Source organism: Candidatus Symbiopectobacterium sp. NZEC127 (genome assembly GCF_025962675.1).
Lineage (GTDB): Bacteria > Pseudomonadota > Gammaproteobacteria > Enterobacterales > Enterobacteriaceae > Symbiopectobacterium.
Genome location: NZ_JAGFPG010000001.1, coordinates 1838321 through 1895991 on the forward strand (window position 1 = coordinate 1838321; position 57671 = coordinate 1895991).

Below are 57671 nucleotides of genomic sequence, written 5' to 3' on the forward strand. Positions count from 1 at the left end.
TGGCAGCCGCTATCGTCGCTACGATACCTATTGGCGCTACAGCGACAGTGAGCGGATGGTCAGCTACCAGCTTGGCGATCTCATCAGCAACTCGCTTACCTGGAGCCAATCAGCACGTATGGCGGGTCTGCGCATCGGGCGTAATTTCAATCTGCGACCGGATATCGTTACCTATCCCATGTTGCAATATGCAGGCTCTGCTGCGGTACCCAGCACGCTGGATTTGTTTATCAACGGCTTTAAAACCAGCAGCATGGCGCTCAACTCCGGCCCGTTCACCCTGACCAATACTCCCTATCTCAACGGTGCGGGTGAAGCGACGATCGTTACCACCGATGCACAAGGGCGACAGATTGCTACCAGCGTGCCGTTTTATGTCTCTAACACCCTACTGCGTCAGGGGCTTAGCGATTTCGACCTCTCCGTTGGTGTGCTGCGCCGAACCTACGGGCTGGGGCAGGATCGCTATGCGTCAGATCCCGCATTCAGCGGCTTCTATCGCTATGGTCTCACACAGAGCCTGACGCTTTCCGGCCATGGAGAAACGGTGCGTGACCTCTCCCTGCTCGGCGCAGGCGCAGACATGGCCGTGGGGCGCTGGGGTACGCTTAGCACCGCTTACAGTCACAGTGAACGGGACGGAGGCGGACAACAATACGTCTTCGGTTACTCCTACTATGGTAATACCGTGGGGTTCAACCTTCAGCACCAGCGCCGCACGTCGCGCTATCAGGATCTCAGCACTTACACCACACCGGGTAACATGAGCAAAGAGAGCCTGCAAGCTACCCTTAGCAGCCTGTTATTTGGTCCGGCAAACGGCACCGTCGGGGTGGGGTATTTCGCCATTACCCCGTTTAACGATTCGCGCACTGAGTTGGTCAATCTCTCCTACACGCGGCAACTGTGGGGCAACAGCACGCTCTATCTGGCGGCCAACAAAACGCTGGGCGATCGCGGTTACAGCGCACAGCTCCAGGTGATTATCCCCTTTGGCAACAACGATACGTTCAACACCAGCGTGCAACGTAACAACCAGGGAGAGAGCCTCACAACGCTGGGTGTGACGCGCACCCTTCCCCTCGACGGCGGTTTTGGCTGGAACCTGGCCTACAGTGCTGGCAACGATCCTTATCATCAAGGGGCGCTCAGTTGGCGCGGCCCGTATAACCAGCTACAGGGAGGAATCTATGGCAACGAGGGGAGCCAAACGCAATGGGGAGAAATGAGCGGCTCGGTAATCTATCTGGATGGCAGCCTGTTTCCCAGCAACCGTATCAATGACGCCTTTATTGTGGTCGATACGCAAGGCTATGCCGACGTGCCCGTGCGCTACGAAAACCAGTTAGTCGGCTATACCAACCAGCAAGGACGACTGCTGATCCCGTGGGTAACCTCCCACTACCCGGCCAAGGTGGAAATCGATCCACTTGCTTTACCACCTGACGTCGACATCTCAGGCGTTGAAACCCGGTTAGCCGTGAAGGAAGGCAGCGGCACGTTGGCCTCTTTTGCCATCAAAAAGGTACGTTCAGCCAATATCGCGCTGCGAAACAGCCACGGTGAAGCGCTGCGCGTCGGCACCTGGATTACCGATGAAACCAGTGGCAACACCACCATCAGTGGCTATGACGGTTTGGTCTACTTCGCTCATTTAGCTATTCACAACCGCCTGTCGTTTACTCAGGAAGATGGGCGTCGTTGTCACGTGCAATTTTCACTGCCAGAGCAGCAATCCATGCCGGCACGGGTTGGCCCGCTGACATGCCAACCCGATAACCAAGGATAAAAGATGCGTATACTTTTCCTGTTCTTCTCACTTGTGCTGCTCGGTTTCAGTTATGCCCCAGTGACATGGGCGCAGTGTCGTGTGCCCAGCACCTCATCTTCGCTTGGCAGCGCCAGCTCGATCACGCTCAACGGTGCATCGCAGACCTCTCAAGCCAGTACCGGTTTTAACTGCGATGCGCCCACGCTGTCATTGGCAGGCACCAACCGCGTCATTGCGACGTTCGGCACCGGGAATAACGCCTCCGCGGGACTGCGTCAGTTAAAACACACCACGAAAAGTGACGTTCTGCCTTATACGCTTTGCGTCGATCAAAACTGTAACAACATACTCGCCCTTAATGGCTCATACACCTGGAGTAGTCAGACGCTCTTGGGGCTATTAGGGTTGTTTACCGGCCCAAACAGCACCTTGCCGCTGTGGGTAAAAACAAGCACCGGTGCTGTGCTTTCTGCCGGCACGTATACCGATGTTATCGCCGTTAACTGGGACTATCGCGTTTGCGATGTCGGTATTGGTGAACTCTGCCTGTACTATTCCGGCACACCGACCTCTAACATCACGCTAACGCTGACCGTCACCAACGATTGCCAGATCAGCAATACCAACAATATCGAATTTGGCAGCGCAGCCTTTCCCTCCGCCTTCACGGCTATCAACAGCAGTCTGGGCGTGCGTTGCACCAAAGATGGCGCTTACAGCGTGGCGTTAACCAGCACGCACCCTGACGATGCCAATTGGCGTCGGATGACCGCAAGCGTTTCCGGTACCAATTATTACCTGCAATATCAACTTTACCGCGCTGACAACAGCGCCTGGACGGAGAGCAACAACTATGCGGGAACCGGCACTGGCTTGACGCAGACCATCCCGTATACGGCACGCATCAATGCGAGTCAGGCAAATAAACCGGCAGGAAGCTACAAAGATACGGTGAGCGTGGCGGTGACCATCAATTGACGCCCTTCCGGCTGATGCCGGAAGGGGGAAAGGATTAAGGGTGAAAGCGGGCCGCACTTGCCTGCATGGTCAACAGGCGCTGGCACGGGGCAAAACGGGGGCCATACTGATGCTCAAACGTTTCCAGCGTTTTGACGACCGTATCGATCCCCAGATGATCCATGTAGTGGAACGGACCACCAAGGAACGGTGGAAAGCCAATACCAAATACCGCACCGATATCACCGTCACGCGCGCATTGGATCACGCCTTCATCCAGACAGCGTGCTGCCTCGTTTAACATCATCATCACGCAGCGTTGTGCCATCAACGCATGATCGAGATGCGCTTTTGGCGTGACGCCCAGCAAAGGATAGATGGCACTGTCTACCTCACGCGGCGCGCGCCAGAAACGGCGCGGGGTGCCATAGCGGTAAAAACCCTTGCCGTTCTTACGCCCTTTGCGCCCATCCTGCAAAATGGCCTCGAAGGTGGCCGGAGCCTGAAAACGCTCGCCCCATGCCGCCACCAGTATCGGCACTATCTTGGTCGCCACATCAATGCCCACTTCGTCGAGCAGGGTTAACGGGCCAACCGGGAAACCGAAGCGTACCAGCGCGGCATCCACGGTCTCCACCGGCTCGCCTTCCAACAGGCAATAAGCTGCCTCGTTGATATAGGGAGCCAAAATGCGGTTGACATAAAACCCGGCTTTATCGGCCACCACAATGGCGGTTTTCCCTTGCTGGCGGGCAAAAGCTACCGTGGTGGCGATGGTTTCAGCGCTGGTGCCTGCATGGGGAATCACTTCTACCAACGGCATTTTGTCTACCGGGCTGAAATAGTGCAGACCAATGACTTGCTCAGGGCGCTGCGCCCGTTCGGCGATCTGGTGTATGGGCAAGGAAGAGGTGTTGGACGCGAACAGGGTTTCCGGGCGCGCATGCTGTTCGATATCTGCCACCATGTTCTGCTTGAGCGCCAGATCCTCAAACACCGCCTCGACAACGATATCGGCATATTCAAAACCGTGATAATCGGTGCTGCCGGAGACCAGCGTCATCAGGCGCTGGCGTTCCGCCGGTTTCATGCGTTTGCGCTGCACGCGTTTACTCAGCAATTCCCAACTGTAACGTAGCGCATGGTTGATACCTTCTTCGTTGATATCCTTGATGCGCACCGGAAGCTGTGCGCGCTGGGCGGTAACGCAGGCGATACCGCCGCCCATCAGTCCACCACCGAGCACGCCGACACGGTGTATTTCACGCGGTTCGGCTGAAGCTCCCGCCTGTTTTTTCAACGCATTGGTGGCAAAAAACAGACTACGCAACGCCGCTGAGGCGGGTGTCATCACCAGTTTGCCAAATGCACGCGCCTCCTGTTTATACCCTTCGGCCAGCCCTTTATCCATGCCCCGCCGGACCACTTGAATGATGCGATCGGTGGCAGGATAGTTGCCCTGGGTTTTAGCGCGCGTCTTCTGCTTTACCACTTTAAATAACACGTGACGTACCGGCCAACTGTTCACCAGACGCGTGCGCCAGGGCAGTATCGGCTGCCGCCGTTTACCCTTTTTCAGCAACGCGGCCGCCGTTTCCAGCAAAATACTGTTGGGAACGGCATCATCGATCATCCCGAGCTTGAGCGCCTGCCGCGCTTTTACCGAGCGGCCCGTCAAGATCAAATCCAGCGCGCGATCGACGCCAATCAGCCTGGGCAAACGCTGAGTCCCGCCCGACCCCGGCAACAAACCCAACTGCACTTCCGGTAATCCCAGCACTGTCTTGTCATCCAGCGAGCAGACGCGATAATCGCAGGCCAACGCCAGCTCAAACCCGCCGCCCAGACAAGGACCGTGGATCGCCGCAACCAGAGGAAACGGCAAGTCGCCAAAAGCGGCAAAGGTTTCCTGCCCTTGCCGCGCCAGCGCTTCCGCCTCTTCCGCCTGTGTGCAGGCATCAAGCATGGTGATATCCGCCCCCACAATAAACGAGTCAGGTTTGCCCGATATTAAAATGACGCCACGCAGCGCCGCATGTTGCTGCGCCTGATGCAGCACCGTTTGTACTTGTTCCGCAAAGGCGCTTTTCAGGGTGTTCATCTTCTCGCCCGGCACGTCCATGGCGATCACAGCAATATTGTCTGGCCGAACGTACAGCGAAAACGCCGAGGGAGCTGTCTCTACCTCGCTCGGTGCTTGCTCGATAGCGTGCACTTGTTTCATGGTGTGACCTCCAGAACCATTGCCGCCCCCAGTCCCCCCGCCGCACAGGCGGTAACCAGCCCAAACCCGCCGCCGCGCCGTTGTAACTCATGCAGGGTCTGCGTAATCATTCTGGCCCCCGTGGCCGCAAACGGATGACCGTAAGCAATCGAACCGCCCAGCACGTTGAATTTGTCCATGTCCACGTCTCCCAATGCCGAGGTACGCCCCAGCTTATCCCGTGCAAAATCAGCGCTGGCGAACAGTTTGACGTTGGCCAGCGTCTGCGCCGCAAAAGCTTCATGCATATCGATAAGCGTAAGATCGCCAAGGCTAAGACCCGCACGATCCAACGCCAGCGGCGTGGCATACGCCGGTCCCAACAGCATATCGTGCTGAACACCAATGGCAGTGAAAGCATAGCTTTTCAGGTAGCCCAGCGGCGTTAACCCGAGGCTGCGCGCTTTTCCTTCACTCATTAAGAGTACAGCGGCCGCACCGTCGGTAAGGGGAGAGCTGTTGGCCGCGGTGACAGAACCGTGCAGGCGATCAAACGCGGGCGACAAACGGGCGTAATGCTCCAGCGTAGAATCATGACGCACGTTGTTATCTTCTTTGAGCGTTTGACGGTATGGCGGTACGTAAGCGGTCATCACCTCTTGATGCAGCACACCTTGTTGCCAGGTTTTCGCCGCCAGCCGGTGCGAACGATGAGCAAAAGCATCCTGGTCGGCGCGAGAAATGCCGTAGGTTTTTGCCATCTGTTCTGCGGTATCACCCATACGCAGCCCGGTGGAGTACTCCGCCACGGGCGGCGAGACCGGCACCAGATCGCGCGGACGCAAGCGTGACAGCAGTTTGAGCCGTTGCCCCAACGTGCGGGCCTTGCTGAGATCCAGCAGCGTCATCGCCAGATTTTTGGTTACACCGATCGGCGGCAATGAGAACGTATCAGCCCCGCCCGCAATTCCCACCTGCGCGGTGCCCGCCATAATGCTTTCGGCCACGTTGACCACGGACTGAAAGCTGGTGGCACAGGCACGGGAAACCGTGTAGGCATCGGTATGCACACACATTCCGGTGCCCAGCACAATTTCGCGCGCGATATTGGGCGCAGCCGGCATTTGTACTACCTGACCAAACACCAACAGATCGACCCACTTGGGATCGATGCCATACCGGATCAGCAGTTCGCTCACCACCATTTTGCCCAAATCCATGGCGGGAATACCGCGATACGCGGTCGCTTGACGAGCAAAAGGCGTGCGCAATCCACTGACGATCGCGACCCGTTCGCCGCTCCGGGTTATCAGGGGTAACACCTCGCTCATAAACACTCCTGTAAACAGAGAATTAAGTATATGTTCTAACAGGTCAGACCTGAATAGAGTGTTAACCAGAGCATTACATTAAGCAAACCTGTTCACTACAAAATGCGAGCGCACGCTCTCTGCAAGAGGAGGTGGAATCTAAAAGGGGATGGCAAGACGAAGAGTGGGTAGAGAAAACGGGGACGAACACAACGTGCGGCGCGCTGCACCGCACGTTATCACCGGGATGCTTAACGCAGTCCCAGTTGGAAAATCAGCGTTTCAGCCTGGCAGCTGAACGTGAAATCGATATCCAGTTGTACGCCGCCGTTCACGTCAGCAAAGCGACTGTCGATCTGGCACGGCTCAGATTCTACTGCACGGGCTTTTTCCGTTAGCGCCGCCAGCGTGGCCTGCGCAGCAGCACGGTCAGCAAATACTTTGCTGTAGGATGCCGTACAGTCAGTGTTGTCCATTACAGTACCGACATCTACGCAGCAGCAAGCGGCGGTTTCTTCAGCAGAACATTTATTTATCGCGTTTGTCATGATGCTTTTCCTCTACGGGTAACGAACTGCCCGGGCAGATTTGATCCGGTTCAAAAATATCACTTTTCCCGCTATTTTACTCAGCAGGCTCGCCAAGCACTAGGACTTACTGCACGTAAGGGCATTTAGTGATCAAGCTCACATCGTTTTGTTATTATTAGGTAAATTAACGCACCTTAGACCGCGAATTTCTTAACGAATGTGTTAACTGGATCTGGTTTTTACATCAATCTGGAAATATTTCGAACACAAACTTGCAACATTTCCATACTCCCCACTTATACTTTCGCCAACTGGTCTGATTTGTCAGTCCACCTGCGCCCCCTACAATGCGCGTCCCTTGTTACGGTATGTAACAAAGTCAAATAACAAGTACACGATGAGGTTTTGGTCATGAGCCAGAAAAACCTGTTTAAACACTCCGCAGTAGCGATAGCAGTGGCACTGGTTTCAGCACAAGTTTCCGCCGCAGGCTTCCAACTCAATGAATACTCTTCATCCGGGTTGGGGCGTGCGTTTTCTGGCGAAGGTGCCGTGGCCGATAATGCGACATCCGGCAGCCGCAACCCCGCCACCATGACAATGTTCGATCGCACCACGGTTTCTGGTGGTGTGACGTATATTAATCCGGATATTGATATTACGGGGCGTAGCACTCGAGCTCCAACCTATAACGATGCTAGTGCAAAAAATATCGCGCCGCACGCCTGGGTGCCAAACATGCACATTATCATGCCGTTAAATGACCAGTGGGCGATCGGTGCATCAGCTACCACCAACTATGGGCTGGCGACGGAGTTTGATAACAACTTTACTGCCGGCTCCATCGGTGGCAAGACTGACTTGCTGACGTCTAACCTGAACCTGAGCGCAGCCTATCGCCTGAATCAACACTTTAGCTTTGGTTTGGGCGTCAATGCCGTATATGCCGATGCCACGATTGTGCGTCATCTTGGTGAAGCATCCGCAAGTGTCCCAACGACTAGTCCATCCACTGAGGCTGCGCGTTTGGAAGGCAAAGAGTGGGGCTATGGTTGGAACGCAGGTATCCTCTATGAAGTGGATAAAAATAACCGTTTTGGTCTGACTTACCGTTCTAAAGTCGATATCGACTTTAAAGGCGATTACAGTAACCAACTTCCTACATTCGCGCCGGGCGGGCTTAACGGTGCAACCATTCCAGGTAAGTTAACATTAAACCTGCCTGAAATGTGGGAAATCTCCGCTTACCACCGAGTCGCCCCGCAATGGGCGGTGCATTACAGCATGGCGCTGACCAGTTGGAGCACCTTTAAAGAGCTAAGAGCAACCGATAATGCTGGTGACCCGCTGTTTGAGAAACAAGAAGGTTTCCGCGACGCCTACCGCCTGGCTATCGGCACCACCTATTATCATGACGATAACTGGACCTTCCGTACCGGTATCGCCTTCGATGACAGCCCGGTTCCTGCCGATAAACGTTCCATTTCCATTCCCGATCAGGATCGCTTCTGGTTAAGCGCGGGTACTACCTATGCGTTTAATAAAGATATGTCCGTGGACGTTGGCGTATCCTATATGCACGGCAAGAGCGTGAATATTACCGAACACGCTCCTGCAAGATTGGGCGGTACCGAGTACAACTTTAGTTCCAAAGGCCGCGCCTGGCTCTACGGCGTTAACCTGAACTACACCTTCTAATCACGACTCGTGATCGATAAAAAAGGCCGCTAATGCGGCCTTTCTTTTTGATCAAAGTAACGCAACGCTCGCAGTTTACTCCGGCTTCACTTCAATGTAGTTCAGGTGCAGCGTGTCACTGGTGTAACGGCGGATCTGGTTGGTGAGATCGATATCGCCATCCAGTTTCTTACCGTAAGACGGCACGATCGCTTTCAGTTTGCCCTGCCATTCTGGCGTTGCCACCTGCTGCTTAAACACTTTCTCCAGCAGACTCAGCATGATCGGTGCAGCGGTTGACGCCCCCGGAGAAGCGCCCAGCAGCGCGGCAATGGTGCCATCCTGCGAGCTGACGATCTCGGTGCCCAACTTCAGCACACCGCCTTTATCCGCATCTTTCTTGATAACCTGAACGCGCTGTCCGGCAACCGCCAAGCGCCAGTCTTCCTTTTTCGCCTCGGGGAAATACTCTTTCAGTGTCGCGAAACGATCGTCATCATCCATCATCACCTGTCCAATCAGGTATTTGACCAGATCGAAATTATCCAGCCCGACATGCGTCATCGGCATCAGGTTTGACAGCGTGACAGAGCCCGGTAAATCCCACAGTGAACCATTTTTCAGGAACTTGCTGGAGAACGTGGCAAAAGGACCAAACAGCAGCGCAGGTTTACCGTTAAAGATACGCGTATCCAGGTGCGGCACGGACATCGGCGGTGCGCCCACGGAGGCTTTGCCATACACTTTTGCCATATGGCGTTTTACGATGTCAGGATTGTCGGTGACTAGAAACTCGCCGCCCACCGGGAAACCACCATAGAGATCCGCTTCGGGAATACCGGATTTTTGCAATAACGGCAGCGCCGCCCCGCCCGCGCCAATAAAGACAAACTTGGCATTGATGGCATGCTCTTTTTCGCCGTCCTTCAAATCCGCGTAGGTAATGCTCCAGGTGTGGTCCGCATTACGCTTTATCTCGCGTACTTCAGCATTCAGGCGCAGTGAGAAGTTGTTTTTGGTCTGTAATCCGGAAACCAGCTGGCGCGTGATTTCACCGTAATTGACATCGGTGCCAATCGGCATGCGCGTGGCTGCCACTTTCTGCGCCGGATCGCGCCCTTCCATCACCAACGGTGCCCAGGATTGGATCGTGGCGTGATCGTCGCTGAACTCCATGCCACGGAACAACGTACTGTGCTGCAACGCCTTATAACGCTGATTCAGGAAGGCGGTATTCTCATCACCCCAGACAAAGCTGATGTGCGGCACGCTGTTGATAAACAGATTCGGATCGTGCAGAACGCCATTCTTGACTTGGTAAGACCAGAATTGACGCGAAATCTCGAACGCTTCGCTGATCTCAACCGCTTTACTGATATCAACGGAGCCGTCGGCTTTTTCTGGCGTGTAGTTCAGTTCCATAAAGGCCGAGTGGCCAGTGCCCGCGTTATTCCAGCCGTTGGAGCTTTCTTCGGCAACCTTATCCAGACGTTCAACCATGGTGATTGACCAGTCGGGTTGCAGTTCCTGAAGATAAGTCCCAAGAGTGGCACTCATGACACCCCCACCGATCAGTACTACATCTGTGGTTTTTGCAGTATCCGCTGCACTTTCCGCCCATGCGGGCAAGACTGCGGTACCCGCCAGATTCAGGCACAAGACCAACGCCCGTAGTGTTTTCATACTTCTATGCCTCTGTTTATTTTAATTTTGTTGTTACAGGTAAATTGCTACTCCAACCATCCCGAACGTGCGACATTCCCACGCGGCAGCCAGGCCTTGTGTGAAATACCTATTACAGCGCACATCCGCACAACATTATTGTTACAAAGGCGGTGAAAATAAATTTTTTGTAATTAAATAAAAAATAACAATACAATTATCATTGATTAACAAGCAGTGGTAGCAACTGCTTATTTTTATTATTGCAGTTTTTTATTTTGGGTGAATCCGCGTAAAGCAAAAGGCTCCACCGGGAGCCTTTTTGAGTATGATGCCAGAGAAAGGGCTATTTGGCAGGTGCTGCGGGAACCGGATCAGGCGCATCGATCTCCTGAAGAGAATCTTCGATGGCTGCGGCGTTCGGGTTCGCTTGTGGAGCCAGACGGCCACCGCGCGCCAGGAAATCATGCCGTTGGAAGTAGGCTTCGCGCACCAGCAGATAAGGATCGGACGAGTTTCTCAGCAGACCATCCGAATCCAACAGTTGTGCACGCGTCTCTACCCCTTCCACGACCCACTTACCCGCAGAAGCCCAGAACGTCAGGTAACTCAGCACCGGATAGAGCGTATCAACCATACCGCCACCGTCTTCACGCAACGTTGCGCTGCCATAGCCCGGCAATACCAAATACGGACCATAGCCCACGCCGTAGCTTCCCAACGTAGTGCCGAAACGGCGCGGCTCTTCTTTTGCCAGCTTCGGATTCGCCACCGAGGCAAGATCGAATAACCCGCCCATCCCCAACAGGGTGTTCAGGAAGAAGCGGTTAAAGTGAATCATGGCCTTGTAGGGATCGCCTGACACAAAATAGTTTGCCATCGCGGCGGGCTCTTCCAGGTTACTGAAGAAATTACTCAGCCCATTACGCGCGGGTTTCGGCACATAGTCACGCCAGGCAACGGCTACCGGCCGGACGACATAAGGGTCCAGCACATTGTAGTTAAAGTTGAACATGGTGCGGTTGAATCCCTCAAGTGGGTCGGAACGCCCTTGGGTTGTTTTATCCGAAGAGCTGGCGCACCCAACCAGCATGACACTGGCCAGCACCACCCCACTCAAACGGTTATTCATAGTGATTCTCCCTGATAAAATTGCGTTTCGCCCACGTTACAACCTTATAGTCCCCCGACGGATCTTAACGCATGGATGATGCAGAGCGCGCCCGGGTAAGAAATAGTCGTTGTTAGTGTAACATTTTATTGCTCTTCATCGAGGAAAGCTAACGTAATAGTGCTTATCTATGCACGTGTTACCTAATCAGCAGGCAAAGATAGCCGCTTTTTACGACGCAGTACATCAGTCCCAATGCCCTTAGCACGCACATTCTTCACATTTTTTTGCCACTGATTGACGTGATATTAAGCAAACGCGCATTCATGTGCTTATGCTTACAGCCAAAATGCGTATAATGTCCTCGCTGAAGTCTCCATAGTTAAATGGATATAATGAATAAACAACACATCTACATGTTTTTAAATGATTTAATTAAGTAAAAATAGAAATTAATGTACCCCAATATGTACACATCACAGCAATTCCAATGCAATGAGACATTAACCGATCTCCCCGCCCCACTCCCCCCCCCCTTTAAGATGCGCTCGACCTTATAGCCGAGCGGCGAGGGCTTTTCGTTTAGCCTGCAACGGTGTTGCAATAAACATTACTGTGCATAACCTTCGGTTTCTCCTCCTCACGTTCTGGCATCTGCACGCGCACCGATATGAAGGTGTCACGCGGAATATCGATCGGGTCGCCGCTCGCGTAGCCCTCTATCTCATTGCGAGCGAACGCGGGCGCGTCCGGGTGTGGCCGGTGATAGGTTCGAATGACGATAGAGCCGTCAGCTTCAACGTCATAATCATTCCAGACTCGCTCAAGCCCGTTACGGCATTTCGGGCAACTGATACCCCCCTCGATACCGCCCCAGGCAAGATCGGCATTCAGGCCCAAACAGCCGGAAATGCGGTAGACGCCTTCGCTCAGGCGCTCGGTGGTGATGCCTTCTGCTTCGCTGGTGAGTTCGCTGGTGCCGTCTGCATACAGCTTCACTACCGGGCTTGCTGTTTTCCAAAATCCGTTTGAGTCGGCTACGGCGTTATTTCCAGATGCAAGAATTGTCCCAGACGCAGAACTTGGAAAAGTGAGAACCCTCTCACCTGTCGACGTAGGGTTGCCTCCGCTACCGGCTCGAATAAATAACCTCGTTATCCCGCCATTATTGGTAAGTTGTGACCAACGGCCCACACTGGACTCAGTGAAACCGCTTGCCTCTAGAGATACCGTGGCGTTAGTGGCTGAAATTATCGGACTAGCTGTGAATTTTTTTACTCCACTTATAGTTTGAGCGGTATCAAGGGTCGCTGGGTTTGGTAGGTTTTGGTCCGTCCACAATTCATAGTTAGCGGGGATTGGGCCATCTTGAGTACCGGCAAGTATTTTCACCCCCCTCCTTTGTGTAACTGCACTGCCGGTGCCGTGATGACCAACGCTAATTGCCGCCCATGTGTCACCGGTTTTAAATAAAATCGCTGGTCCATATGTTTTAAGTAATGTTGATTCAGCGCCGCCGGTAAAAGTTGACGGTCTGAATAATTGACTGCCGTTAGTAGCGGAATTCATAAATGCTATCTGTTCGGCTTCCGTGGCAAATGTGCGTTGCGACCCCAACCCGCCCCAACCCCACGCGCCGTTAAGCATCACCGATCCAGCGGTGGCATCAAATGCGCTTACTTGCTTTACAAGATTTTTATCAGTCCAGAGGTTATGCGTGATGGTGTTGGAGCCGCTAGCATTGCCCCCTGAAACTCTAACACCTGAAGAACTACCGTATCCGATAGACAACACACCCCATGTATCTACGGATTTAATAACGATACTAGCCCCATAAGGCTGGGTGTAAGGTGTGTCAGTTACATTACGGAAAATTCTAGAACCATTAGCAGCGGAGCGTACCCATGTTAAAAAATCAGCAGATGTGCGGGTGAAATCCTCACCTAAACCGCCCCAACCCCATGCGCCGTTAAGCATTATAGAGCCTGCGGTTGCGTCGAATTGGCCGGTTTGCTTTACGAGATTTAAGCTATTCCATATATCCACCCAGCCATTAAATACGCCGTTGTTAAAATTTCCTTGCGCAATTCTTTGGTTCCCGACATCGGCTGTATATGCGAGAACGCCAGCACTAGCAGTTGAAAACCGGGTAACTAAAAAATACCAGCCATATGATGTGTTTGGGCTTCCGGCTGTTCCGGCTGGTACTCGATACAAGCCTGAGCGAGCAGTTGCTAATGATGCGGCTAATGTTGTCGTTATCGGCAACAAAGGCGCTGACAAGCTACCCAACCCAAAAGAACCCTCAGCACCGGCAATCATTGTACTGCCAGCCGTTGAATCTAAAGAACTGGTTTGTTTTACAAGATTAGCGGTATCCCATAATGTTTTCCATCCAGACCATACGCCATTAACCAATGTTTTAACCGAAATTGGCAATGCGTTGTTACCAATTGGCGTTGCGATTAGGGTGCCATAGTTATCATTATATTTTTGCCAAAAGTAATTATGTGAGGATGAATTAATGCCATTAACTATGACGGTATTACCAGCATAGAATCCAGTTTTTGCGGATTTTAAATAAACGTGTAGATCTGTAGTTTCGGTAAGGTATACCGTATTACCTCCAAGCCCGAACGAACCATTTGTACCGCTGAGCGCAAGTATCCTATTAGCTGTAAAGTCGGTTGAGTTATCCTGCTTAACCCCTGTCACCTTTCCATCCAGCGCAGCATCCCAAGCCTGCTGTGAGCGAACGGTGACTTGGGTACCGTCTGGTGCTGTCAGCGTGACGTTGCCGGTACCGGTGGCGAGCTGCTGGAAGCTATCAAAGAAGGTCTGATAGTCAGAGAGCTGCACGGAGAGCTTACGCCCGAAGTCGGGCAGCGTGGACGGCATGAAGTTGACGATCGCATAAGAGAGCCCCGAGGCGGTGGCTTCCTTCACGTTCGAGACGCTTACGATATGGTTATCATCATCTACGCGGTCGATCTCATAGATGCGGTCGCCGTTGGCCGTGCTGATGATAAGAGCGTGGCCGCGCCCGATCCCGTTGATATCCTGCTTCCAGGCTGTGCCGGTACCGACGATAGATTTAGTGCCCTGCACCACCGCGATGGTGCCGGTTGTGTACCATGCTTTCAATTGATTACCCTCACTCACGTTGGTTGTTAGTTCTAGCCACCGGCCATTATTGGTTGTATTGAAATGTTGGATTTTTTAAATTTTGCGGCATTGAATGTAAAATTCCAGTCATGCCGGAATGTAGTTCCTGATGATGGCTGGCGATACATCTTAATTTTAACTAATGCAAATCCGCTACCAGGAGGAATAGTTAGCTCTACATAGCGAGGATCATTATATATTACGGTCCCCCACATATTTAATTGCAAGTCATCATCAACATAAACACCACCATAGCCGCCACCGCTTGAGGTCCCAGCCATATGCCACACAGTATCGATCATTCCTGACAACAATACAGATTGCTCAAACTTGGTTTTTTCAACCTTAAACATATGATATTCATAGCTACCTCCCGCCAATCCCAAATAGCCAGTAAAGTTTCCAACTAATCCGTATTGGAATGCATAAAGATTACCACCCACCAATTTATCTGCGTATACAGTTCCTCGGAACTCACCATCATTGAATTCTGATGAGCCGTTAGCACCTATCTTCCAGCCAGCAACTTCAGACTGGAAATTATTCGACTGTAAATCCCCCCGGATTACGGCGTCGTGAAATTCGGCAAACCCATTTTTGTTTATTATCCAGCCTTGGGTGCCAGCAGTGTAGTTGGATGATTTGATTACATCACCGATCATTGCATCCGTGATACGTGCCGTGCCTATAACCGCCATATCGATTAGCACTTGCCCTGCCTCGTTGATGTAGAACGGCATGAACGATTGGCCGGTGGCTGGGTTGATGATGAAGCCGAACCGCTGAGCCTGGAACAGGATCTCGGTCTGCAACACGGCGGGGTTATTCGGGTCGCTGGCAAGGCCGATCCCGATACCGGCAATGACGTATTTGCCGTTCGCGGGCTTGCCCTGCACCTTCATGTTGAGCTGGGCGCTCAGGGAGCCATCCAGATTCGCGACTGCGGTCGAGACGGTACTGACGGCGGCGGTAGCCTGGTCGGCCTTTGTCGCTGCTGCTGCTGCCGCTGCCGCTGCATCTGTTGCCGCCTTGTCCGTCACGGCAACCCACGATGAGCCATTCCAGCGCTTTGGTGTATTGTTTCCACTCGTGGTATCAATCCAAAGGTTCTGGCTGAGGCGCTTATCTGCTGCCGGTGCGGCGGTACCGTAAATCACTTCCCCCTTGTTTCCTGCTGCCGTCGCGGCGTTCTGTGCTGCCTGCTGTGCATTGGTAGCTGTGGTCTGCGCGCCGTTGGCTGCATCCTGCGCCATATCCACGCTCGCCGTGAGCAACTGTATTGATTCAGTTGTCGCCGATGTCAAATCAACAACAGTGGAATTAAGCTGTTGAAAATCGGCCTTAGTTTCGTCGGTTTCGGCCTTGAGCTGTGTCATTTCGATGGCCTGTGCGGATTGGTAATCCGCGAACGCCTGATCGATACGCACCGCATAGCCTCGTGTATCTTCGTTCTCGGCCTTGAGCTGCTGCAAACTGCTGGCCGTGGAATTCCGCTCGGTCACAATCACCTGGTCAACGCGGCGAATTTCCGCGATGCGGTCGCCCTGCTCCTTGCGCTGAACCATACTCTGAGCGCCGTTCATGATGGCATTATTGATGATGCCCAGCGCGAACGATTCACCGTCATCGGTCTTGAGGGTGTTGCTGATGTCTGACTGCAAATCTTCCACATCATCTTGCAGACGCTTGAACACTTCGGTTTGTGTTAATTCATCCAATACTACATCTGTGATAGCACTAACATCCGTACTCGACTCCCCGCGAATCCACCCCGTCCACGGCCCATGATTACCTGACTTATCAACGATACGGGCATTGTAATAAAATGCCTGACCAATACTGAGCCCCATTTGCTGATACGTGCGAGCGGGGTAAGCCACATCAGCCAGCAGCAACACATTCTGGCCATCGCTCGTCGGTGAATACAGAATCTCCGTTTTCAGGGTATCGTCTGTGTCAGCGGGGAAATTCCAGTCAAGCTGGATGCCAAAAACGAGCGGTGTTGTGACGAAGCTTGCTAGCGCAGGAGGGTTACCCTCTTTACCGTTAAGCCGTGTTTCCTGCGCGTTGGCCCACATGCTGGATATTTCTGCCGCATTAATAGCCCGGACGCGTGCCTGATACAACCCAGCGTAAATGCCGGATACTTCAAAGCCTAGCGCGGAAGTGCGCGGAGCATTTATCCAGTTACCATTATCACGCCGCCATTGAGCTTCATATGCGATCGCACTGTCAGCCCGATCCCACGTCACACGCAGTGTCGTAATATTTATGCCCTGTTCGACCGTGTTATAACTGCCAATTTCAACATTTGCAGGCGCGGGTTGCACTGACGGAGGAACAACACTGACAGGCCGCGATTCAATACGCGCGCCGTTATCAATCTTGTCCCATTTGTCCGGGTCATACTCGACGCCAGTGATATCGAATGACAGACCGCCATCAGCCTCAGCCACGCCAACGATACGGTATAGCTGTAAAGCCAGGTCAGTGGCATCTATCGCCCATACAGATTCTACAATTGGCGTTTCGCTATAGCCTGTTGTGACCGTAATGATTTTATCGTTTACCGCCTCAATGGTGCGCCCTTCTGCTTTCCCGCTCGGCAGATTGACAATCAAGCGCTCACCAACGGCAGCAGAAGAAACGCGATCGAGCGTGATGTTTCGCCCGTCAACCGCGCTGATGCGCCCCCCTAAAGGACGTCCTGCCAGTAACGAATCAGCCACCCCTACAATCGAACCAGGCACCGGAATATCGCCATCCAGCCCCATCGTGTACGCGATAGCCCGATCCGCATCATTGGTGTGCAAAATCCATTTACCACGGCGGATCGCCTCCGTCTGGCGAATACAACCAATCGCTGTGACTTCGGCCTGTTTGATTCCGTAACGTTTAACCAGCTTGTTATCATTGACGGCCTCAACAGCATCCTGATAACTATTTGCAGGATCGGACCAGGCCACCATAGCCTGGCTGTAATGCGTTTTCTCGCTGGCGTTGCTGTAGGTAAATTTCCCGTCTTTCACGTTGGCGCGCGTGACGATGTAATCAATATCACGAGGCATGTCAGCAATCACGTTCATCTGATTATTGCCCCAGAACGTAGCACCGCGAAAAATGGCGGCCAGATCGTTAAGCACCGTCCAGGCTTCTTCCTGCGACTGGATATACACATCGCATAAAAAACGTGGCTCCGTGCTGTCACCACCGCGGCCATCTGGCACTTGCTGATCGCAATACTGCGCAATCTGGTATAGCGTCCACTTCGAAACGGAGAGGTTTTCAGCTTTGATGCGGTTGCCAAGACCAAAGCGATCGCTGATCTGGATGTCGTAATACACCCAGGCAGGGTTATTGGTGAACGCCCATTTAAAGGTTCCGTCCCATGCCCCGCTGTAGGTACGGGCTAGCGGATCATAATTTGAGGGAACGCGGATAATGCGCCCATCGGCCTCACAGGAAATCACCGGGATATTCTGGAACTGCTTCGCATCAAACTGCACAAATAACAGTGCCGTTTCCGGGTAACGCAATTTCGCATCAATGATTTCCGTGATGGCATCAATAACCATTTTATCGGCAATGCGGTTACTCGTTGAATTGGGTGTAATGCGGCGCACGCGGATTTGCCAGCCAGTTGTTGCATCCGGCAAATCAATACGATGACTGCGCTCATATTTCGTTGTAGTTTTTCCGTCAACCGCTGTTTTCAGCAGTTCCTGATAGCTGCCACCATCCGTGGCCACGTCAATCGCGTACTCAATGCGATAACCGCCAACATCACCGTTATCGTACTGCTGCTGCAATGCAGACCAGGAGAAACGCAGACGCACAGCAGAAAGTTGAGTATTGGTGAGCGACCGCACCCAGGCTGTCTGGCTGGTTAATTCTGTGCTGACGGTAATTTCATTCTCAACACCAGGGAAGCCGGGGACGTAGGATTGATCGGGCGTGCCGGAACGAAACTCCCATGTCACCCCCGAAAAATTAGGATTGCCGTTAGCATCAGTGATCGGTGTACCGTCCAGAAAAACACGGGTGCCATCCAGCCCACCGCTAAACTCACCCTCCCCCAGCGCCAGCAGGAGTTTTGCGTAGGACGTAGACTGAATAGAATCCGGCGACTCAACCGGCGTCCGGGCATTGCCGCCGCCACCTTTGCGACCATGAATCGTCATGAGTACTCCAGAAACAAAAAAACCGCTAAGAGCGGCTTAATAAGTGAACGGAATGATTACTGCTGATCTTCTGCGTAAATTCCCGCAGAGATAATTGCGCCTCCGATTCGGCGACGTCCATACAGGATGGGCACAGGATTGCCCTGAGCGATGGAATTAACCGGTCCACCGAAAGCGTAGGAAGGTTTGTTATCAGGAGATTCCCGCACTGAAAGCCCTCCTTGCATCGGGGTGAGCATTTGAACTATCCCTCCAATCGCCATCGATATCCCTATCGCACCCACCAAATCGCTCGCCCACAATGCCGCGCCCCAAGGGGCAAAGGTTCCGATAGCCAGTAATGTGATACCGAGTATCGTTTGAAACACTCCCGCCTTCTTGCTCCCAATAATTACCGGAGCAATACGGATTTCATGACTGACATTAAAATCCAACTCATCACGAGTAAGATTCCGTTTACCGTCAAATACTGCGTAAGTTAACCCCCGCACCTTGCTTGTCAGCAGGAACTTTTCAAAACCGGGGATAATCACGCTCAGTGCTTTTATCGCTTCCTGACGACTTTCAACCGCCAGACGGTGCACGCGCCCGAACGTTGCGCCCAGAACGCCATAGAGGCGGATAGTTTTCAGGGGTTGATACTCAATCGCGACCGACATTAGCGCCTCCCGTATAACGCAGGCGGGTTATGGTTCTGTCCAACCAGTAGCCACCGTAGGGCGCTTTCTGGCTCAACTGGTTGTACATGTGATGGATCATTTCACCGTTACCGGAATAAACCCCGGCATGATTCGGTTCGCTGGCGCGCACTTGCATAATGATTACGTCACCGGGTTGTAACTCACCGCTGACAGCAGTAAACCCTGCTTCGGCGTAATGTTTCATATAAAGGTTTTCGCTGCGGTTCCACCATCCATCCGAGCGCTCAAAGTTGGGCAGCGTGATATCTCGTTCCAACTGATACCAGTCACGCACAATGGCGTAGCAATCCCAGATGCCATGCACAAAAGGACGCCCCAGCAACGGCCTGATACCCTCCGTAGGCATAATGGTGCGAATATCCCCCTCCGGCCAACTGGCGATAACCCACGGCAGTTGCGACACATCACATTCAGCCAGATCAACAGGGCTCGGTTGCGTGCTGGCATCCGGGTGACTATGGACAATGGCAACGATGGTCCCGCTATCCTCCGCCTCTGCGTAATCTTCCGGGTTCATGGTGAAATGCTCTTCCGGCTCCAACGCCTGATTGCGACAGCGTACGTAGCGCTGTTTCCTGCCGCTTTGCACAATCAACCCGCATGCCTCATACGGATGCACGTGCTCGGCGTGGGACAGTATTTCTGTAATGATTAATTTGCTGAGTTTCATTATTCACCTCTTAATCAGCGCAGAGCCGGGGAATCCGCCGAAGGGCAATTCAGCATCTTCACCAAAACGCGGTTTACAGCCGGTTGACAGCAACCCCGAGCATTCATCCAGCGCAGGATCGTCAACAGGATTGCCATCCGCATCAAAACAGGCAGTGCCGGTATAACCACATGACGCCCCCCGATACTGACCGCGCATACACCAGGTGCACAGGTTGTGTATCTGCCTTGTGGGGATCATGATGCCCTGCAGGTCTGCCGGTGATGACAATTTGAAGCTGACTGATTCGTCATCTTCTGCGGTTTTGCTGTCGATATACCAAACCTCTAACCGCTCCTGCGTTGGATCGGCATCGGCGTTACCTTCAGGATAATTTCGCGCATCAAGATAGTGCGCAAACGTGGTGTGAACCCGCACAGTAGCTTGCGCCAGATTCTGATAAGCCAGGCAGAGTGCGGTAATGGTGCCATCGATATTACCCACCGCCAGAGTGGGCGTAGGGGCGCTTCCATCGCTGGTCATTTCCAGCCCTTCAACCTGCGTAGGCCAGGCTTTGTATTCTTTGCCCTGCCACCAAATCGATTTGGCGAGTATCTTTGCTGCATCTTCACCCGCCGCCTCAATTTCCTCTGAGGTATGAGCGATAGCATGACTGTGAAAATACAATTCCGGGCCATCAAATGCAGTGCAATCCACTTCGAACAGGCGCACGCGATCGCCCGGCTCCAGTTTTTGGGAGTCCCTATTTAATGACATAAAAATCCCGTAATAAGGTATTTAGTCTTGATGAGATATTTAATGAGGTTTACGGATGGTAGGCAGTCACAAACGTTGCAGTGAGTTGAAAAACCTGATCGCCACGACTGTTTTTACCCATTGCGGTAACGTTAAATCCATCAGGGCAGCAGTACAGCCCTAACTCAGCGAGCGGGTTCACCCATCGAAACGGCATATACCCCTTGTGACGACGCAGAAATGCAATAATTGGCTGAATACTGTCATCATCGCCAACAAACGTTAACGGCCAGCTTTGTGACTCGCCGTTAATCCCATCGCCTGCCCGCTGCGTGTAACCGTCACCGAACTGTATCGATCGGGTTCGCTGTGTAAATGCCCCCTCTGGATTGACGCGGGGACAAAAACCGAATGTTTCGATAGCCAATTATCGTCCTCCAGAGATAGCACGGTTAATGGCTCCACCTTGAGATAAATCGCGATCACGCAATCTCTTGTATTCGCGTTGGATTATCTGCGTAAACTCACGAGCAAAATCCTGATTACCATTCCCCGCAACAGATGTTGTACCGTTTTCATTAATGGTCACGTAAACATCCCCTCCGTTATTCGTTGCCTGAACACCAGGCATGATCGCCCTGACACCGAGCGATCCATTTGCAGCACGAGTGAGTGGCATTATGGCCTCTGGCCCAGCCTCACCAAACACCCCTGCACCTTTCGCAAAAGCAAACAACTGAGGTGTACTGTACACACCTCCGCTGTATGCGCTCAGCGATGGTGACTGATAAACACCGCCCTGAGCATTGAACGAAAGATTATTGTATGCGCCAGTGGTAAAAGCGTTGCTTGAGGCTGTTGCTGCACCGGAAAACGCAGATGCGCCAGCACTAAACAAGCTACCAAAAACACCACTGGCAGAACTGGCTGCATTTGCCACGGCCATGTTAACCAGCACGTTCTGGATGATCTTAAGGACACTAACGCCCCAATCTTTCCAGCTATTTTTATTACCGTTGAGCATTTCAGTGATTGAGCCCACCGCCCCACTCATCGCGGTCTTCATCCCTTGAGATGCCTGGGTAGCGTAATCGGTAGCATCGTCAGCCCAATCAGCAAAACCGTCGCTCATACCTCCCATCCAGTTATTGCGCTGGTCATCCAGTGAGGTGTAATACCCCTGTTGATCACTCAGACGTTTATCCAGATAGCGCTTATTCAGGGCAATGGCTCGATTGAAAAACTCATCATCTATTTCACCAGCCTGATGCTGACGCCGTAGCTCATCATCTTTCTGGATAAACTCGCGGCGGATGCTGATCATTTCCTGCATACGCTCACGAACACGAGAGCCCTCACCGAAACCAACAAGATTAGCGTCATTAGCCGCTTTGGCGTTGGCATTGGAATCAATAAGCCCGTTCTCATATTCAGTCGCCTTTTTCCGTATTTCAGCCTGATCAATCAACGCTGCATTGCGTAAAAGCTCCTGTTTTTGAATGCTGGAAAGGGTCGATAATTCACCTTGAGAGGTTTGATACCTGATTTTTGCTAACTCAGTATTTGAGCTACCCAGTGCAAGTTGCTCACGCTGTTGTTTAATCAGGCGATCATAGGTATCAACTGCCTTTTCTTCGTCAGTCTTTGGTCCCTTCTTCTTCGGTTTATTGGCTTCATTTTGTCTGAAGGTAGTCTCAGCATCACTAATATATTTTTGACGCCACCCTGAAGGGAGATTTAGATCGTCAGCCTCAAATTCTGCTTGCCTGCGAGCTCTTTCTAAATCTTTAAGTCCTGACAAAATTCGATCACGTTGTTGCTTAGTGATTGCGGACTGCTGTTTATCATCCAGTGTTGAAAGAACAGGACCAGCATATTGAGGCTGTGAAAACATTACAGTTTGCCGAGTAACCCGATTTAACCTTTCGTACATGTCCGCCAGAGAATTCACAGCCCCCGACATTTCAACCATCTTGTTGATTGCCTGGTCTTGTAATTTCCTCTGATTCGCTATCGTGTTATTCAGTAATTTTTGGGTAGCGTCTAAGTCTCTTGTTGCTTTATCGAGTGTTCTTTGTGCTTCTGCGGCCTTAACTGCATACCCACCGCCATCCCCCCCCACCAATCCTCTGATGAGTGAGTTATATTTTTCCAACTCAGCTGCTGCTGATTCCTGAGATTTTTTTAAATCATCTACGCGCTTTTTCAGGGCGGTAATTGAATCACTAGAATCCGCGATAGCTCCGCCAAGCTGCGCCATGTTCATTTCTTTAGATTTAGCAACAATACCATCAAGTGTGCTGGCGTACTGTATCGCTGATTGTCGTGCTTGCTCTTGCTGTTGATAAACGGCATACCATGCAGTGGCGCCAAGCATAACCATGCCAGGTATACCACCCAGCATTCCGCCGAGAGACTTTAGGCCGCCCAGCGCCAGATTTGATGTCGATGCCAACCTATTAACAGATGCTTCAGACACAGCCACTGCACGGTTTGAATTAATCAATGCAGCATTGGCCGCAATCATTGCGCTACGCTTTGCAGTTAAATTCTGAGTGGCGATCATTGAAGCATTAGAACCTTTCGCCACATTAGTTTCGGCTAGAGCTAGATTGTAAGCCGATACTGCCGCTTCCGCGTCTGCCACAGCTTTTCTCTGTACCATTTGTGCAGCATTAAGTTGTGCTGCAGCATTACTGATCTGCTCTTTTCTATTCCTGATGATCTCTGCAGTAGCATTGGACGCACCGGAAGCCATATTGCCAAAATACCGAGCGGCACCTACAGCCACCAGCACCCCGGCAGCAGTAGCAACTTCGTTAATATTGTCAGCTAACGAATCCAGCGTTCCCGATAAGGTAGCTGTCACGCCGGACGTCTGATTAACTCCGCCGACCCATTGCTGGAAAGCATTTTGCACCTTCGTTACCGAGCCGCCAACGGTAGCAGGCATGGCCTCAAACTCTTTTTGCATCGCCCCAAGCTGGCTGATTAATGCAGGAACTACCTTATCAGCAGTAAGTTTCCCGTCATCAGCCATGGCCTTGAGGTCTTTACGCGCAACTCCCATTCCTGCCGCCAGCGCACGGATAACCCGATCACCATTTTCGTTTACAGAGTTGAACTCTTCCCCGCGCAGGACACCCTGTGCTAATGCCTGGCTAAATTGGGTAATAACAGAACTGGATTCCTGAACACCCGCGCCAGAAAGTTTCAGGCCGGTAGCCAATGCTTCAGTGACTTTTAGTGCATCTTGCGATGAGTAACCGTATTCACGCAGTGAAGCGGCCGAGCGGGCAAATAGTCCGGCATTATCTGCAAATGCCGTTCCTGTGCGCTGACTCAGCGCCATCAACGCAGCCTGATTACTGGTGAAGTCTTGCGTAGATATCGACGCCTGTTTCAGCCGGGCATTAATCATGTTCCACTGATCGGCCAAATTAATAAGATTTCCGGTTGCAAATGCACCCGCCAGCGCACCAGTCATTCCTATCGCCGTAGACTTTACAGAGGCAAGCTGGGCATTCACTTCCGCTAGCGCACGGCGACTTTCACGAGAAGCTGCCGCAGCCTGCCGCCCCCCGTTTTGCATGGTCCGGTGATAATCAGCACCCATGCGTGAGGCGCGGGCGATCTCTGACTGAAATGATTGCGAGTTGGCTGAAATCTTAATGATCAACTCGCGCAGCGTTGCCATATCATTTTCTCCGGGCAATAAAAAACCCCGAAACGGGGCTTTGAATGTTTAACTTAGTTTAGTTCAGCAATATCTTGGGCGCTGATGAGCCACATAATTTATTCCATTGACTATCAAACTCTTCATCACCTTCAAAGGAGACTCCTCCTTGAGATGGTATTGCAATAAATCTCTTTTCGCCCGTATATCCACCATAGCTATTTTTTGCATTCACTTTTCCGCATGCTATTTCAGATGAATCGCCACTAGGAAAGACAACACCAAATATTGCAGAATCAGGGTCTTTTAAATTGCGAGAAACAAATTTCTTTGCTCTTTGAACTAATGTGTTATCAATATTTACTGCTGTAATAGTGGTTTTTTCATCATCAGGTTTCTTTTCATAAAATTTGAAGTAAGCAAAAACACTAATAATGATTAGCACAATAAAGATACACCACCAATATTTACTCACAGGACTTACCCCTTAATGTCAAGTTGATTTAACTTAACATTAACGATGTCAAAGATCACTACATAGCAGCCTGAGAAAGAAATGCCTCAAGATTGCCAAACGGATCGGCGTCCTCTTCTTCCTTGCCTGACCAGTCAAGCATAGCGTCAGTAAGTGGCACTTTTACACCCTGAGCGCCATATACTGCACTGACGATCTGCGCCGTTTGAATATCTCCCCGAGCATCACTGATTGGGGAAAGTTTGTCGTACTCAATCCACATCATCAGCTCGCTGGCTGTCATTGTCTGACGCATTTCTGACAGCGTGCGCCCCAACCGGAGCGCCAGCGCCATCAGAAACTGCATGCCAGGTTGAGTTACTTTTTTTTTGCTATCTCCGCGTCGTTGATGATGTCCAGCGCCTGGCGCAGCAAGCGACTATGAACAGGACCATAAACGCTTTCCACCTCTTTGAGGTTATCGACTGAAAACACAGGTTCACCATCTTCATCACGCAGAATATCGATAAACAGCGTTGCATCTGCATGAAGATTACGGCGGACGCGTTCAGATACAGATAATGATTCTCTGTCATCGTTGGTTTTTACCGCGTCTTGCCAGCGCAGCCACGCCTCTGCACTTGGCTCTCGCAGGGTGACTTTCACCCCTTCCCACTCTGGAACCTCGATAGCCTTTGTGAGAAAGCCAGCACCAGGAGCCAGCGCCAGAGATTTAATGCTTTTCTTTGCCATGCGTTTGTTGCTCCGGGTTAGCTGATGGTGACGGTGCAAGATGCGGATGTGATCGTAACCGGCGAGGGTGCCGAATCCGTAACCTCACAGGTATAAACTCCCGCATCACCTGATTCAGCAGTCGCCTTATTGAATGATGCGGATATGCGGCCACTGATTGCGGAACCATCTTTCAGCCATTTGTAAGAATATGGAGCGATACCACCGCTGGCCGCAACGGCCATCGTCAATGCAGCACCCTCTGCCACAGTTTTTGTCGCAGGAAGATTAGTTGTTAACACCAATGGCCCAGGCACAATGTTTGTAGGCTTGCCTTTAAGTCGCAGAGAGAACGTTGCAGCCACCGCGCTGTTAGTGGTAGCAGACCATGTGTGCTGCCGTACCTCTGACAAAAATTGGAAACCGTTACCGGACGGGAAAATGACCTGGAAGGCATAGCGCGTGTCATTGTCATATGCATCGCGCAGAGCATCTTGCGCCGCATTGCGGTAAAAATTACCAGACAATGAAATTTCAGATGGTGCAGGAAGGCCATTGATGTTCTCGGTCTCATCTGAACATAACGCGGTCACATCAATATCGTTCTTCTGCCCTGCGGTGAACTGGATTTCTTTGATAGTGCAACTCAGTTCCAGGAACGTGGCTGTATTAATCCCCTCCAGCGTTGTTGGCGCTGATGAGATTCTGATTACCGTTTTTTGTGACTTTTCATAAAGCGCGGTCATGGACGTCTCCAAATAAAAAACCCGCTCAATGGCGGGTCAGGATAGGGTTGGTATGGGGTTAGTCGATAAACTGTAGTTCTGCTGTCGCGCGGTATAACCCGGTATCGGGATCATACCCAGGCGTCAACATCTGATTACCAGGTGCAAGTGGCGACAATGCCGCGATCACTTCTCCACAAATATTACGGGCGGCTGCGATTGACGCCGCATACACATCAAACTGAACGGACGATGCGGTTTCTGCCGGGCCACACAGCACATCAGCGGATGATTGCGACACAAACGAGAACACCACCCACGGCGGCGAAATCGCTGGCTCACCCTCGCTATTCAGCGGAATGATGTACGGATAAACATTACCATTTGCTATCCCAGCTATCAGTGGATGGATATCGGTTTCTGTCATTTACTCAGCACCTCGTCAATCGCACGGTTTGCCCGAGCAATGGCAGCGTTGGCGGCTTCCTCCTGCCTTGTGTCAAACGCGGGGCGAACAAAAGGATGCGCAGGCATATTCACCGTACCCATTTCGACAAAGCGCCAGTAAAAGGCATTGCGGGGGTTTTTCGCCTTCATGGTGTTATCGCTGTTACCCGTTCGGGGATTCACACCGCGAATATGCACGCCGGAAGAGATTTCTCCCTTTCGCCGTGATTTCTGCGTAACCACCACAACGTTTTTGCGCATTTTCCCAGTGCGAACGGGAGCGCGATCGATAACCTCATCTTTCAACACCTCAGCACCGGCGCGAGTGGCATCGCGCAGCACCTTGTTGTTTTCTGCCCGACTCAGCTTTTCCAAATCCCTGGCAATGTCATTCAGGCCGGAGAAATCAAGACCAAAATCAATCACGCTTCACCCCCTGCTTGCACAATATTTCCAGTCGAGTGCATTTACCGTCTGGGATAGGTGGGCCGATAATGTCCAGCGTTAAGCCTTTAAAGGGTCCGTTCAGGGCCAGTAACCGTGACGCCGCAGAGACATCTGACCGATAACGCATCCACACACGGATTGTCGCCTCGGCAGATACCGCACCAGAAGCCACCAACTCACGCCCGCTTATGGGTGCAACCTCGGCCCACGCAGTAGCAGCATCGAACCACGTCTTGATGGGTTGCCCACTATCATCGCGGGTTGTTGTGAAGTTCTGGATGGTGACGCGGTGGCGTAGTCGCCCTATTCTCATAACGCCTCACAGACCGTAAATACGGTAGGGTTGCAATAGTGATTCGACAGCAAAGGGAAGAGGTTGCACCGATAGGCCAATGACAACCGCTTCCCGGTTTTCATACCAATGACCAATTAACAGCAGCATGGCAACCTGAACATCTTCCGTCAGCAGGAGTCGATCTTCATCCTCTGCATACCCCTCAACATCTTCATTTTCGTAGAGCTTACGGCGGGTATATGTCTGAACACGTTTTCCTGCCGCAAGGATATAAGCATTAAGCAGAGTGTCTTCATCACTGCCAGTTTCGACACGGCAATGCGCTTTAACCAGGTCGATATCCAGCATGACGGCCCCTTATTTTTTCGCCTTTTTGGGCTGTGTTCCGGCTGTTCCGGCTGTTCCGGCTGTTCCGGCTGTTCCGGCTGTTCCGGCTGTTCCGGCTGTTCCGGCTGTTCCGGCTGTTCCGCAGGATTATCCACAACGATTTCTTTTGCATAGCCCTTTTTAAGTAATTCCCGACCATGCTGTTCCCGTGTTTCAAACTCTACGCCCTCAACAACGACTACACCGCCGTGGTAAATGGGTTTGGTGGCAATAAGTTTCATGATGACTCCAAAGAAAAAGCGGCCATCAAGCCGCTATAAAGAAATGGCATAATTAGCCACCGTTTCCAGCAGGTACGGTGAACGAACCATAGACAAAGGCTTCAGGGCGTTTAACCGCCAGCGCCAGGCGCTCTTCGCAGCGAATGGTGATCATGTTCTTTTCAAAGTCGTCGGCGTTCTCGGTAGAGATAACCACATTGGTTTCCTCACGATCGAACACCTGAGCACCTGCACTAAATGCACCTGTCAGGAATTTTCCCTGGAATGCGGCAGCTTCGGTAGCAACAACCGGAAGTCCCCACAGCGTTGGTCCAGTCAGTGCCGCAGGGTTAGCCAGGATGTAGCGCCCCTGCGTATCCTTGGTCAGTTCAATCTTCGCCCAGTCAATGAAGTGCAGAACGTGACCAGATGCCGGGAAGCGAGCCAACTGGGCCTGCAACATCGCCAGACGTAGATCGTCAATCCCGTTTTGCTTTTCTACCTGAAAAGCAGCGCTGTAAGCTGATGCCTGTGGGATAATGCCTTCAAGATGCACCCCAGTACCATCACCGAACAGAATTTCCTGCTCTTCCACATATTTAAGCCCATAACGCATTTCAGCATCGACTTGAGACTGTAACTGAGCAAAGTCATCCAGAATCTGTTTTGATGCTTTAAACAGATGCGCAATGGTTCGTACCGGGGTGATTTTTTCTTCGAACTCAATGTCGCTGTAGGGCTTCTTTGTGTTTTCCGCTACAACCGCTGCATTGTTGGTGAAACCGGTCTGTTGTACCCAGTAAATGGTGTTCGAACCCGTTGTGCCTGGCGCAATCAGATCGCGAATAAAAAGGCGTTGTTTGGGTGCAGTATCAATCCCAGGCAGACGATCCGGCGCAACAATATTCCCCGGAACATCGCTGGAAATCATCGCCGCCTTCACAGGAATAGAGATACGTTTACTGGCAGCCACACTGGCTGCAAAAGTTTTCAGGGCTTCAGCAGAAATCACCTGCTGGCCAATAGACTCAATAACCTGTTTCGCATTTGCCAGCGGCATTTGTGCCACATGCTGCTCCAACTCGCCCAGTGCCGCTTTAAGCGTTTTTTCAGCAGAGACCAATGCATTAAATTCAGACGCCATCTTGTCAACAGCCGCTTTCGTCTCTTCAGACAATTGGCCTGATTTTTTCGCTTCACCCAGGGCTTCCTCTGCCTTGGCATTAAACTTTCCGGTTGCCTCTTCAATGCTGGCAGTGACTTTTTTCAGAATTTCGTTTACTTCGGACATAATTGCTCCAGATTATTTGCGCGCCGATACCAGGCTGCTTAATGCAGCATTCAGTTCAGCAAGAGTTTCAGGTTTGATTTCACTGGCAGCGCTCGGCGTGCCTTCATGTTCTGGAGTAGCGCCAGGCGTACCCCCGGTTAACGATTTGATGAGCCGACGACGCTCTGAGCGAGGTGTATTGGATTTAGCCAGCAGCGCATCCAATTTGCGGAGCGCAGCCGCAGGAGAATCATCGCCGTCAGATACGGCATCAGCTGAAAGCAGACTATCTGCAAGTCCCTTCTCTACGGCATCGCTACCACCGATATAGCTTTCCGCATCCATCAACTTTGCTACGGTGTCAACATCCAGACTGGAGCGCGCCGCATAAATATCTGCCATTGCGCTGTCAAATGGCTTCAGGTAGTCGGCCAACTCGGCAAAATCATGGCGATTACCCATCGCGACGATCCAGCAGTTGTGGATCATGAAAAAGGCTCCACGCCCTATCTGAATCTCATCACCAGCCATCGCAATAACAGAGGCTGCGCTGGCTGCGATACCCAGCACTTTCACCGTGACTTTTCCTTCGTACTCACGCAGCAGGTTATAAATCGCCAAACCTTCAAACATATCCCCACCAGGGGAATTAATGTTTACGGTGACATCAGCGCCATTCATCGATCGTAATGCACCGGCAATGCGTTTTGCTGTAACACCTTCATCCCAATAATCACGCCCGATCACATCAAAAACAGAAATGGTGTTATCGTCACTCGCCGCCGCCCGAATGCCACCATTCCAGCGCTCAAGGGCTGAGGGCAATGGCTCGCAGGTAATCCCCGCGCAGGGGCGACCCACCGGCGCTGCCGGAAGTTGTTTTTTTGTCATGGGGAAAAGCTCCTACGCAGCCTGTTTCAGGGGCGATTGTTCGAAAGGAATATCAGGAAATACATGGCTATGAAGTTGCCGCAGTGCCAGCGCCTGCGCCGCCAGATTCCCGTTCTTCAAATCTTCCAGCGGAGTCAGGTTCAGTTGCACAGTGAAGATATCTCCACCTTCAATCGGGGGAAGGTTTTCGAGACGACGCACGTCATTTCGGGACATCCAACCATTCTGTAGCGCGCTTGTATAATACGCAGCACGTCCGGCACTATCAGCCCGTAACAGACCTTCAACAGAGAACTCTGCAAACAAGTCCTCATCACCCATCAGCAGGCAGCGGGCAATTTCTTGCTCAATATTAACGAGCAGGGGGCGCAGGGTATGCGTGAGAAACAGCAGGTTCATTCCTTCCAGACTGGACGCCCAACTGCTTTGTTTGGTGACATGCCCAACCATAAAAGGCGGTACGCGGAACCAGCGGCAAATCTCTTCAATGCTGAAAGATCGACTTTCCAGAAGTTGGGCTGCCTCCGGGTTCATCGTGACATTCTGGTAAGTCAGTTCATTTTCCAGAACCATCAATTTCCCGGCATTTTTCGAACCGATGAAACTGTTTAAACTTTTACGTAATCGTTCACGCTGATCTGGAGTCAATGCTGATTTCGAAGAAAGGAACCCCGTACTTTGCAGACCATTTTCGAAAATTTTCGCGGCTGCCTCATCCACTGACATCGCGGCACCGAAAACATCTACCCCTGCCATCGTCGGCATCATGCCGCAAACACCATCCAGACCGAACCCGCGAATATGCATCAGGCGATCAGGAGAAATGTCCCTCTTTTTGCCGTTCTCGGTATAGGTATACTGCAAGCGGCCGTTATCGAGCCGCTTTACCACCATGTTCTGGGGTAATAGCGGGATCAGCGAAACCAGTTTGGTTCCGATGAAAAGCTTCTCAACGAAAGCGTTACCGCGTAAACAAACGCTGGCCACCACCAGTAGCATAAACCGGGATGGCGTCATTTCCGGATTCGGACGACGACATAGCACCTGATAGGCCGCATTATTCTGAGCAAGTTTTCGCGAGCCGTCCGGCTGTCGCTCATAAACTTTCAGTGGCAATGTTGAAACGGACTCGCTCAATAGCCTGACACATGCCCATGCAGCAGACAGCCTCATGATTTTGTCTGCCGTAACTGTTTTACCACTACTGCTCGTGCCAAACCATTCACGCCAGAATGTCCCGTTAGTCAGACTAATGGGTACGCCGAGCCAATTTAAAAGGGCGCTTTTTACGCGCCCCGGTTGTTTGTTCTTAGCCATCAGATACCCACTATTATCGGATCATCAAAAAAGCCCTCAACATCCCCCTCTTCGGGAACGAACCCTTCCGCAGCACCGATAGCCATCGCAGATGCGACCACCCCGTCAATACGCCCGGTACTCTTCTTTTTGGCAAAGATACGGTTTTCTTTCTGGTCAGCCTCTGTCACAGCAGAAGCTGCATTCCAGCGCAGGCAGGGATTTGCACTGATGATAATTTCCTGATCGTCCAGTAATTGCTCAAATAACTCTATCGAGTGTGGCATCCACAACCCGGAGTCCTGCGCTTTGTAATAGCCTTGTCCGTGAGGAATAAGCGGGATGGAAACGTCAGCCTCTTCCAGTTCGGGCTCAAGGTACTTGATGCGGTACTGGTCAAATGCCACCGCCCGGATAAAGAACTGCTGAGAAAGGTCAGCCATTCTTTGTGCGACAAATCCATACTTCACCGCCTTGCCTGGTGTGGTATGGATGAATCCTTTACGCTCCCACGCGTCATAGGGAACACGATCCGTTTTGGCGCGTTCTGCCAAGGTCTCTTTTGGCGTCCAGAATTCGACCAGTAACTTACGCTGTTTGGGGAAAAATAATGCTAATGCGGTCAGGTCTCGCGTTCCTGAAAGGTCTAGTCCGCCAAAACACTCTTCACCTTTTAATTCTTCGGGATCAAAATTATTCTCACAGCCCATCCAGACATCACTGCTCATCCACGGGTTGGCAGCATCAACCCATTGGCAGAAATTAAGCCGTCTGACGATACTCTCTTTCGCAGGCATGCCACGAGCCTGGGTAACCTGTTCCCGTAAATAGCGCTCGTTGAAAGTATGCCCCAGAGACGGATTTGCCTTTTTCCAGCAACCCTCATCCTTAAAAGGGTCTTCGCCTTCATCCAAAGAACAAATGAACGAAAAAAAGCTGTCGTCTTCCAGCGAACCTTCGGCAACCTTACGCCCGTACTCGTGATAATCGTAACAAACGCTGGTTTTGTCATGGCCGCTGTTGGTTATCATGAAAATCAACGCCTGCCGCCGACCTTTCGTACCGGCACGCATCATCTCGACAACCTGGTTACTTTTGTGCTCGTGAATTTCGTCAATCAGCGCACAATGTGGGCGTGGACCAGACTGCCCGTCATCTGAACTTATAGGCCGGAAAAAAGAGCCTGTTTGTAAAAAAGCCAGATTCCATTCTTTCCCTGCACCACCGGATTTGTGTATGCGTTGTGACATTGCTGGAGACTGGTCAACCATCGCCACGGCGTCACGAAAAAGGATCATTGCCTGGTCTTTTTTCGTTGCAGCCGCATACACTTCTGCACGAGGCTCTTTATCAGCGACCAAACAGTACAGCGCGATGCCCGCAGCCAGCGGCGATTTACCAGAGCCTTTCCCTGATTCAACATACACCATGCGATATCGGCGATAACTGTCCGAGTTTTTCCACCCGAAGATCGAACCAACGACAAAATATTGCCACGGCAACAAAATGAAGGGCTTTCCCTCATGCTCACCGCCGTTGAGCTTCAGCACCTTTGCGAAAAAATCTATCGCGCGCTGAGCGGCCTCAGCATCCCAGACTAGCGAACGGGCATGGCAAGAACCCAGATCGGAAAGGTGACGCTTGCAGGAATTTCGAATATCTGGCCCAGCAATTTCTTTACCGGATGTTACGTCCTGCGCGTACTGAGTGACAGGATCAAGCAAAGTACTTTTCGAGCGGGTCGTCTTCTTTTTTTCCACCATCAACATGTACCTTAGACCGCGCCGCAGGCGTCAGACCAAACTCCACCAAATAACTCTTGAACCTGCGATCGGCATCGGCCAGCATGGCAACTGCCGGGTTAGCCTTGATAAGAAACCCACCCTCCGTTTGGACGGTATACGTCCTGCCTTCATCGGTGATGGTATTGCGCAGTTGCAGAATGTCGGCATAGATGTCACACAAACGTTCTAGCGCAAAAACATCTGCTGTCGTTAAAACCCCCATGCCATCGAGAAGCACGGTCATACGCCCCCAGGCCGTTTTCCCCCAATCAGTAAGGTGCGCAGGAGGGCTGGGAATTTCGCGTAATGGTTGTGGCTCTTTATCATTGAGTTTGCGTTTGCCCGGATTGCCGGTCACCACTTTGAGGTGGGTCGGTTTCGGGCGTCGTCCTGCCATCGGAACCTCCCAGAAAAAAACTTTTCATTTCGCGGTTGTGCACAAAAAGGAGGGCGGTCGGTATTCAATAGGTAAGCTCCTGAACTTTCGACCCGCCCTCCCCGCACGGTGTTGATAATCATTATCAATAGCAGTTATTGATATTCATTCTCATTTAAACCAATGTGAATTAGCATCAAGCGGCAGACCATCCTCTGTGCATCCGATGACCTTTCCACTCTTCTCCATGCGCTGTTTGGTTGAGTTATGATGTGGATTACACAGCCCTTGCCAGTTCTTTCGGTCCCAGAATAAATGTTGAGCAACCGCCATATCCTCTGGGGTTTTGGCTTCATGCATCTTGTGAGGCTTGATGTGGTCAACAACAACAGCAGGCTCATACCTGCCAGCCTCAAGGCACATGGCACAAAGAGGATTAGCCCGGAGATATTCAAGTCGTGAGCGCTGCCATTTGCTACCGTAGGGTTTCAGTTTTGGCATGGTTCAATCCAAATAGAAATCATCTCTAATGTGAGGCTCGCGTTAATTCTGCTTCTCGTATCCCTGCCAGTTGGCTGTTAGCTAGGTCAATCGCAGTCAGTAGCGGGTCAATCCAGTAAACGGCCTGCGCGTATGTCAGTCGGCAGGCGGTGGCAATGGGGCTAACACTGATTGGGTCAGACTTGCCGGTAACGGCGTGCATGGCGCTGGCACGTATATCGTTCGTGTAGTCGAGCAACCGGCTAGCAACATCATCAGGCACGCACTGGCGGCCAGCCGGATCACGTTTGATGATGGTGCGGTAGACAATCTGCTTTTCATCGGATTGGGCCTTAATGTTGGTGCCGTACTGATTAGCCTGGCGTGCTATTTCATTGAAGCGTTGAAACTGGAAAGCCTGACCAGCGATTACGGCCTGTTGACCAGCGTTGATAGCGTCAGATGCCTTCTTGCCGCGTTCTGCTACATCAGCATCCCAGCGTAAGCCCTGCACGTACCAACCGATGGCTATCCCTGCCAGCAGCGCAAGAACCGTTATTTTCCAGCCTGAGAGGATAGACATAACGACCGCTCCTTATCGCGTCGAGCAACAAGTCCTGGAAGTTTCTTCTCGCCGCTATACACCCAGCGAGGAAACTGCTCACACGCAGCCACAATGTTTCCAGCACGGAATAACTGAAACATGGTTGAAGCCTGAATCTTTGGGCAGCCAGCATTAAAGGCAATGCTCACTGCTGCGCTGAATGAGTTATCTGGCAACCTCTTTCCAGCGGCGTATTTATCAACGCAGCTTTCAGCCTCAAGGATGTTTTTTTGCCAGTCAGCGGCAATCTGCTGGTCCGTCTTACGGGTGCCATCAACGACGCCATGCGTATTGCCAATGCCATCTGTCAAAATGCCTGCCGGACATACATAGGGGTCACGGCGGCATGATTCGGCATTGCCGATAAGCTCCAATCCAGCCTGATTGGTTCGCACCTGGCCGTTGTTCATCACAATGCCGATGATGACGCTGACAGAGCACACCACACCTGCTGCAATTTTTCTTTTGCTCATCATGCACCGCCTCGCTCTCTCAACTGATATTCCTTTCTGCGGTAGTACCAGTTGATAGCAAAAGTGCCGATAGTGCAGGCCATGCCGACGATGATCGCCCAATCACCAAGAGTTAACCCGGCCATTTTGTCGGCAAGCAGCCATACACTTTCTTTTGTGGCTTGAGCGTAGGCTCTGGCAGACGCACCCAGTCCAATTAGCCCCGTTCCGCTTCCGTATGAAAGCCTGCTGTAGATAGTGCTCATTCGTGTCATAGCCTCACCTCCCAACAGGGATGGCGCTGTGTGATTTACAGGAAATAAAAACCCCGGCGTTAGCCAGGGTCTGTTTTTAATGCTTCAACTTCATTTTTCGTTTGGCGGTATCGCTCTTCTTCAAACTCAACGCCAAGTGCATGGCGCCCTAACTTAATCGCGGCTTTGATCGTTGCCCCTGAGCCCATGAAGAAATCAGCCACCACATCACCGGGACGGCTACTGGCTGCAATAATGTCGCGCATCATTTCAGCGGGCTTTTCGCAGGGATGTTTGCCTGGGTAGAATTGCACAGGCGGATAAGTCCACACATCGGTGTATGGCACCAGTGCGGATACCGTGAACGGACGGCGCAGGTTTTCATATTCTGCCACCAGCTCGGAATATCGGCGTGACAGCGTAGTGTAATCATCCACCAGCGCATGATGCTGTTTATCAAGACCGCTTGGTTTCGAGCGTTCGGCAGCAATGCGATGAAATAGAGCCTGTAATTTCTGATAATCCGCTTCGCTGGGTAGTTGCCATTGGCTATCACTGAACCAGTGCGATGCCATCTGCTTACCCGTCGCTGCATTGATATCCTTTGATGACACTTTCAGCGCTGCTCGTGCATCCCGAAAGTAATCAATCAGGGGGCGTAGTACATCGCGCTTCAACTCACTGCATTTAGCCGCGTAACCATCATTTTTCGGTTTATACGGACCTGCGTAATGTTCAGCAAAGATGATCCTTTCTGTCGCTGGGAAGTAAGCCCGTAAATCTTCCTTACAACACCCTTTCCACTGACCGCTCGGTTTTGCCCAAATGATATGGTTTCTAACGTTGAACCGCTCTCGCATGAGTAGCTCAATGTTTGCTGCAAGATGCCAGCCGCAGAACACATACAGGCTCCCAGCTGGCTTCAATACCCGCCAGAATTCCGCAAACATTATGTCAAGCCAGGCAAGATACTCCTGTGATGATTTCCACTGGTTATCCCAAGCGTTCGATTTAACCCGGTAATACGGTGGGTCAGTGGCTATCAGGTCAATGCAGTTATCCGGCAGGGTTTTGATGAATTGCAGTGAGTCTGCATGAAAAATATTAATACTGTTTAAATTCACAGTGTTTTGCATGGATCAATCAGCGTCCTTTTGATAGGCTCACTGTGCTTTGTGCACTAAAGCGTGGGCCTCGGTTCGCTTGTGATCTCTCCGTATGAGCGAATGACCGGGTTTGTGCTGCCAACACACTCCCGGTCGCCCATTTCTCACAGCAACAAAAAAGCCCACTCAATGGTGGGCTTTCGAATTTATGGCAACATATCAAATACACTGTAAATATAGCCAATATTGTTCGGTTTTGCAATGATTATGTCGCCAAATGTACCGAACGTGATTCACTTCTCATTGTTTTCACCGTAAGTAATGCAGAACTATCCAGGCTGGCTACGCAAGCAATTAAACCCAGCCAATGGTGACGATAGTTTTCCGACCACGTTGATTTACTGACACCTGATAATTCGGCCAGCTCACTATCGTTGTATTTGCGCAACACCTCAACAAACCCGCATGTTGCCGCATAGCTCTGAACCGCCAACCAAACCAGCGATTCAATACGGCGGCGCGCTTTCTCTGTGGTGCGCTTTCCTGTCAATGTTGCGCGGTATTCGTTCCAAACATTCTGGCAAATCATCACCTGATAGTCGTAATTCAGATCATACCCATAGCAGTATCGTATCCATGCCTCTTGATGGGGTTCCAGATGCCCTAAAGCTCTACGCCATGATGCAGTGCCGTATGTGATAGGGTCTATCGGAGGCATTGGCTTTCTTCTGCTGCGTGTTTCTGTACAGTGCATAGCGTCAGTTGCAGCACAAACGTTCCGGCCCTCAAGCTGAACTATACGAAGGCGCTTGCGGGGATGTGCTGTTGTTCGTGTCATCGCTGAACCGTTCAAAGCATCAAGTTGCCCTTTACCGCTTCTGCGGTCAGCAAGCGCCGTACTGACACAGCCACGTAGGTATTCAATATATTGCTGGTTCATCATGCCACCTTCCGCTCAATAACGATTGCGCCAATGCCCAGCGCCCAATCAAGGAAATGAAATAACAGCTCGACCTGGCTACCGTGTTCCTCTTCCCAGGCGTTTCTGTCTTTGTGTATCGCGTCATGACAGTGACGGCATACAGGGATAACGAAGAAATCATGCGCTTTGGTTCCCATGCCACCCTGCCCATGCCCGATGATGTGGTGAGGGTCGTCCGATGGATTACCACAACCGCAGCACTTCTGCGTTTTTACCCAGCGGGTCCATTTTTCACATTCCCAGCGTTTCAGTTTTGGGCGCAGCATGAAGCCTGCGGCGGGCTCGTTATCAATAGCCAGCTTGAGAATGGGTTTGATTTTCTCGACCTTGCTGTCGATGATTTCGTTTGCTGGGGTGTGTACTTCCCATGTAATGTCACACTCACGTTGTGGGCCGTGAGCCTCTGTGACAACGGGCATGCGTAGGGTTACATGAAGTGCATCACGTGGGAGTAAATCGGAAACATTGTGCAGCACTGACCACCAGCAAATTTCCGGTTCTGTCAGCAGGTGAGTTTCAGGGAAGAAAAACCAATAGCAGGCTGAACGAACAACATACTCGGCGATATTTCGTGCTACGTGGCCTCGAAGCACATCAGGATTTTCACGCAACTCATTGTCATGGTGCCAGCATAACCGAATTGCGCCTTGCTCAGTTTCAAGAATTACAGACTGCTCATGATGATAGTCACCTTCCCATTGGCACCCTACGCCCTGCTTCAGCCATGCCACCAGCGCGTTTTTACCACCAGTAGCATTTAAAACGCGTTCATGTGTCAGGAATCCCATCCACTTATCGTTAATCAATGGCTGCTCTGTATGCAACACCCCAGATGGCCGGTCTTTCATGGTAGAGGGCGCAGGGCTGACAACAATAGGTTGGCGGAACATACCTAACTTATCCCGACCAGGACGCAGTATCACTTGCCCCAACTCAGGGACAACCACGCCGGAAAGCAGCATTTTCATTGCACACCGTCCTTATTGCCTGTCCACTCATACACTTCACGCCCTTCTGTCAGCAGGTCATTAAAATCACCGCTTTTGGGCCAGCGTATCGAAACGGTTTTCAGGTCGTTTTTTGCCAGCAGGTTGGCATTGGCGCACATAAAGGCGGCTGCGTGTCCGGCAAGGTTCTTATCTGCATCAGCAAAAATAATCAGGTGTTCAACACCGCGTGGGGCGCGGAATTTCTTCATAAACGAAGTATTCAGCGTGGCCCATGTATTACAGCCGGTGATTTGATGGCATGACAGCGCTGTTTCTATGCCCTCAGCGATGCCGAGCGTGGTCGAAACCGGAAACATGCGAATAGCCACAGAACCGGCATGTTCAAGGTAGGTTTCTTCTTGCAGCTTGGTCAGTTTCTTTTGTGCTCCCGCTACGTCAGCCTTTTTATCGCCATCCAGTAACGTGCGGTGCAGGTAGCACAATGCTCCTTTGTCGTCGGTTGCTAGCGAGTAAATAGCCTGGTACATACCGCCGTTGGCCCGTTGTTTGTCACAGAAGCGTACAGCCTCTTGCGGAAGGGAGTTTATGCCACGGCGTTTTAAATAACGGTCTGCCCCCGTTCCGCGCAGGGTCTGTAGTGTCGGAAATTTGCGGGTTAACTTTTCACGGTGCGCCATAGCCGCTGATTTTGGTGCCGGGGCTTGCGCTTCATCACGAACGTAAACATTACCGATAAGGCGATCGACTTCAGGGGCCAGTGTCGCAAAGTCTTTTCCCGTGGATTTTATCAGTAATGACCAGCCATCACCGGAACCACAGACACACACCCAGGTGCCAGCCCCGTTCTGATCATCAATGCGCAGTTTCCCACGCTTACCACACATTGGGCATTCGCCTTTGAAGTGGTTTTTACCCGTGACTGGCGGTAGCCCGTAATATTCCAGAATCTGAGGCCAGTGCCCGAGAGCGGCTTGTGTTGTTTTCATACTGCTTTCCTTCTCGCTGCCACTTGAGCCTTAACCACCGACATATGGGCGACAACCTCACAAGTTGGCATGTGTATTTCTTTAAGCCTGGCGAGGTCTATGAATACAGGACCGTTATAGCCACTGGCCCGGATGTATGCGGTAATAACCTGCGCGTCATTAACGTCAACCTTCATGCTGCGTTCCTCTGTGCTTTTTCCTGCTGCTTGGCATATGCAATACGCAGCGATTTGATGTAGTTCATTACCTCGGGTGTGGTTTCCTGCGGCGTGCGGTGCAACCCTTTGGGCCATACGCCAAACTTCTTGCGGTAGGTGTGAGAGCACCAGCCTTCGCTTACTGGTTTGCCCTGTGCGCTACGGGTGCGTTGATAGAAAAGAATTTGTGACCACCACGATTGCTTCATCGCGGCGGTGTGCTTTTCTTTGGCCTTGCTGACTTTGGTTAACCCGCGACTTCTGTCGGTTTCAACATCTTCACCAGCCAGCGGTTTGAAGCCGCATTTAGGGCAAATGTAGATTCCGGCAGGCTTCACAAAATGGCAGGAGGGGCATTCTTTCGGCAGACGTTCTACCGGATCGGGTTTTGCGGTGTTGGCAGGGGCATTTTCCATGCCGTCAGAGCTGGATAGCAGGCCGTCATACTCAATATCATCGGGATAACCCAGTTTGTGAACGGTGCCGGAGTGATCGAATATCAGGCAGAAATCTTTTCCAGCGGCTTCGCGTAAACCACGGCCAAGACACTGAATCCAGCGAGTTTCTGATTTTGTCGGACGGGCGTAAATGATGCAGCGCACATCACTGTCAAACCCGGCAACCAGTACCCCCACGTTGACAATGATTTTTGTGATGCCTTGCTCAAAGCGGCGTATGGTCAGTTGGCGCTCATCATGTAGCGTTTTCGCCGTCATGATTTCAGCCGACACACCCAGGCGATTGAATTCAATTGCGACGAAATTGGCGTGGGCCACATCAACGCAAAAACACACCGTCTGGCGGTTTTGGCCGTTCTCCAGCCAGTTCTGAACGATATCCCCGACCAGCTTGGCTTCGCTCATTACCCGCGACAATTGGGTTTCGTTGTAGTCAGCGCCGTAATCGCTATTATCTACCGTTTTAACGCTGCTCAGGTCTGGCGTTGATGGGGCGTAAAATTCGTATTTGCTCAAAGCACCAATGGCGATTAGTTCTTTCATCGTCGTCGGCTTAATCAGGCGCTGATAATAATTACCTAACCATTTTGGAAATGGCGTACCAGACAGACCAATCACCTTTACGTTGGTGTTGGCGATCAGGTGTTTGATGAATTCCAGAATCTTTTTGCGCTTAAGATGGGCTTCATCGATAAACAGCAGGTCGATGTTGTCAGGCAATTGACGACGAATCAGCGTATCAGCGGACGCTATCTGAATCAGACGCGTCGGGTCATAGGCCGGATGGTCACGCCATACATAACCAATTTCCTCGGCAGGCAGGCCGTATTCAACAAAACGGGCGGAAGTCTGGTCTAACAGCACGGTGTAAGGGGCCACAAACATTACGCGCATGTTGCGGGAAATTAGACCGTCAGTGATGAACGCTGCAAGGCCTGTTTTGCCGCTACCCACCGGGCTATAAATCATAAAACTGGCATAAGACTTCCAGTTCTGACGCAGTGCGTTCAGTCCCCGTCCCTGCGCTAAATTTGGCGTAATGTTCAGCATCTCGTTTCCTCAATCACCACTACTGTATAAATTTCCACATTTCGGCAATTCAAAGATCGATCTCTGTAAGATCACCTCTGTTGGTAGTGCCTCTCCTGCCCCCACACCCCACCCCGATCTCCCCCCTTTCCCCCCTCTTACCCCGCCCCTCTCCCCCGCATAAAAAAACACCTGTTAAAAAATTCATGCTGCAATCCTCACGACAGGGGCCAACGGTGGCAGTGAAGTCATGCCCTGATTGGCTCTGGCGTAGCGTTCTACGTACAACCGCAAACGCGTATTTGCCTCCCTGCGTCCCGCGTTTTCCTTGCGGTAAGAAACCGGCTCAGCGTCATATGCGGTCTGGTACGACTCCGCGTAGGCATGCGCGATTTTTTCCCGCTGACCACGCGGTAACTTTCCCAACATTTCCTGAATCCAAGCGCCATCCTCACGGCAATACGCGACTGGCATAACAGGTTTCACAAAGTTGAATGTGTCCATCTGGCACCTCCGAAAGCATTAAACGGTTGTGTTGTTAAGGCAGATGGCCACCAGCACTATTCGCGCGGATGTGGGATGATTTGGGGCATACAGGGTTGCTCAGATGAAGGGCAAAAAACGCTGTAGAGCAACACGATGCTCTCTTGGAATTTAGTAATGACTTGGTAGCCGTTTTCGTCGATAGCACGCCGTTCGTCAGCGTCTATAACGCCATCTTCAGTGGCCCGACGAATTAGCTCAGAATGTTTACCGATAAACTCTATGGCTTCCATCAGCCGCATATTCACATCGCCATTCTCGATCTCTTCGATACTCGGAAGGCGCACGTTAACGCTGTTTGACTGCCGGGAAACCGCATCAGCAAACAAGGTTGTTCCACCAGCTTGCTGTAATACCATCAGCCAGCCGATCGGGAAGATTTGGTTACTGTCCGGGCGCAAGCGGTTAAACAGCGCATTTTCAGTAACCCCTAACCATTCAGCAGCCTCGGCATATCCACCAGGCAAGCCCGTAATGATTTTTCTGGCTACAGCGATCACCCATTCGGGCTGTTTCTCTGCCTGCCAATCTGCTGGTCTAGTCTGTGACACAGTTGATCTCTCCTGGCTGTGGTTACGGAAAATTTGTTCACGACCGATAATTAGCTAAGAGATTGAGATTCATGCTTAGCTCGTGGAAATGGGCATACTTCTTCTGCGTTAACGCTGCCATCAGGCTTTTTGGTGACGAAAATTTTTCGTCCTGTTCTTACAGCCTTGCTGATAGCGGTTTGATGCACTCCGATCAAATCAGCAGCTTTGGCTTGCCCACTCTCTTTAACGAACTCTGCGAGTGTTAGTTTTTGCATTGATTGACTCCATGAACGAATGCCATGAAAGGAATATTACCCAAAGTATTAAATTAATCAATACTTGCGGTATTTTAATTTTTAATAACTCCGGTATTAGAATGAGGGGATGGAAAAGAAAAAGTCATTGACGCCAGAACAGCTCGAAGACGCCAAGCGCCTAAAAGCTTTGTATGAGTCGAAGAAAAAATCATTGGGGATAACCCAGCAGCATATTGCCGATGAGTTGGACATAACTCAGGGGGCCGTAGGGCATTATCTTAACGGCAGAAACTCTCTGAACGTGCCAGTAGCATCTGCGTTTGCGAAAATCCTTCAAATATCAATATCTGACTTTAGCCCTTCATTGTCCAGAGAAGCGGCGGGATACTCCACCTCTGCTGATAGCAATGTGTCTATAGTTTCAAGATACAAGCCAGGTCAAGAGTATCCTCTGATCAGCAAAGTTCAAGCTGGGGCTTGGAACGAAGCCGTTGAAGCATACACTCTGCGGGATGTTGACCACTGGTATGAATCTGATGCACACATTCAGGGTCAGGGATTTTGGTTACTCGTTGATGGTGAATCAATGACATCACCGTCAGGACTAAGCATTCCTGAAGGTACCTTGGTTCTCTTCGACACCGGAAGAGAAGCAGTCAACGGCAGTTTAGTCGTTGCCAAACTGACCGACTCTAACGAGGCCACGTTTAAGAAATTAATTATTGATGGCGCTCAACGCTATCTCAAAGGGCTTAACCCTTCATGGCCTATGACACCCATCAATGGAAACTGCCGTATCATTGGTGTAGCCATTGAAACGAAGATGCGCCTAGTATAGATATTCATCTGTATTAATTATATTTTTTCGATAGAAAGGTCACATATAGTGGCCTTTACCATCCAACCTCCCCCTCATCACCTACCCAGCGACCAGTATCAACACCAATTGAATAAATCATTTATCACATCTACAGCTGCCACAAACATTACTAAAAATAAATTCTTTTATAAATCATCAAATTAATACCGCGCGTATAATTTTTAATACTTATGGTATTGTCATTTTATAATACCTGCGGTATTTTTAAATCATCGAGACAGCCAACCGTCTCAGATGACCGCTTAGACCCCTGAGCATTGCAAAGCCAGGGCGAGTGCGAGGGGTGTAGGGGTAGTGAGAGCTACGTCGTGACCATAGCAAAGGATTTAGCGGATTTACCCTGCCGATGCTGGTTCAGGTCGGTAGGCATAAAACCACTAAAGCAGAGGTGACAACGTGATTAGTAATCCAAACGTAATCGTTATGCCACGCGGCAAGGGTGATTTTGCCATTGCTGTTACAGATGGAAGTAGTGATTTCAAAGACGCGATGTTGATGGTTGCGGCGGGAAACAAGGAAGAGGGAGAGGACTTTATCGACACAATGGAAAGTGTTCTTTATTTCGCAGCCAAACGAATTATTGAGTTAGAAAAACAAAAGTTATCTGTTATCCAATATGCTGAGAAAGGCTGTGTAGGCCTTGATTTTTACCCTGCAAGTGTTGTTCCTACCTATAAAAAATCATGTGCAGAATGCTTAATATTTAGAGAAGGAGATGGCTACCTTCTTGGAAGGGCTTTTTTTGACGATGAGGAAAAGTTTGTCAGCTTTATCGTACATGCCGTTAACGGTTCAGGTGGAGCGTTACATCCACATGAGTATACTGCTTGGGCGTCCCTGCCAGAGGGTGGGTCTATTTCAAAGAATTTATAAAATTCTCATACAGCGAAAGGTCATTTTTACTTACAGTGTCCATCGGAAGCATCTTCTCGTACAAAGGAAACAGATTTTCTCTGGTTAGAAACTCTATCGCCCTTTCTTTAAGTTCCTTTGCGCGAGTGATTCTTACTTCAATAGCTGATGCAGCCCTACCGATACTGGTTATCTGCCTTTTGCTGGCTTTATCTAGGTCGAGATTTTGGAGTGCGCGAAGGACCTCTTCGATCTCTTCCTGGTAAAGCTTTTTCATATCATTTGAGCTCAGCATTAGATCCACATGCCGAATCTGACCAACAATCAAATATTCAAGTTTATACTTTGGCTTTCCGTCTTTTTTCTCTTCCTCTGTAAGCTCTTTTTCCTCTTTTTGAACCCATTCTTCTTTAGCAACCTTACTGTTTTGGTTAGCTGCCATGCGGATGAGTTCCATTGAGGCAAACCGACCTACAGACAAGGGGTCTCTTAATAGTGCAATTTTTTCTGCAAGCCGAAGGATACCAGTTGTGCCACTCGTAAGATCAGCAGCCTGTCGCCAATAATCAAAAAGGCGAGACTTACGCGTCGCTACAGCCTCTTTGTATATTTCAAAGTCGACCTCTTTCTCTATTTGTTGAATTAATACATCAAATTTTTCTTTGAATATTTTAGAACCACAAATATGCCCTATGCAGGTCTCAAGGTCATCTTCGGTTACAACAATGCCTCCTTTCATGTGCGTAGCATGACAACTTTTTATTCCACACGTTCGTGGGGGCTCGTTTTTATAGTAGCCGATGAGCGCTTTGAGGTTTTTCCCTTTTAGATCGAGGTCTTGAACATAATTGGGACGAGAATAAATTTGCTCCCAATCATCCAGCTTGAGCAAAACACCGCCTTCTTTCACATAAAGCATGTTTTTCCCTTATCGGATTGTAGAGGCTGAATAATAACACAATCGATAGGTCATTTTGCAAACAATCGCAGTATGCATCCCATAACGCTACTCTCTCTAGGAGTTCTCGATGTGCACACAGATAAATGAGCAGGCCAGCCAGCAGCACAACAGGCACCTACTTACTCCCGCACAACATTTACGCCTGGTTAAAAGCATGCGGTCACATTGTGACTACCTCGAACGGTGCGGTATTCCACCAGCAGCACGATTCAATATGGCCATGAGTATTGGCCGTGAACATTACGCCGAAATATCTCAATGAGGAATTATCTCAATGTCATGGATTAGTACTTATACAGGGCGGCATTTTAATTATCAGCAGCCATCACCCGATGATATCTGCATTGAAGATATCGCCCACGCACTTTCCCAAATCAACCGGTTCTGTGGTCACACTCAATACCCCTATTCAGTCGCGCAGCATTCTGTCGGTGTTAGCTACTTAGTCCCACCGGAATTCGCTTTTGAGGCGCTGATGCATGATGCCCATGAGGCGTATGTCACCGACATGATGTCGCCGCTTAAGCGGTTGCTGCTTGATTACCAGCAGGTTGAGGCAGATATAGCGGTGATGGTGCGTATCAAATTCGGCCTTCCCTTCAAAATGAGCGCCGCAGTTAAACACGCGGATTTGGTCATGCTGGCAACTGAAAAAGAAGCACTGCTTCATCCGAGCGCTGGCGAATGGCCGATTCTGAGCGGAATTGAGCCATCCGATCGGTTGATTGTTCAGATGAGTCCGGGCGCTGCAAAGCGCGAATTTATGGCCCGATTCAGCGAGCTATCACCTCAGTAATTTTCGCCTTCACCAGGGCAACTACTGGCGCGGTTTCGCGTCGCCGGATTAGTAACCGGCACACAACAGGGAAGAGCGCTAGCTCATGACAGGCTCATACACCTAATCCATGAGTGGGTTGGTGCAACAACCACAGCGCTCTTCTCGTTGTGGAAACACAACATTCCCTTGTCTGTGTCTTTGGCGGTCAACCGATCTTCTAACCAACCTACGGAGGATGAAGATAATGTTCTGCGGTTGACCGTCCTTTTTATTCACAGAAGGGTGGCGGTTTCACTTAACTCATTTACTACTTGAGTCAATCTGAAAGTCTAAGCCCGTCCCCCTTCACCCTTCTGTGTGTGAAAGGAGAAATAACCATGACTGAAAATGCAGAAAATAAATGCACGCCATTCAGCCAACAGCTTGCCTATATCAATAAAGGCACTCTTGATGCTGAATTAACTGAAACCCTCGCAATGATTATTCAGGCTGTTCGGGAAACCCGTAAAAAAGGCTCAGTAACACTGGTACTAAGCGTCGAAATGCTGAACACCCGTACAGATGACCAAATGAAGGTGACACCGGACATCAAATTCAATAAACCGAAATTGGACCTGGCCGATACCGTCATGTTTTCTACTGCTGATGGCGACCTGCTACGCGATGACCCTGACCAGATGAAAATGGACCTGAAAGTCATCGATACGACAAGCAAGCCAGCGCCCATTTCATTGCAACAACACGGCTAACCAGCTTCATAGCCTAACCACTCTCAAGTAATTCATTTATTACCCAACAAAGGACAATCATTATGTCGCAAGTTGTCGACGGCTCTGCCGTGTCTGCAATCTGTAATTTGGCTATTGCAGCACATAAACCGAATACTTTTATCCCGGTTGCTGTAGTACCAGAAAATCACACCGTTGAATCGCTGGAAGAGTACGGATTAACACCCTCAATTGTTCGCCAGCACGTCAGCCTTGTTTCTGTTTCGTCACTAATCGCCTACGTTAAAAAATACGAAGACGAACGCACCGCTATCTTTGCTGATAATACCAAAACGAAAGTTGTTGCCGTTCTGGATTATCACAAAGCACCCACCCTACCGGAATGGGGGAAACATAAAGCGGTCTATGATTGCCCGTTCTCGAAAGAGTGGCTGGCCTGGACGAAACAGGATGGACAGCCATTGAATCAAATCGTTTTCGGTGAGTTTATCGAAAACCATATCGGCGATATTGCTGCGGTAAGCGAAACCTATCCCGGCCCTTCCGGTGTTGAATTGCTGGAAATGGTTCTGGCGTTCCAGGAGACGCGTAAGTCTGAGTTCAAATCGGTTAAGCGCCTGCATGACGGCACAACTCAGTTTGCGTATACGGATGAGAAAACAGGGGGCGGTAATACCACTCTCCCTGAAAAAATCAGCCTGGCAATTGCGCCATTCCATAACGGCAACCCTTACAAAGTTGATGCACGTTTCCGTTACCGCATCAAAGAAGGCCAGTTAATCCTCTGGTATGAGCTGATCGACCCCGAGAAAATTGTTGAGCACGCATTTAGCGAGATTGTCACCGAATTGCAAAACGCTCTCGAAAATATCCCGGTGTACGAAGGTTCTATCTAACTCCCATCAGTAATAAATGCTGCCTTATGCGCGCCCAGTGGTGCGCATAGTGAAGTATTTACCCGACACAGGAGAACACTATGGCGACCTTATATCAGCGTTACCAAAAGAAAGACGAGTTAAAATCGGATATGACAGCCAGAAAAGCTTATCTGGTGCCAATTGCTGAAATTTACACCGAAGATGGCTACAACGTCCGAGAATTAAATCAGGCGCACGTAGCCGAGTTTAAAGATGCGTTTATGGCTGGCGAATATATCCCGCCACTTGCTGTAGAAATTACTGAACGCGGTGTTAAGGTCATCGATGGTCACCACCGCTATTATGGTGCGCTTGCAGCTACCGAAGCTGGATGTGAAATTCTAAGACTCGAATGTAAGGATTTTATCGGTACAGAAGCCGATAAAATAGCATTTATGGTCACCAGCTCCCAAGGGCTGGCACTTACTCCGTTAGAACGTGGTGCGGCTTATTTTAGACTTGAAAACCAAGGCTGGACCAACGCGCAGATCGCTCAGAAGGTTAAGCGGTCTGAATCCGACATAATACAGCACCTGCAACTTCATAAAGAGTGTTCAGGCTATATAAAAAGTCTGGTAAGGGCTGGTTCTCTGAATTATGCCCTGGCTATCGATATCACTCGGGAACATGGGGTTTATGCTGACACAGTTGTCGCCAAATTCATGGAAAAAGCCGAGTCAGCAGGCAAGAAAAAAATCACAAAGTCGATCGCCAAGCCACAATTCCCCGCAGCAAAAAAAAATCGCCTTATTGAGTTGGTTTATAAGTCAACTAAGCTGATTAGCCAGGACCGGCAACATGACTATTTAATGCTGCCAAAAGGCGTTAAGGATGAGGTAATGGAGATTTTCGAAGCGTACAGAAAATACGTCGAGGATCAAAATGAACCTCAGCCAGAATAGAGCCCCTTTGTGGATTGCTGAAAAAGCAGTGTCTCTGCTAAAGCAAGTTAACACTGGCCGAAAAAATCCATTACGTACCCACGGAAAGAAATATCACACATTGCGGGTTAATAAACGTTGGCGTTTGCTGTCGCATGACGGCAAAAGCTGGAACCTGATAACGCACAACGATTACGACAACCTGATCGACAGATAACGAGCCTTGCCACCAGCAAGGCTTTTTATTCGAGGTTCCCCATGCGTCACATCATTCGGGGCGAACTGACCCCAAGCGAAAGAAGGGCAGCAGAAGAAGCCCTTAACAACCACCAGCAACGATACGGCAATCATGCTCGCCGCAAAACCACCGAAACATACCGCGTAAAAGTTGGTGAAGAAATCGTAGCAGTTGAAATAGCAAACAGGACTGCCTCTTACGTTGCCACTGTAATGAATCACCATCGCTCACTGCAAAGTATGTGTGGGGTTCCAGCATGACGACATTCCAAATAACAATGGCCCGCCCGGACGAAGACGAAATGAAGCTGTTTTGGAAGCTGTTTCACGCCGCGGAGCGGGTAGATGACCGTTGGCACGGCAACACAGTGCCGGGCATTGCCGAAGAACTGGCGCGCACTGACCTCACGCGCGAAGAGAAAATGTTTCTCCTGCGCGCCTGGCAGGTGTTGGTAGACGGTCACGGCGGCTTTGGCCGTCTCATGGGTGCGTTCGATACCTACGTTCATAACTTCCAAAATGCCGGTGTCGATTACGTGGACCTCAAGCCATCTCTGCAAGAGCTGTTCAGTGACGGTCACATCCTGCCGGTAGTGCTCGAAGCCTATGAGGAAGCCAAGGCATCAATCCCTCACCACAACGGGATGATGCAGTTATCACAGGCTTTAGCCTCAGCAAACCGCCGCATCAAAGAACTTGAAGCGCAAATACGCGGAGGTGGGGTGTGAGTGATAAGAAAATAATGGCGGTGTGGACAATTGAACTTAACGTTAACTGTCCGAAATGCGAACACAGATTTGATATTACCGATGAGCCAGATTTTTGGGAGTTCGCCGGAATTAAGCATGCTGGGCAGGAAAAAGAAAACTGCGAGGCCACGTGCCCAAAATGCGGGCATGAATTCAAATGTGACTTTGTGTATTGATGAGGGGTATATGGCGAAGCGTAAGTCAAACCGTCAGGCCCGTTTGTTGCTGTACGTGCCGATCGCTGGATATGGGGAATGCTTCAAAATCAGCAACCGGCGCTGGCAAGTGTACAGCTTGAATCATCCATTCGTTTGGCAGCACGTCAAGCCGTCCCGCCGCCAAAGACGTGCTGGGAAAACCAACTTTTAGGTAAATAACATGGCTGAATTAACAAAAGAAGAAAAAGCCTGGGTGAAGAAAGTAAATGCCCTGCTTGCTAAATGCCCGTCAGATCGAATTGGGTTTTATACCGTTGGTGACACAACTGTATTCCTGTTCGACGTGACACGGATTGATGATGTTACCAACGCTATGGATAGTGGTAGTAAAGATTTCGGACAATGCGTTGAAGATTTAGACGCTGGGTTTGACGAAAGCCTGAGATTCCCTGAATCAGTAGAAAGCGTGGCGGGATAAGGACTAAATAACATGAATACTTTGACTAATGAAATTGTTAGCGAAGAACGCCTATGTGAGTTATTCGCCTCATTTGCTGACGACAAGCATATTCAAGAGCAGTTTGGCGACGGTGATTATGCGAACGAATCAGGCGATATCATGAGCATAATCGCAGAAGTAAAAGCACTCCGCGCACAACTGGCTAGCCTACCCGCTGACTGGTCTAAGGATAGCAGCCTTGAAACGTGGTTCCCGCTGAGTGCTGAGCATATCGCCCGGTTAGAAGCACAACTGGCAGAGCTGCGGGGGCAAGCGTCGCAAAGTAATCCGCCAGAGCATCTGTTACCCAAAGGGAATGCCAGGGATGTGGCATGGCGCAGAGGTGCATTTATTGAAGGATGGAAAGCCCGCCCCGTTCCACCAGCCGAAAATATACTTTTCGAGCCTGAACCAACGGACTCAGCGAATGCCCCTCTCAGTTTTAGTCCCGATCAAGATACTGCATGGGTTGTTGGCGCAGAGTGGATGCGGGAGGCATTTAAGAAAGCCAACAAGCACTTAAAATTGGCAGGGGATGATGACCATTCCCCGCAAACTGTAAGTCAGCCGGTTGCATGGCAATGGTTCTATCTCAAACAGTGGCATGTCACTAATGACCCTGAACGCGCGCGTGATGTAGCAGAGGGTGGCGTTGAGGTTCAGCCTCTTGGCGTTTGCTCAGCAAGCCAGCCATCCTATCGTGACGGCATCGAGGCCGCTGCAAAATGGCTGGATAAGCAGCGAGAGTCATTCGATAACGAGCATGGAAGGCATGATCCGGATACCGGCACGTTTGAGTTCGGCAGCGATGCTCAACTGGAACATTCCAGCACGCTAGCAGAGTTGTCCGAAGGTATCCGTGCTCTACAACCAGCCGCAAGCCAGCCGGTTGCATGGCGATGGTTTGACGGTCGCGGATACAACTCAACTACCGATAAGAAACAGGCTGACGAGTTGGTCAAGGATGGTGTGTCCGTGGAAGCGCTCGGCCCACTCCAGGCACCAGCCGCAAGCCAGCCTGTGACAGACTGGAAAGACGAGTTTTCCGGGGCATGCCTCACTCTCGCGACAATTACCGATCTGCTCGACATTCCAGCAGATGACGTAAACGGAGAACCGTCGCAGATATTCGACGCTATCGAAGCGCTGAAACAGCGCGCAAGCCAGCCTTACACGGTGCCGATTGGTGGCGTAACGGCAGAACACCAGCGCGTTATTGAAATGCTGCTCAAAGTTTGCGGGGCCGCATTCGAACTTGCTGATGATACCTGTGAGCAAGAGGTTGATGGCGAACAGTGCATTACCGCCTCAAGCGATTCTTTTGCGAAACTTTCCGACGCTCTGGATGAAATTGAGAACACCTTACCGACCGAAGATGCTGATAGACCGGATGTGTTTCTTGCTTGGGCGGCAATGCCTCGTGCGGCGCTGAAATCAATTCTCCAGTCTGGCAACTCTCCTGCGTGGATTGGCATAGATTGGGCTAAAGGGTGCGGGCCGGTCGCTCATGTTGATGAAAGAGCTAAGGGGCATGGCTCCATATGCTGGACAAAAACAGGGCGAGAACTAAACCTCAAGCATGGAACACCTCTTTTTGTTGGCAACTCTCCGGTAATTCCGGATGGTTGGGTGCCGGAAGGGTATGCGCTGGTGCCGGTTGAACCGACGCCAGAGATGATAGCGGCGGCGATGAATTCTGATGATGTTACGTTTGATACAAAAGACGAAACATTATTCTACGTTCATCATGATGCCATTTACGCAGCAATGATTGCCGCAGCTCCGCAACATAGGGGGGAATAAATTACTGTTATACAGTGTTTACAGCTATGCTCTCGTCATGAGAGGTGTGTATGCGGAAATTTGTGAGCGGTGGCGTGGTTTTTCTCTTCCCGGCAACCGGGGAATTCGTCGGCGATGTAAGAACGAATGATGGCTCGAAACCTGGCTATCTAATCAGGGAGGGCGACGGCGGTCAGTGGCAAGCTCAGCGCTTTGAAAATGGCGTGTGGCTGGATATAGAAGATAAGCAGTTTGAGACAGAAAACGAGGCATTCAACATCGCATATGACCACTACCTATCGGAACAGGAGAGGATGCGAAGGTTGTTTGCAAAAGAATAGGCCCGTACCTGCCAAATTCCAACGACCCTCGCTATCAGCAAATGGCTGATGCCAACGGAAAGAAATAATCATATCAACCATAGAGAAACCGCCTACATGGCGGTTTTTTGTTGCCAGGAGAAAGTATGGATCACCTGATGATCGACATTGAGACAATGGGCAATAACACGCAGGCACCAGGCTAAGTACGTATCTGCTATCTGGCAGCGCTTGTTTGCGCCCCACCAGCGCGAGGACTAATTATGCAAATTGAATTTATGACCGAAGAGGAAGTGTCTGCCCTTATCAAAAAGAAGAGAACTGCAATTTGGCGTTTAAGAAAAGAGTGTGGTTTCCCTCAGCCAGTACTAACTTACCCATCTCGTTATAACCGTTTCGAGGTAGAACGGTGGCTCGCTGAGGGCGGAGTTAACCGCCAAGTTTCTTAACGTGCCAGAATATCTTTTCTGCATACAACTCATAAGCAGTTTTCTGCTCATCAAGCCAGTCGTGTTTGTTATACACGGCCATCACACCTCCCAGTTCATGCCCCAGCATTTTTTCTATCACATGGGGCATAACTCCCTCCCCTGATAAATTTGTCGCCAGTGAGCGCCGGAAATCGTGCGTTCTCCACTCGGGAATGTCTATCTTCTCCCTCAGCTTTCTCATGTATAGATTTGCCGAAGAAATATCGATGGGTTTATCCAACTCTTGACCCGGAAACAACACAGCATTACCGCTGTTAAGAAGCCGCTCAACATATGGCTTAACGTGATCAAAGATCGGCCGCCGTATAACATTTCCCATCTTTGAATGACCGCTGGGCGTTATCCAGATCATATCTTCAAAATTGAACTCACTTGAAGTTGATAGGCGTAGCTCCGATAAGCGGGGCCCCCATAGCATTAACAGTTGGTGAAGCTCCCTGTTGGATGATGTGATTTTTGAATTTTCTAAGGCTATCCAGACCTTAGCAAGTTCTGTATACGTCAAAACTCGACTGCCGATATCTGGTTTTTTACCAATATTTTTGACGCTTAGTTTTGATAACTCACATGATGGGATCAACTGTCTGCTTATGCACCAGTTTATTACTGATCTCAACTGGACAAGTAATACGCGAGCCTTCTTGCTGTTGGCCTTTTCTTGTTTATCGAAGAATCTCACCCACATTGCGACAGGGATGTTTTGTGCAGGCATTTCCTCAAATTGCGTGTACATAGTGTTGTACACAACAGAACGGTACAATGTTTGTGTGTTTGGCTTGAGTGTTGATGCATACTTGTCCCACCACTGGTCCAGGCATTCCTTAAGCGTCAACATACCGTCACTGCGGGCAAAATAATTTTTGGGGTTTATACCCTTCATGTACAATGTACGCATCTCACCAACGATAACGCGTGCATCTTTAAGGGTTGTGACTGGATACCGACCAACAGTGAGACGAACGGGCTTACCATTCCAGCGGTAACGAAACTGGAAGGTTACCGTGCCAGACGGGGTTATGCGGGCGCTAAGGCCGTCACCGTCAGTGATCTCCGGTGGACCTTCATACGCTTTACCGTTGATGCTGCGTAGCTTTGTGTCACTGAGTGCCATGCTTATATCCTGTACACACTAAACAGGGGCATTGTGTACTCAATATGTACGCAATAGCAAGTGAACAAACCGACGAAAAAGAAAAACAACAGTGAACAAAAACGGACTAAGCAGCACAAAGCAATTGATGCAAAGAGGCAATTCGAGGTAGGATACAAACAGGGGTGAAATGGTCAAAACAACCCTAAACAATGTCTCCATAGTTAAATGGATATAACGAGCCCCTCCTAAGGGCTAATTGCAGGTTCGATTCCTGCTGGGGACACCAGAAGCCTGTTCAGCAACATCCACCGATACCCACCAATCATCTTAAAAACAATGTGTTAACCAATACTCATTGTTCGCCAAAGGTCACTCCCCCCTACATTAACGTTACTTTGTTGGTATATCTGTTGGTATCGTAAGCTCGGTATGCGTTGTACCCACATCAGGAGGCGCAACCGATGGCGCTAAATGGTGTAAAAGTGTGGTGGCTCTTTTCCCTTTGTTCAGCCCCGCGTAAAGTAGAGTTTTTGGCCCTTTACCTCCGTCAAAAAAAGGTCATCTGGCGTGAAAAAGGCTGGTTATACCGAAGAGCAGATGGCGTTGTCCCTGAAACAGGCCAAACTTCGTCAAAGTGGTATGTGCAAGTGTTTCACTTTGCGGGTAGTTGAATTCTAAAGATAGACGAGCCGAAACCTGTAGTAATATATTAAACACCCCCAATATTACCCCAAACAAATGAAAAAGAATCGTTTTTCTAAAATGAAACCCCGGGGTTCAACATCCAATAAGGAACAGCTTCCTCAATTGATCTATTATTATATTTATAGTAGTGTTTAAAGTCAGGGATTTAAACTTTTAGCCTGTGAGGGAACATGGGAAATGGAAACAATATATACCGGTGGTGTACAGGCAAAACTCTCGAGGAAGTACATGGGTTAAGGAGTCAGTCACAATCCTACTTCAGGGATGATCCTGTTTATCTCGCCCCCAAAAAAGGCGAGTGGATTAGTCCGATTGGGCAATGTCAACTTGAGATAAACCCAATTGCAAATGGTGTATTTATTTGGACTGAAACGAAAGGGGCCGGACATGTCTTCGTTTCAGTTCATGATAATAATAATGCTTATGTTTATACATACGGCCGATTTGGCAGACGATGGTTTGGGTCCCTTTTAGGCGATGGGATTCTTAATTTTTTGAAATATGAAGATGCGAGGATGTATTACAGGAATGAGTTGTACAGAATGGAAGCCAACGTGTTTCGCATCGATGATGCAGATATACTTATCACGCGCAATTATTTTGAACGCCTGTGGGAAGATAGCGTACCCGTAATCCAGACATCAGAAATGCGCAATGTAACTAAAGCACGTGGTAAAATCATTGATCAGTACGATGTTACTGGCAAAAACTGCACCACACACACCACTGATGGCATTAAATTTTCTGGTTCGAGCGTCTTTGAAGCTGGATATACCACTAACTCTCAGATGCGTGTTGAATTAGAAGAAGATTTCTCTGTCCCAGTATCATTACAGCGTTTTTTGATGAGAAAAAGCACCGAGAGATCATTACAAGTTATTGATATAACCAGTGTGTTTAAAAAGCAATATCCGAATATAGATAACCTTAGCCCAGTTGAGGAGACACCAGGATCCAGGGGAAAGGCAGCCCTCGCAGAAATAGCTTCAGCGTTAGGGTATGGCTCATCTTATTCCGGTGGTTCAGTGGGTGGTTTATTAGGAGGTTTTAGCGATGCTAACCCGTAAAATAAAAACCATCGTGAAATGGTCTGCGATTACATTTATTTCATGTTGCTATTTTATTGCACTTTTTTTTGCCAAAAGAAATTTTTCCGATTTTACAGAAACCGAATCTCGGCGAGTTTCAAGCAGCATGACAATTGGCGAATATCATAATGCAGTGAGTATAGCGCAAGTTAACTCGGGCGTGATAGATGAAGTTGGCTTTTTCGGTTTTTTTATTTGTATTGCATTGATTCTTTTTATATTCAAAAAAAATGATACGATCCAGACAAAAAGAAACGGGTCAATGTTTTTTTTAAGATGGGGTGGCATTATATTTATATTGTCATGTTATCTGATAGGGGTTTTTATATCATTGCAGCCCATGTCTGTTTTTATGGAAAACGAAACGCTACAGCTTTCAAATCCTGTTTCAGCACAGGTTTACTCATACTCGCTTCAACAGATAAAAGAAGCATCAGACCGTATTTTCTATGGTTATGTATATGGATTCTTAGTATGTATGCCATTAATAACAATCCTGTTTAAAAAGGTCCGCACCACATAAGAGACACTTTTTAGAGAAAATCATCTCAGCAAGACCTTTTCAAACTATTTTTAGTGGGTCGCTTTTTTAGTTCCGTTTTTATGCGTGTAGGGATTGTAATTCCCTTTAGTGCTAAAATTATTATATTGCGTAGAATCTTTTGTTGTCCTCTTATACGGAGAGACATATGTGCCATTGTTTTTAACGTACCCATTGACTCTTTCATGGCTTGAACTACTACCAGTGCTGTAGCTATAACTCTTCGGCGCTTTATAGGCTCCCTTATAGGATGAATGGTGTCCGCCTCCTTTTGCAAAAGCACCTGTAGTGAGAGCAATAAAACAAAATGCAATAATTACCTTGATCATGATTATCACCATTAACGAGTATAAATAAGCCTGGCCTCTTGTTGTACTCTGCTCTCGTTCCTGAGGTATTCATTCCTTGACCTGGCTCGCCTGATACTTACCGGCCTTGACTGAAGTATCAACCAACACGTGCATTCTCACTGTTCTGGAACCAGCGCGCTTTGCCAGTGTAGTGATATCTCACGGGTAAATCTGTATTACGTAGCAGGATTTTGGTTTTCTCTCAGACAGACCCAAAGTCTGCCCCGCCTAAGCCACCATTGTGCTACGAATAGGATTCGTAAAGTATGGATGTGCCGAGGCTACGATACAAAAAAGACGCATGTCGCGTCTGGTATCGTCGATAGTAAACACAGGTTTCCACGTCCGGCTGCCGATTTTGCGGCAACAGGCAATTTTTCATACAACGGGTATAACGTATCAGAAAAACCGCAACACCCGGTTCCTAATACAAAAAACCACACCCCGGTCAATTAGCATTGACGCGCCAGGTGTGGTTTTATTTATACAGAGGTTTTTATTCTGAAATTATCAAGAATAATGCGCCAATAATGTTGGCGTTTTTATTAGCTGTCCTGCGTGCACGGAGCAGTTGCTCTCTGCTTGCATAATGGTTTTGCAAAAAATACATTTCGCACCATGCGGATTCCACGGTGAAACGTCAAAATGCGACGTTCGGTATTGGGAACCGTGACAACACGGACATTTTAGAAATAATGTAGAAATAACGAACCAATCCTTTACTTACAGCGCAACCACGTTCGCGGCTGCTGGGCCTTTAGGGCCATTTTCAATTGAGAATTCAACTTTCTGACCTTCATCCAGAGTACGGAATTCGTTGCTCTGAATAGCAGAAAAATGAACAAAAACATCTTTGCTACCGTCAGTCGGGGAAATGAAGCCAAAACCCTTGTCTGCGTTGAACCATTTTACTAAACCAGTCATTTTGTTAGACATATCTATTACCTTCTTAATGAGCCTTTCGGCGAACAGGGCTTGAGAACAGGATGGAATCAGAGCGTAAAGATGAAACTCAAAAAGAAGGGGTATCGAGGATAACTCTTAGATAGCACTTAGATGTGAGAACTGCTTTAGTAAACTGCGTTGATCATGTCTGCTTATCAAACCGACGCTGTCATTAACGCATAAAATGGTTGGCATTGCAAGGGGTATCAAGAAATCCTGTTTTGCACTGAGG

60 protein-coding genes, 1 tRNA gene and 1 pseudogene (1 of these 62 cut by a window edge) are annotated in these 57671 nt (G+C 50.0%); 19 read left to right on the forward strand and 43 right to left on the reverse strand.

What is annotated here, in order from left to right:
• Together J5069_RS08515 and J5069_RS08520 are read left to right on the forward strand one after the other, a co-directional pair.
• Window positions 1–1789, forward strand: partial view of a fimbria/pilus outer membrane usher protein gene (locus J5069_RS08515; protein ID WP_264643401.1) — the 3' portion only. 530 nt of this gene lie to the left of the window's left edge; the window shows 1789 of its 2319 coding nt (coding positions 531–2319); its start codon lies beyond the left edge, outside the window; the stop codon is at window positions 1787–1789.
• 3 nt (window positions 1790–1792) lie between these two features.
• Window positions 1793–2749 carry a spore coat protein U domain-containing protein gene (locus J5069_RS08520; protein ID WP_264643402.1) on the forward strand — a complete coding sequence of 319 codons (957 nt, stop codon included), beginning with the start codon at window positions 1793–1795 and terminating at the stop codon, window positions 2747–2749.
• A 34-nt stretch (window positions 2750–2783) separates the two neighbouring features.
• On the opposite strand, the gene fadJ is transcribed toward J5069_RS08520, so the two are convergent.
• From fadJ to J5069_RS08535, 3 genes are all read right to left on the reverse strand, one after another.
• On the reverse strand, window positions 2784–4952 hold the full coding sequence (gene fadJ, locus J5069_RS08525) for a fatty acid oxidation complex subunit alpha FadJ (RefSeq protein ID WP_264643403.1): 2169 nt from the start codon (window positions 4950–4952) through the stop codon (window positions 2784–2786).
• A complete protein-coding gene (gene fadI / locus J5069_RS08530; protein ID WP_264643404.1) occupies window positions 4949–6262 on the reverse strand; it encodes an acetyl-CoA C-acyltransferase FadI in 1314 nt (437 codons plus the stop codon). The genes fadJ and fadI overlap by 4 nt, the downstream gene beginning before the upstream one ends.
• Window positions 6263–6492: 230 nt before the next feature.
• Window positions 6493–6789, reverse strand: a complete 297-nt coding sequence (locus J5069_RS08535; protein ID WP_264643405.1) for a YfcZ/YiiS family protein — start codon at window positions 6787–6789, stop codon at window positions 6493–6495.
• A 393-nt stretch (window positions 6790–7182) separates the two neighbouring features.
• Between J5069_RS08535 and fadL the strand changes: the two genes are divergently transcribed.
• Entirely contained in the window at window positions 7183–8469 is a 1287-nt protein-coding gene (gene fadL, locus J5069_RS08540) for a long-chain fatty acid transporter FadL (protein ID WP_264643406.1), read from the forward strand.
• Between the two features lie 75 nt (window positions 8470–8544).
• On the opposite strand, the gene mqo is transcribed toward fadL, so the two are convergent.
• From mqo to J5069_RS08630, 18 genes and pseudogenes are all read right to left on the reverse strand, one after another.
• Window positions 8545–10131 (reverse strand): malate dehydrogenase (quinone), encoded by a 1587-nt coding sequence (gene mqo / locus J5069_RS08545; RefSeq protein WP_264643407.1) that lies wholly within the window; start codon window positions 10129–10131, stop codon window positions 8545–8547.
• A gap of 325 nt (window positions 10132–10456) precedes the next feature.
• Entirely contained in the window at window positions 10457–11242 is a 786-nt protein-coding gene (mlaA, locus tag J5069_RS08550; protein ID WP_264643408.1) for a phospholipid-binding lipoprotein MlaA, read from the reverse strand.
• A 561-nt stretch (window positions 11243–11803) separates the two neighbouring features.
• Window positions 11804–14365, reverse strand: a complete 2562-nt coding sequence (locus tag J5069_RS08555; RefSeq protein WP_264643409.1) for a hypothetical protein — start codon at window positions 14363–14365, stop codon at window positions 11804–11806.
• Window positions 14366–14397: 32 nt separating this feature from the next.
• Window positions 14398–15639, reverse strand: a complete 1242-nt coding sequence (locus tag J5069_RS08560) for a DUF1983 domain-containing protein (RefSeq protein WP_264643775.1) — start codon at window positions 15637–15639, stop codon at window positions 14398–14400.
• A gap of 36 nt (window positions 15640–15675) precedes the next feature.
• Window positions 15676–18567, reverse strand: a pseudogene (locus J5069_RS08565) (host specificity protein J); the annotation flags it as partial.
• 56 nt (window positions 18568–18623) lie between these two features.
• Entirely contained in the window at window positions 18624–19226 is a 603-nt protein-coding gene (locus J5069_RS08570; protein WP_264643410.1) for a tail assembly protein, read from the reverse strand.
• The gene (locus J5069_RS08575; protein ID WP_264643411.1) at window positions 19210–19938 is read right to left on the reverse strand and encodes a C40 family peptidase; all 729 of its coding nucleotides are present in this window, start codon (window positions 19936–19938) and stop codon (window positions 19210–19212) included. The genes J5069_RS08570 and J5069_RS08575 overlap by 17 nt, the downstream gene beginning before the upstream one ends.
• A 3-nt stretch (window positions 19939–19941) precedes the next feature.
• Window positions 19942–20694 carry a phage minor tail protein L gene (locus J5069_RS08580; protein WP_264643412.1) on the reverse strand — a complete coding sequence of 251 codons (753 nt, stop codon included), beginning with the start codon at window positions 20692–20694 and terminating at the stop codon, window positions 19942–19944.
• 49 nt (window positions 20695–20743) lie between these two features.
• On the reverse strand, window positions 20744–21100 hold the full coding sequence (locus J5069_RS08585) for a phage tail protein (RefSeq protein WP_264643413.1): 357 nt from the start codon (window positions 21098–21100) through the stop codon (window positions 20744–20746).
• Window positions 21101–24370 (reverse strand): phage tail tape measure protein, encoded by a 3270-nt coding sequence (locus J5069_RS08590; protein ID WP_264643414.1) that lies wholly within the window; start codon window positions 24368–24370, stop codon window positions 21101–21103.
• Between the two features lie 58 nt (window positions 24371–24428).
• Entirely contained in the window at window positions 24429–24824 is a 396-nt protein-coding gene (locus J5069_RS08595; protein WP_264643415.1) for a hypothetical protein, read from the reverse strand.
• A gap of 58 nt (window positions 24825–24882) precedes the next feature.
• Window positions 24883–25170 carry a DUF4035 domain-containing protein gene (locus J5069_RS08600; RefSeq protein ID WP_264643416.1) on the reverse strand — a complete coding sequence of 96 codons (288 nt, stop codon included), beginning with the start codon at window positions 25168–25170 and terminating at the stop codon, window positions 24883–24885.
• Between the two features lie 11 nt (window positions 25171–25181).
• A complete protein-coding gene (locus tag J5069_RS08605; protein ID WP_264643417.1) occupies window positions 25182–25556 on the reverse strand; it encodes a phage tail assembly chaperone in 375 nt (124 codons plus the stop codon).
• Between the two features lie 17 nt (window positions 25557–25573).
• Window positions 25574–26281 carry an immunoglobulin domain-containing protein gene (locus J5069_RS08610; RefSeq protein ID WP_264643418.1) on the reverse strand — a complete coding sequence of 236 codons (708 nt, stop codon included), beginning with the start codon at window positions 26279–26281 and terminating at the stop codon, window positions 25574–25576.
• 58 nt (window positions 26282–26339) lie between these two features.
• Complete coding sequence (locus J5069_RS08615) at window positions 26340–26687, reverse strand: DUF3168 domain-containing protein (RefSeq protein WP_264643419.1); 348 nt, start codon at window positions 26685–26687, stop codon at window positions 26340–26342.
• The gene (locus J5069_RS08620; RefSeq protein ID WP_264643420.1) at window positions 26684–27133 is read right to left on the reverse strand and encodes an HK97-gp10 family putative phage morphogenesis protein; all 450 of its coding nucleotides are present in this window, start codon (window positions 27131–27133) and stop codon (window positions 26684–26686) included. Before J5069_RS08620 ends, J5069_RS08615 begins: the two co-directional genes overlap by 4 nt.
• Complete coding sequence (locus J5069_RS08625) at window positions 27126–27467, reverse strand: phage head closure protein (RefSeq protein WP_264643421.1); 342 nt, start codon at window positions 27465–27467, stop codon at window positions 27126–27128. Before J5069_RS08625 ends, J5069_RS08620 begins: the two co-directional genes overlap by 8 nt.
• A 6-nt stretch (window positions 27468–27473) precedes the next feature.
• Entirely contained in the window at window positions 27474–27797 is a 324-nt protein-coding gene (locus J5069_RS08630; RefSeq protein ID WP_264643422.1) for a head-tail connector protein, read from the reverse strand.
• A 176-nt stretch (window positions 27798–27973) separates the two neighbouring features.
• On the opposite strand from J5069_RS08630, the gene J5069_RS08640 reads away from it, so the two are divergent.
• A complete protein-coding gene (locus J5069_RS08640) occupies window positions 27974–28096 on the forward strand; it encodes a hypothetical protein (protein ID WP_264643789.1) in 123 nt (40 codons plus the stop codon).
• Between the two features lie 13 nt (window positions 28097–28109).
• Here the strand turns inward: J5069_RS08640 and J5069_RS08645 are convergent, their stop codons facing one another.
• From J5069_RS08645 to J5069_RS08725, 17 genes are all read right to left on the reverse strand, one after another.
• Window positions 28110–29327 (reverse strand): phage major capsid protein, encoded by a 1218-nt coding sequence (locus J5069_RS08645; protein ID WP_264643423.1) that lies wholly within the window; start codon window positions 29325–29327, stop codon window positions 28110–28112.
• A gap of 12 nt (window positions 29328–29339) precedes the next feature.
• Complete coding sequence (locus J5069_RS08650) at window positions 29340–30197, reverse strand: head maturation protease, ClpP-related (RefSeq protein WP_264643424.1); 858 nt, start codon at window positions 30195–30197, stop codon at window positions 29340–29342.
• 12 nt (window positions 30198–30209) lie between these two features.
• Complete coding sequence (locus J5069_RS08655; RefSeq protein WP_264643425.1) at window positions 30210–31514, reverse strand: phage portal protein; 1305 nt, start codon at window positions 31512–31514, stop codon at window positions 30210–30212.
• On the reverse strand, window positions 31514–33256 hold the full coding sequence (locus J5069_RS08660) for a terminase large subunit (protein ID WP_264643426.1): 1743 nt from the start codon (window positions 33254–33256) through the stop codon (window positions 31514–31516). Before J5069_RS08660 ends, J5069_RS08655 begins: the two co-directional genes overlap by 1 nt.
• Complete coding sequence (locus tag J5069_RS08665; RefSeq protein ID WP_264643427.1) at window positions 33210–33674, reverse strand: phage terminase small subunit P27 family; 465 nt, start codon at window positions 33672–33674, stop codon at window positions 33210–33212. The genes J5069_RS08660 and J5069_RS08665 overlap by 47 nt, the downstream gene beginning before the upstream one ends.
• A gap of 150 nt (window positions 33675–33824) precedes the next feature.
• On the reverse strand, window positions 33825–34154 hold the full coding sequence (locus J5069_RS08670; RefSeq protein ID WP_264643428.1) for an HNH endonuclease: 330 nt from the start codon (window positions 34152–34154) through the stop codon (window positions 33825–33827).
• Between the two features lie 25 nt (window positions 34155–34179).
• Complete coding sequence (locus J5069_RS08675) at window positions 34180–34716, reverse strand: hypothetical protein (protein WP_264643429.1); 537 nt, start codon at window positions 34714–34716, stop codon at window positions 34180–34182.
• A complete protein-coding gene (locus J5069_RS08680; protein ID WP_413542222.1) occupies window positions 34689–35210 on the reverse strand; it encodes a lysozyme in 522 nt (173 codons plus the stop codon). The genes J5069_RS08675 and J5069_RS08680 overlap by 28 nt, the downstream gene beginning before the upstream one ends.
• Window positions 35210–35464, reverse strand: a complete 255-nt coding sequence (locus J5069_RS08685; protein ID WP_264643431.1) for a phage holin family protein — start codon at window positions 35462–35464, stop codon at window positions 35210–35212. The genes J5069_RS08680 and J5069_RS08685 overlap by 1 nt, the downstream gene beginning before the upstream one ends.
• Before the next feature lie 59 nt (window positions 35465–35523).
• Window positions 35524–36579, reverse strand: a complete 1056-nt coding sequence (locus J5069_RS08690; RefSeq protein ID WP_264643432.1) for a DNA-methyltransferase — start codon at window positions 36577–36579, stop codon at window positions 35524–35526.
• A gap of 235 nt (window positions 36580–36814) precedes the next feature.
• Window positions 36815–37492, reverse strand: coding sequence for a bacteriophage antitermination protein Q (locus J5069_RS08695; RefSeq protein ID WP_264643433.1), 678 nt, complete (start codon window positions 37490–37492; stop codon window positions 36815–36817).
• Window positions 37489–38499 (reverse strand): DUF968 domain-containing protein, encoded by a 1011-nt coding sequence (locus J5069_RS08700; protein ID WP_264643434.1) that lies wholly within the window; start codon window positions 38497–38499, stop codon window positions 37489–37491. Before J5069_RS08700 ends, J5069_RS08695 begins: the two co-directional genes overlap by 4 nt.
• Complete coding sequence (locus J5069_RS08705; RefSeq protein ID WP_264643435.1) at window positions 38496–39467, reverse strand: toprim domain-containing protein; 972 nt, start codon at window positions 39465–39467, stop codon at window positions 38496–38498. Before J5069_RS08705 ends, J5069_RS08700 begins: the two co-directional genes overlap by 4 nt.
• Window positions 39468–39639: 172 nt before the next feature.
• Window positions 39640–41172 (reverse strand): DEAD/DEAH box helicase, encoded by a 1533-nt coding sequence (locus tag J5069_RS08710; RefSeq protein ID WP_264643436.1) that lies wholly within the window; start codon window positions 41170–41172, stop codon window positions 39640–39642.
• Between the two features lie 183 nt (window positions 41173–41355).
• Window positions 41356–41580 carry a hypothetical protein gene (locus tag J5069_RS08715; protein WP_319801667.1) on the reverse strand — a complete coding sequence of 75 codons (225 nt, stop codon included), beginning with the start codon at window positions 41578–41580 and terminating at the stop codon, window positions 41356–41358.
• 131 nt (window positions 41581–41711) lie between these two features.
• Complete coding sequence (locus J5069_RS08720; RefSeq protein ID WP_264643438.1) at window positions 41712–42245, reverse strand: YmfL family putative regulatory protein; 534 nt, start codon at window positions 42243–42245, stop codon at window positions 41712–41714.
• A gap of 50 nt (window positions 42246–42295) precedes the next feature.
• A complete protein-coding gene (locus J5069_RS08725) occupies window positions 42296–42502 on the reverse strand; it encodes a Cro/CI family transcriptional regulator (protein WP_264643439.1) in 207 nt (68 codons plus the stop codon).
• Between the two features lie 109 nt (window positions 42503–42611).
• Between J5069_RS08725 and J5069_RS08730 the strand changes: the two genes are divergently transcribed.
• Together J5069_RS08730 and J5069_RS08735 are read left to right on the forward strand one after the other, a co-directional pair.
• A complete protein-coding gene (locus J5069_RS08730; protein WP_264643440.1) occupies window positions 42612–43322 on the forward strand; it encodes a LexA family protein in 711 nt (236 codons plus the stop codon).
• A 438-nt stretch (window positions 43323–43760) separates the two neighbouring features.
• Window positions 43761–44237: a hypothetical protein gene (locus J5069_RS08735; protein ID WP_264643441.1), complete on the forward strand. Its 477-nt coding sequence runs from the start codon at window positions 43761–43763 to the stop codon at window positions 44235–44237.
• On the opposite strand, the gene J5069_RS08740 is transcribed toward J5069_RS08735, so the two are convergent.
• Window positions 44218–45135 (reverse strand): hypothetical protein, encoded by a 918-nt coding sequence (locus J5069_RS08740; RefSeq protein ID WP_264643442.1) that lies wholly within the window; start codon window positions 45133–45135, stop codon window positions 44218–44220. The two genes, J5069_RS08735 and J5069_RS08740, sit on opposite strands and share 20 nt — an antisense overlap.
• Before the next feature lie 316 nt (window positions 45136–45451).
• Here J5069_RS08740 and J5069_RS08745 point away from each other — a divergent pair, with 316 nt between their 5' ends.
• The 10 genes from J5069_RS08745 (at window position 45452) to J5069_RS08790 (ending at window position 52247) form a co-directional block, all read left to right on the forward strand.
• Window positions 45452–45973, forward strand: coding sequence for an HD family hydrolase (locus J5069_RS08745; protein ID WP_264643443.1), 522 nt, complete (start codon window positions 45452–45454; stop codon window positions 45971–45973).
• Between the two features lie 359 nt (window positions 45974–46332).
• Complete coding sequence (locus tag J5069_RS08750; RefSeq protein ID WP_264643444.1) at window positions 46333–46704, forward strand: hypothetical protein; 372 nt, start codon at window positions 46333–46335, stop codon at window positions 46702–46704.
• Window positions 46705–46766: 62 nt separating this feature from the next.
• Window positions 46767–47579 (forward strand): YfdQ family protein, encoded by an 813-nt coding sequence (locus tag J5069_RS08755; protein ID WP_264643445.1) that lies wholly within the window; start codon window positions 46767–46769, stop codon window positions 47577–47579.
• A gap of 80 nt (window positions 47580–47659) precedes the next feature.
• On the forward strand, window positions 47660–48502 hold the full coding sequence (locus tag J5069_RS08760) for a ParB/RepB/Spo0J family partition protein (protein ID WP_264643446.1): 843 nt from the start codon (window positions 47660–47662) through the stop codon (window positions 48500–48502).
• A gap of 237 nt (window positions 48503–48739) precedes the next feature.
• Window positions 48740–48979, forward strand: a complete 240-nt coding sequence (locus tag J5069_RS08765; protein ID WP_264643447.1) for a DUF4060 family protein — start codon at window positions 48740–48742, stop codon at window positions 48977–48979.
• Entirely contained in the window at window positions 48976–49446 is a 471-nt protein-coding gene (locus tag J5069_RS08770) for a hypothetical protein (protein ID WP_264643448.1), read from the forward strand. The genes J5069_RS08765 and J5069_RS08770 overlap by 4 nt, the downstream gene beginning before the upstream one ends.
• A gap of 81 nt (window positions 49447–49527) precedes the next feature.
• A complete protein-coding gene (locus J5069_RS08775) occupies window positions 49528–49836 on the forward strand; it encodes a hypothetical protein (RefSeq protein ID WP_264643449.1) in 309 nt (102 codons plus the stop codon).
• Between the two features lie 9 nt (window positions 49837–49845).
• Entirely contained in the window at window positions 49846–50103 is a 258-nt protein-coding gene (locus J5069_RS08780) for a hypothetical protein (protein WP_264643450.1), read from the forward strand.
• A 12-nt stretch (window positions 50104–50115) separates the two neighbouring features.
• On the forward strand, window positions 50116–51927 hold the full coding sequence (locus J5069_RS08785; RefSeq protein ID WP_264643451.1) for a hypothetical protein: 1812 nt from the start codon (window positions 50116–50118) through the stop codon (window positions 51925–51927).
• 50 nt (window positions 51928–51977) lie between these two features.
• A complete protein-coding gene (locus J5069_RS08790; RefSeq protein WP_264643452.1) occupies window positions 51978–52247 on the forward strand; it encodes a hypothetical protein in 270 nt (89 codons plus the stop codon).
• Window positions 52248–52655: 408 nt separating this feature from the next.
• Here the strand turns inward: J5069_RS08790 and J5069_RS08800 are convergent, their stop codons facing one another.
• Entirely contained in the window at window positions 52656–53828 is a 1173-nt protein-coding gene (locus J5069_RS08800) for a tyrosine-type recombinase/integrase (protein WP_264643454.1), read from the reverse strand.
• 193 nt (window positions 53829–54021) lie between these two features.
• On the opposite strand from J5069_RS08800, the gene J5069_RS08805 reads away from it, so the two are divergent.
• The 3 genes from J5069_RS08805 to J5069_RS08815 all read left to right on the forward strand — a co-directional run bounded on the left by J5069_RS08805 (window position 54022) and on the right by J5069_RS08815 (window position 56126).
• Window positions 54022–54096 (forward strand) — tRNA-Arg (locus J5069_RS08805).
• A gap of 589 nt (window positions 54097–54685) precedes the next feature.
• Window positions 54686–55582: a hypothetical protein gene (locus J5069_RS08810; protein ID WP_264643455.1), complete on the forward strand. Its 897-nt coding sequence runs from the start codon at window positions 54686–54688 to the stop codon at window positions 55580–55582.
• Window positions 55569–56126: a hypothetical protein gene (locus J5069_RS08815; protein WP_264643456.1), complete on the forward strand. Its 558-nt coding sequence runs from the start codon at window positions 55569–55571 to the stop codon at window positions 56124–56126. The genes J5069_RS08810 and J5069_RS08815 overlap by 14 nt, the downstream gene beginning before the upstream one ends.
• Before the next feature lie 50 nt (window positions 56127–56176).
• Here the strand turns inward: J5069_RS08815 and J5069_RS08820 are convergent, their stop codons facing one another.
• From J5069_RS08820 to cspG, 3 genes are all read right to left on the reverse strand, one after another.
• Window positions 56177–56473 (reverse strand): hypothetical protein, encoded by a 297-nt coding sequence (locus J5069_RS08820; RefSeq protein WP_264643457.1) that lies wholly within the window; start codon window positions 56471–56473, stop codon window positions 56177–56179.
• Between the two features lie 531 nt (window positions 56474–57004).
• Entirely contained in the window at window positions 57005–57199 is a 195-nt protein-coding gene (locus tag J5069_RS08825; protein WP_264643776.1) for a cold-shock protein, read from the reverse strand.
• Window positions 57200–57217: 18 nt separating this feature from the next.
• Window positions 57218–57430, reverse strand: coding sequence for a cold shock protein CspG (gene cspG, locus J5069_RS08830; protein WP_195314187.1), 213 nt, complete (start codon window positions 57428–57430; stop codon window positions 57218–57220).
• Window positions 57431–57671: the final 241 nt, after the last annotated feature.

Bases quoted from the DNA above. Each gene is read 5' to 3' on its own strand.
- J5069_RS08520 (WP_264643402.1), top strand. From the start codon at position 1,793: ATGCGTATACTTTTCCTGTTCTTCTCACTTGTGCTGCTCGGTTTCAGT.
- fadJ (WP_264643403.1), bottom strand. From the start codon at position 4,952: ATGAAACAAGTGCACGCTATCGAGCAAGCACCGAGCGAGGTAGAGACA.
- fadI (WP_264643404.1), bottom strand. From the start codon at position 6,262: ATGAGCGAGGTGTTACCCCTGATAACCCGGAGCGGCGAACGGGTCGCG.
- J5069_RS08535 (WP_264643405.1), bottom strand. From the start codon at position 6,789: ATGACAAACGCGATAAATAAATGTTCTGCTGAAGAAACCGCCGCTTGC.
- fadL (WP_264643406.1), top strand. From the start codon at position 7,183: ATGAGCCAGAAAAACCTGTTTAAACACTCCGCAGTAGCGATAGCAGTG.
- mqo (WP_264643407.1), bottom strand. From the start codon at position 10,131: ATGAAAACACTACGGGCGTTGGTCTTGTGCCTGAATCTGGCGGGTACC.
- mlaA (WP_264643408.1), bottom strand. From the start codon at position 11,242: ATGAATAACCGTTTGAGTGGGGTGGTGCTGGCCAGTGTCATGCTGGTT.
- J5069_RS08560 (WP_264643775.1), bottom strand. From the start codon at position 15,639: ATGGCGCAGGATGCAGCCAACGGCGCGCAGACCACAGCTACCAATGCA.
- J5069_RS08570 (WP_264643410.1), bottom strand. From the start codon at position 19,226: ATGTCGGTCGCGATTGAGTATCAACCCCTGAAAACTATCCGCCTCTAT.
- J5069_RS08575 (WP_264643411.1), bottom strand. From the start codon at position 19,938: ATGAAACTCAGCAAATTAATCATTACAGAAATACTGTCCCACGCCGAG.
- J5069_RS08580 (WP_264643412.1), bottom strand. From the start codon at position 20,694: ATGTCATTAAATAGGGACTCCCAAAAACTGGAGCCGGGCGATCGCGTG.
- J5069_RS08590 (WP_264643414.1), bottom strand. From the start codon at position 24,370: ATGGCAACGCTGCGCGAGTTGATCATTAAGATTTCAGCCAACTCGCAA.
- J5069_RS08600 (WP_264643416.1), bottom strand. From the start codon at position 25,170: ATGCAGTTTCTGATGGCGCTGGCGCTCCGGTTGGGGCGCACGCTGTCA.
- J5069_RS08605 (WP_264643417.1), bottom strand. From the start codon at position 25,556: ATGGCAAAGAAAAGCATTAAATCTCTGGCGCTGGCTCCTGGTGCTGGC.
- J5069_RS08610 (WP_264643418.1), bottom strand. From the start codon at position 26,281: ATGACCGCGCTTTATGAAAAGTCACAAAAAACGGTAATCAGAATCTCA.
- J5069_RS08615 (WP_264643419.1), bottom strand. From the start codon at position 26,687: ATGACAGAAACCGATATCCATCCACTGATAGCTGGGATAGCAAATGGT.
- J5069_RS08625 (WP_264643421.1), bottom strand. From the start codon at position 27,467: ATGAGAATAGGGCGACTACGCCACCGCGTCACCATCCAGAACTTCACA.
- J5069_RS08630 (WP_264643422.1), bottom strand. From the start codon at position 27,797: ATGCTGGATATCGACCTGGTTAAAGCGCATTGCCGTGTCGAAACTGGC.
- J5069_RS08640 (WP_264643789.1), top strand. From the start codon at position 27,974: ATGCTGTTCCCGTGTTTCAAACTCTACGCCCTCAACAACGACTACACC.
- J5069_RS08645 (WP_264643423.1), bottom strand. From the start codon at position 29,327: ATGTCCGAAGTAAACGAAATTCTGAAAAAAGTCACTGCCAGCATTGAA.
- J5069_RS08650 (WP_264643424.1), bottom strand. From the start codon at position 30,197: ATGACAAAAAAACAACTTCCGGCAGCGCCGGTGGGTCGCCCCTGCGCG.
- J5069_RS08655 (WP_264643425.1), bottom strand. From the start codon at position 31,514: ATGGCTAAGAACAAACAACCGGGGCGCGTAAAAAGCGCCCTTTTAAAT.
- J5069_RS08660 (WP_264643426.1), bottom strand. From the start codon at position 33,256: ATGGTGGAAAAAAAGAAGACGACCCGCTCGAAAAGTACTTTGCTTGAT.
- J5069_RS08665 (WP_264643427.1), bottom strand. From the start codon at position 33,674: ATGGCAGGACGACGCCCGAAACCGACCCACCTCAAAGTGGTGACCGGC.
- J5069_RS08670 (WP_264643428.1), bottom strand. From the start codon at position 34,154: ATGCCAAAACTGAAACCCTACGGTAGCAAATGGCAGCGCTCACGACTT.
- J5069_RS08675 (WP_264643429.1), bottom strand. From the start codon at position 34,716: ATGTCTATCCTCTCAGGCTGGAAAATAACGGTTCTTGCGCTGCTGGCA.
- J5069_RS08680 (WP_413542222.1), bottom strand. From the start codon at position 35,210: ATGAGCAAAAGAAAAATTGCAGCAGGTGTGGTGTGCTCTGTCAGCGTC.
- J5069_RS08685 (WP_264643431.1), bottom strand. From the start codon at position 35,464: ATGACACGAATGAGCACTATCTACAGCAGGCTTTCATACGGAAGCGGA.
- J5069_RS08690 (WP_264643432.1), bottom strand. From the start codon at position 36,579: ATGCAAAACACTGTGAATTTAAACAGTATTAATATTTTTCATGCAGAC.
- J5069_RS08695 (WP_264643433.1), bottom strand. From the start codon at position 37,492: ATGATGAACCAGCAATATATTGAATACCTACGTGGCTGTGTCAGTACG.
- J5069_RS08700 (WP_264643434.1), bottom strand. From the start codon at position 38,499: ATGAAAATGCTGCTTTCCGGCGTGGTTGTCCCTGAGTTGGGGCAAGTG.
- J5069_RS08705 (WP_264643435.1), bottom strand. From the start codon at position 39,467: ATGAAAACAACACAAGCCGCTCTCGGGCACTGGCCTCAGATTCTGGAA.
- J5069_RS08710 (WP_264643436.1), bottom strand. From the start codon at position 41,172: ATGCTGAACATTACGCCAAATTTAGCGCAGGGACGGGGACTGAACGCA.
- J5069_RS08715 (WP_319801667.1), bottom strand. From the start codon at position 41,580: ATGTTGGGAAAGTTACCGCGTGGTCAGCGGGAAAAAATCGCGCATGCC.
- J5069_RS08725 (WP_264643439.1), bottom strand. From the start codon at position 42,502: ATGCAAAAACTAACACTCGCAGAGTTCGTTAAAGAGAGTGGGCAAGCC.
- J5069_RS08730 (WP_264643440.1), top strand. From the start codon at position 42,612: ATGGAAAAGAAAAAGTCATTGACGCCAGAACAGCTCGAAGACGCCAAG.
- J5069_RS08740 (WP_264643442.1), bottom strand. From the start codon at position 45,135: ATGCTTTATGTGAAAGAAGGCGGTGTTTTGCTCAAGCTGGATGATTGG.
- J5069_RS08745 (WP_264643443.1), top strand. From the start codon at position 45,452: ATGTCATGGATTAGTACTTATACAGGGCGGCATTTTAATTATCAGCAG.
- J5069_RS08750 (WP_264643444.1), top strand. From the start codon at position 46,333: ATGACTGAAAATGCAGAAAATAAATGCACGCCATTCAGCCAACAGCTT.
- J5069_RS08755 (WP_264643445.1), top strand. From the start codon at position 46,767: ATGTCGCAAGTTGTCGACGGCTCTGCCGTGTCTGCAATCTGTAATTTG.
- J5069_RS08760 (WP_264643446.1), top strand. From the start codon at position 47,660: ATGGCGACCTTATATCAGCGTTACCAAAAGAAAGACGAGTTAAAATCG.
- J5069_RS08765 (WP_264643447.1), top strand. From the start codon at position 48,740: ATGCGTCACATCATTCGGGGCGAACTGACCCCAAGCGAAAGAAGGGCA.
- J5069_RS08770 (WP_264643448.1), top strand. From the start codon at position 48,976: ATGACGACATTCCAAATAACAATGGCCCGCCCGGACGAAGACGAAATG.
- J5069_RS08775 (WP_264643449.1), top strand. From the start codon at position 49,528: ATGAGCCAGATTTTTGGGAGTTCGCCGGAATTAAGCATGCTGGGCAGG.
- J5069_RS08780 (WP_264643450.1), top strand. From the start codon at position 49,846: ATGGCTGAATTAACAAAAGAAGAAAAAGCCTGGGTGAAGAAAGTAAAT.
- J5069_RS08785 (WP_264643451.1), top strand. From the start codon at position 50,116: ATGAATACTTTGACTAATGAAATTGTTAGCGAAGAACGCCTATGTGAG.
- J5069_RS08790 (WP_264643452.1), top strand. From the start codon at position 51,978: ATGCGGAAATTTGTGAGCGGTGGCGTGGTTTTTCTCTTCCCGGCAACC.
- J5069_RS08800 (WP_264643454.1), bottom strand. From the start codon at position 53,828: ATGGCACTCAGTGACACAAAGCTACGCAGCATCAACGGTAAAGCGTAT.
- J5069_RS08810 (WP_264643455.1), top strand. From the start codon at position 54,686: ATGGGAAATGGAAACAATATATACCGGTGGTGTACAGGCAAAACTCTC.
- J5069_RS08815 (WP_264643456.1), top strand. From the start codon at position 55,569: ATGCTAACCCGTAAAATAAAAACCATCGTGAAATGGTCTGCGATTACA.
- J5069_RS08820 (WP_264643457.1), bottom strand. From the start codon at position 56,473: ATGATCAAGGTAATTATTGCATTTTGTTTTATTGCTCTCACTACAGGT.
- cspG (WP_195314187.1), bottom strand. From the start codon at position 57,430: ATGTCTAACAAAATGACTGGTTTAGTAAAATGGTTCAACGCAGACAAG.